Annotated in this window: 45 protein-coding genes and 1 pseudogene; 21 read left to right on the top strand and 25 right to left on the bottom strand. The window is 66.6% G+C overall.

Features of this window, described 5'->3' with window-relative positions; genetic code table 11:
- Positions 1-84: 84 nt before the first annotated feature.
- Positions 85-1,008, bottom strand: a complete 924-nt coding sequence (locus UU7_RS13870) for a M14 family metallopeptidase (protein ID WP_007809285.1) — start codon at positions 1,006-1,008, stop codon at positions 85-87.
- A 57-nt stretch (positions 1,009-1,065) separates the two neighbouring features.
- Positions 1,066-1,581 (bottom strand): DUF3016 domain-containing protein, encoded by a 516-nt coding sequence (locus UU7_RS13865; protein ID WP_007809284.1) that lies wholly within the window; start codon positions 1,579-1,581, stop codon positions 1,066-1,068.
- Positions 1,582-1,760: 179 nt separating this feature from the next.
- Between UU7_RS13865 and UU7_RS13860 the strand changes: the two genes are divergently transcribed.
- A complete protein-coding gene (locus UU7_RS13860; RefSeq protein ID WP_007809283.1) occupies positions 1,761-2,201 on the top strand; it encodes a hypothetical protein in 441 nt (146 codons plus the stop codon).
- 37 nt (positions 2,202-2,238) lie between these two features.
- On the opposite strand, the gene UU7_RS13855 is transcribed toward UU7_RS13860, so the two are convergent.
- Positions 2,239-4,002, bottom strand: coding sequence for a sensor domain-containing diguanylate cyclase (locus tag UU7_RS13855; RefSeq protein WP_007809282.1), 1,764 nt, complete (start codon positions 4,000-4,002; stop codon positions 2,239-2,241).
- A gap of 225 nt (positions 4,003-4,227) precedes the next feature.
- On the opposite strand from UU7_RS13855, the gene UU7_RS13850 reads away from it, so the two are divergent.
- Positions 4,228-4,668 (top strand): CHRD domain-containing protein, encoded by a 441-nt coding sequence (locus UU7_RS13850; RefSeq protein WP_007809281.1) that lies wholly within the window; start codon positions 4,228-4,230, stop codon positions 4,666-4,668.
- 52 nt (positions 4,669-4,720) lie between these two features.
- Here the strand turns inward: UU7_RS13850 and UU7_RS13845 are convergent, their stop codons facing one another.
- Positions 4,721-5,740, bottom strand: coding sequence for a hypothetical protein (locus UU7_RS13845; protein WP_007809280.1), 1,020 nt, complete (start codon positions 5,738-5,740; stop codon positions 4,721-4,723).
- Between the two features lie 171 nt (positions 5,741-5,911).
- Between UU7_RS13845 and UU7_RS13840 the strand changes: the two genes are divergently transcribed.
- From UU7_RS13840 to UU7_RS13830, 3 genes are all read left to right on the top strand, one after another.
- Positions 5,912-7,306 carry an Hsp70 family protein gene (locus tag UU7_RS13840; protein ID WP_007809279.1) on the top strand — a complete coding sequence of 465 codons (1,395 nt, stop codon included), beginning with the start codon at positions 5,912-5,914 and terminating at the stop codon, positions 7,304-7,306.
- 102 nt (positions 7,307-7,408) lie between these two features.
- Entirely contained in the window at positions 7,409-7,900 is a 492-nt protein-coding gene (locus UU7_RS13835; protein WP_007809278.1) for an SRPBCC family protein, read from the top strand.
- Positions 7,884-8,234 (top strand): ArsR/SmtB family transcription factor, encoded by a 351-nt coding sequence (locus UU7_RS13830; RefSeq protein WP_007809277.1) that lies wholly within the window; start codon positions 7,884-7,886, stop codon positions 8,232-8,234. Before UU7_RS13835 ends, UU7_RS13830 begins: the two co-directional genes overlap by 17 nt.
- 9 nt (positions 8,235-8,243) lie before the next feature.
- On the opposite strand, the gene UU7_RS13825 is transcribed toward UU7_RS13830, so the two are convergent.
- Positions 8,244-9,233, bottom strand: a complete 990-nt coding sequence (locus UU7_RS13825; RefSeq protein ID WP_007809276.1) for a mechanosensitive ion channel family protein — start codon at positions 9,231-9,233, stop codon at positions 8,244-8,246.
- Positions 9,234-9,526: 293 nt separating this feature from the next.
- On the opposite strand from UU7_RS13825, the gene UU7_RS13820 reads away from it, so the two are divergent.
- Both UU7_RS13820 and UU7_RS19105 read left to right on the top strand, forming a co-directional pair.
- On the top strand, positions 9,527-11,512 hold the full coding sequence (locus UU7_RS13820) for a catalase (protein ID WP_425480519.1): 1,986 nt from the start codon (positions 9,527-9,529) through the stop codon (positions 11,510-11,512).
- 15 nt (positions 11,513-11,527) lie between these two features.
- Positions 11,528-11,653, top strand: coding sequence for a cupin domain-containing protein (locus UU7_RS19105; protein ID WP_274378298.1), 126 nt, complete (start codon positions 11,528-11,530; stop codon positions 11,651-11,653).
- Between the two features lie 37 nt (positions 11,654-11,690).
- Here the strand turns inward: UU7_RS19105 and UU7_RS13815 are convergent, their stop codons facing one another.
- From UU7_RS13815 to UU7_RS13805, 3 genes are all read right to left on the bottom strand, one after another.
- A complete protein-coding gene (locus UU7_RS13815; RefSeq protein WP_007809274.1) occupies positions 11,691-12,230 on the bottom strand; it encodes a DinB family protein in 540 nt (179 codons plus the stop codon).
- A gap of 72 nt (positions 12,231-12,302) precedes the next feature.
- Entirely contained in the window at positions 12,303-13,223 is a 921-nt protein-coding gene (locus UU7_RS13810; protein WP_157582298.1) for an SGNH/GDSL hydrolase family protein, read from the bottom strand.
- Between the two features lie 13 nt (positions 13,224-13,236).
- The gene (locus UU7_RS13805) at positions 13,237-14,034 is read right to left on the bottom strand and encodes a hypothetical protein (RefSeq protein ID WP_007809271.1); all 798 of its coding nucleotides are present in this window, start codon (positions 14,032-14,034) and stop codon (positions 13,237-13,239) included.
- 218 nt (positions 14,035-14,252) lie between these two features.
- Between UU7_RS13805 and UU7_RS13800 the strand changes: the two genes are divergently transcribed.
- The gene (locus tag UU7_RS13800; RefSeq protein ID WP_040673478.1) at positions 14,253-14,843 is read left to right on the top strand and encodes a hypothetical protein; all 591 of its coding nucleotides are present in this window, start codon (positions 14,253-14,255) and stop codon (positions 14,841-14,843) included.
- 41 nt (positions 14,844-14,884) lie between these two features.
- Here UU7_RS13800 and UU7_RS13795 read toward each other — a convergent pair whose 3' ends face one another.
- The 3 genes from UU7_RS13795 to ggt form a co-directional block, all read right to left on the bottom strand.
- Positions 14,885-15,091, bottom strand: a complete 207-nt coding sequence (locus UU7_RS13795) for a hypothetical protein (protein ID WP_007809268.1) — start codon at positions 15,089-15,091, stop codon at positions 14,885-14,887.
- Between the two features lie 46 nt (positions 15,092-15,137).
- Positions 15,138-16,430, bottom strand: a complete 1,293-nt coding sequence (locus tag UU7_RS13790; protein WP_007809266.1) for a phospholipase D-like domain-containing protein — start codon at positions 16,428-16,430, stop codon at positions 15,138-15,140.
- A gap of 125 nt (positions 16,431-16,555) precedes the next feature.
- The gene (gene ggt / locus UU7_RS13785; RefSeq protein ID WP_007809264.1) at positions 16,556-18,370 is read right to left on the bottom strand and encodes a gamma-glutamyltransferase; all 1,815 of its coding nucleotides are present in this window, start codon (positions 18,368-18,370) and stop codon (positions 16,556-16,558) included.
- Positions 18,371-18,470: 100 nt separating this feature from the next.
- Between ggt and UU7_RS13780 the strand changes: the two genes are divergently transcribed.
- The 4 genes and pseudogenes from UU7_RS13780 (at position 18,471) to UU7_RS13765 (ending at position 21,812) form a co-directional block, all read left to right on the top strand.
- Positions 18,471-19,694: a serine hydrolase domain-containing protein gene (locus UU7_RS13780; protein ID WP_007809262.1), complete on the top strand. Its 1,224-nt coding sequence runs from the start codon at positions 18,471-18,473 to the stop codon at positions 19,692-19,694.
- Between the two features lie 102 nt (positions 19,695-19,796).
- A pseudogene (locus UU7_RS18840) lies at positions 19,797-19,952 on the top strand (HupB); the annotation flags it as partial.
- Between the two features lie 125 nt (positions 19,953-20,077).
- The gene (locus UU7_RS13770; protein WP_007809260.1) at positions 20,078-20,494 is read left to right on the top strand and encodes a VOC family protein; all 417 of its coding nucleotides are present in this window, start codon (positions 20,078-20,080) and stop codon (positions 20,492-20,494) included.
- A 22-nt stretch (positions 20,495-20,516) separates the two neighbouring features.
- A complete protein-coding gene (locus UU7_RS13765; RefSeq protein ID WP_007809259.1) occupies positions 20,517-21,812 on the top strand; it encodes a hypothetical protein in 1,296 nt (431 codons plus the stop codon).
- Positions 21,813-21,831: 19 nt separating this feature from the next.
- Here UU7_RS13765 and UU7_RS13760 read toward each other — a convergent pair whose 3' ends face one another.
- Together UU7_RS13760 and UU7_RS13755 are read right to left on the bottom strand one after the other, a co-directional pair.
- Positions 21,832-23,454 (bottom strand): FAD-dependent oxidoreductase, encoded by a 1,623-nt coding sequence (locus UU7_RS13760; protein ID WP_007809258.1) that lies wholly within the window; start codon positions 23,452-23,454, stop codon positions 21,832-21,834.
- Between the two features lie 105 nt (positions 23,455-23,559).
- A complete protein-coding gene (locus UU7_RS13755; protein ID WP_040673482.1) occupies positions 23,560-23,916 on the bottom strand; it encodes a UBP-type zinc finger domain-containing protein in 357 nt (118 codons plus the stop codon).
- Positions 23,917-24,193: 277 nt separating this feature from the next.
- On the opposite strand from UU7_RS13755, the gene UU7_RS13750 reads away from it, so the two are divergent.
- On the top strand, positions 24,194-25,696 hold the full coding sequence (locus tag UU7_RS13750; RefSeq protein WP_007809256.1) for a hypothetical protein: 1,503 nt from the start codon (positions 24,194-24,196) through the stop codon (positions 25,694-25,696).
- 138 nt (positions 25,697-25,834) lie between these two features.
- Here the strand turns inward: UU7_RS13750 and UU7_RS13745 are convergent, their stop codons facing one another.
- The 12 genes from UU7_RS13745 to UU7_RS13695 all read right to left on the bottom strand — a co-directional run bounded on the left by UU7_RS13745 (position 25,835) and on the right by UU7_RS13695 (position 37,840).
- Positions 25,835-26,260: a GFA family protein gene (locus tag UU7_RS13745; protein WP_007809255.1), complete on the bottom strand. Its 426-nt coding sequence runs from the start codon at positions 26,258-26,260 to the stop codon at positions 25,835-25,837.
- 201 nt (positions 26,261-26,461) lie between these two features.
- A complete protein-coding gene (locus UU7_RS13740; protein WP_007809254.1) occupies positions 26,462-27,295 on the bottom strand; it encodes a ubiquitin family protein in 834 nt (277 codons plus the stop codon).
- Positions 27,296-27,570: 275 nt separating this feature from the next.
- Positions 27,571-28,035 carry a hypothetical protein gene (locus UU7_RS13735; RefSeq protein ID WP_157582295.1) on the bottom strand — a complete coding sequence of 155 codons (465 nt, stop codon included), beginning with the start codon at positions 28,033-28,035 and terminating at the stop codon, positions 27,571-27,573.
- Between the two features lie 45 nt (positions 28,036-28,080).
- Positions 28,081-28,404, bottom strand: a complete 324-nt coding sequence (locus UU7_RS13730; protein WP_157582292.1) for a WG repeat-containing protein — start codon at positions 28,402-28,404, stop codon at positions 28,081-28,083.
- Between the two features lie 338 nt (positions 28,405-28,742).
- A complete protein-coding gene (locus tag UU7_RS13725; protein WP_007809250.1) occupies positions 28,743-29,231 on the bottom strand; it encodes a GNAT family N-acetyltransferase in 489 nt (162 codons plus the stop codon).
- A gap of 88 nt (positions 29,232-29,319) precedes the next feature.
- Positions 29,320-30,495: a hypothetical protein gene (locus tag UU7_RS13720; protein WP_007809248.1), complete on the bottom strand. Its 1,176-nt coding sequence runs from the start codon at positions 30,493-30,495 to the stop codon at positions 29,320-29,322.
- 322 nt (positions 30,496-30,817) lie between these two features.
- Positions 30,818-31,531, bottom strand: a complete 714-nt coding sequence (locus tag UU7_RS17445; RefSeq protein WP_007809246.1) for a CC0125/CC1285 family lipoprotein — start codon at positions 31,529-31,531, stop codon at positions 30,818-30,820.
- A gap of 247 nt (positions 31,532-31,778) precedes the next feature.
- Complete coding sequence (locus UU7_RS17745) at positions 31,779-32,168, bottom strand: TonB family protein (protein WP_162098651.1); 390 nt, start codon at positions 32,166-32,168, stop codon at positions 31,779-31,781.
- A gap of 861 nt (positions 32,169-33,029) precedes the next feature.
- Entirely contained in the window at positions 33,030-33,509 is a 480-nt protein-coding gene (locus tag UU7_RS13710; RefSeq protein WP_007809244.1) for a DUF2846 domain-containing protein, read from the bottom strand.
- Between the two features lie 546 nt (positions 33,510-34,055).
- On the bottom strand, positions 34,056-34,808 hold the full coding sequence (locus UU7_RS13705; protein WP_007809242.1) for a TSCPD domain-containing protein: 753 nt from the start codon (positions 34,806-34,808) through the stop codon (positions 34,056-34,058).
- Positions 34,809-34,913: 105 nt separating this feature from the next.
- Positions 34,914-35,573: a hypothetical protein gene (locus UU7_RS13700; protein WP_007809240.1), complete on the bottom strand. Its 660-nt coding sequence runs from the start codon at positions 35,571-35,573 to the stop codon at positions 34,914-34,916.
- Positions 35,574-35,677: 104 nt separating this feature from the next.
- Complete coding sequence (locus UU7_RS13695) at positions 35,678-37,840, bottom strand: adenosylcobalamin-dependent ribonucleoside-diphosphate reductase (RefSeq protein WP_007809238.1); 2,163 nt, start codon at positions 37,838-37,840, stop codon at positions 35,678-35,680.
- A 351-nt stretch (positions 37,841-38,191) separates the two neighbouring features.
- Here UU7_RS13695 and UU7_RS13690 point away from each other — a divergent pair, with 351 nt between their 5' ends.
- The 8 genes from UU7_RS13690 to UU7_RS13655 all read left to right on the top strand — a co-directional run bounded on the left by UU7_RS13690 (position 38,192) and on the right by UU7_RS13655 (position 51,855).
- Positions 38,192-39,607, top strand: coding sequence for a Do family serine endopeptidase (locus UU7_RS13690; RefSeq protein WP_007809236.1), 1,416 nt, complete (start codon positions 38,192-38,194; stop codon positions 39,605-39,607).
- 223 nt (positions 39,608-39,830) lie between these two features.
- Complete coding sequence (locus UU7_RS13685) at positions 39,831-41,168, top strand: LysM peptidoglycan-binding domain-containing protein (RefSeq protein ID WP_040673473.1); 1,338 nt, start codon at positions 39,831-39,833, stop codon at positions 41,166-41,168.
- A 7-nt stretch (positions 41,169-41,175) separates the two neighbouring features.
- Positions 41,176-41,880, top strand: coding sequence for an HAD family hydrolase (locus UU7_RS13680; RefSeq protein ID WP_007809231.1), 705 nt, complete (start codon positions 41,176-41,178; stop codon positions 41,878-41,880).
- Positions 41,881-42,019: 139 nt separating this feature from the next.
- On the top strand, positions 42,020-43,399 hold the full coding sequence (locus UU7_RS13675; protein ID WP_007809228.1) for a leucyl aminopeptidase family protein: 1,380 nt from the start codon (positions 42,020-42,022) through the stop codon (positions 43,397-43,399).
- Between the two features lie 270 nt (positions 43,400-43,669).
- Positions 43,670-45,406 carry a M1 family metallopeptidase gene (locus tag UU7_RS13670; RefSeq protein WP_007809226.1) on the top strand — a complete coding sequence of 579 codons (1,737 nt, stop codon included), beginning with the start codon at positions 43,670-43,672 and terminating at the stop codon, positions 45,404-45,406.
- A 72-nt stretch (positions 45,407-45,478) separates the two neighbouring features.
- On the top strand, positions 45,479-46,816 hold the full coding sequence (locus UU7_RS13665; RefSeq protein ID WP_007809224.1) for an aspartyl/asparaginyl beta-hydroxylase domain-containing protein: 1,338 nt from the start codon (positions 45,479-45,481) through the stop codon (positions 46,814-46,816).
- Between the two features lie 186 nt (positions 46,817-47,002).
- Positions 47,003-49,885: a TonB-dependent receptor domain-containing protein gene (locus UU7_RS13660; RefSeq protein ID WP_040673471.1), complete on the top strand. Its 2,883-nt coding sequence runs from the start codon at positions 47,003-47,005 to the stop codon at positions 49,883-49,885.
- 110 nt (positions 49,886-49,995) lie between these two features.
- Positions 49,996-51,855, top strand: a complete 1,860-nt coding sequence (locus UU7_RS13655) for a tetratricopeptide repeat-containing sulfotransferase family protein (protein ID WP_040673469.1) — start codon at positions 49,996-49,998, stop codon at positions 51,853-51,855.
- Positions 51,856-51,970: the final 115 nt, after the last annotated feature.

Genomic DNA, 51,970 nt, shown 5'->3' with positions numbered 1-51,970 from the left:
GATAGAAGAAAACCACAGGACCGTGGTTTTCTTCACAGGCTCTGAGGCGCGACCAGGCGCCGATCACCGGCCGGCGCGGCGCTTTCAGCCCGGGTGCGCCAGGGCGAAATCGATCGCGGCGCAAACCGCCGCCGCCTGCGCGGCGTTGCATTGTTCCGGCGTAGCCCGGGGACTGTCCGGATAGACCTCGGTGGTGGTCTTGTAGGTCGCCCCGGTAATGCCCGCGCACAGCCCCAGCTCGCGCAGCGCGTACTGGATGACGCCTTCGGCGACCACCGGCGAACCGATGATCTCGCCGTGTTCGTCGGCCGGCGCGATATGCGTGACCTTCGCCACCGCCTCGATGATCGAACGCTGGAACGCCGGCTGCGGATGCGCCGTATCGTCGACCAGGTAGAAGCCGTCGGGGATTTCGCCCGGCTCGTGCGGCAAGCCGTCGCGCGCGGCCAGCGCGGGGCGGAACTCGGACTCGTCGCTGTCGGTGGTTTCGTGCAGGTCGATGTGCATCAGCACGCGATCGCGCAACGGCGCCACCATGCGCATCAGCGCCGCCGATTCGGGCGCCGGGCTGTTCTCGCGGAACGAGCGGTTCGGGTCCAGCGCGTCGGGATTCCAGCGGTGGATGCGCTCGTACGCCCACGGGCTCACGCAGGGCGCCACCACCAGGTTGGCCCGCCCGGCGTACTGCGCCGCGTGGCGGTCGAGGAAAAGCAGGGCGCCGTGCACGCCGCTGGTTTCGTAGCCATGCACGCCGCCGGTCACCAGCATGATGGGCAGCGCATCGTTCCAGTCGCGATTGCGCAGGACGAACAGCGGATAGCTGGCCGGCGGGTACTCCAGGCGGCCGTATTCCGCCACGTCGAAACGCGGGCGCAGCCTGTCGATCACGCTGACGACTTCGGCCTGATAGCCCCGCCTCACCGCCTGGCTCTCACGCCACTGCGCGACCTCGGCGTCGCCCCAGCGCACGCCCGGGGTGCCGATCGGATGGGAGGTCGGATGGTTCATCGCGCTGCTTGCTCCGCTGGCTGTCGAGATCCCCGGCACTTTATCACCAGCCCGGAATCAGAGCCCCGCCGCGCCCTTGCGCAGCCAGCGGTCGATCAGCGCCTTCTCGTAGCGCAAGCTGTCCTGGTCGACGACGCTCGCGCGGGCCATGAAGGCCAGGTCACGCAGGCTGCGACTGCCGCTGCGCAGCGGCTTGCCGTCGGCGCCGTACAGGGTGAAATCCAGATCGATGCGCGGCGGGTAGATGTCCTTGACGATGCGCACGTTGTTGAAGTTCGGTCCCCGCCAGGGCTCGTACTCTCCGGCAAGATCGACGTCAGTCACCTCGACGTCGAGCCGCTGGCCGGGCGCCAGGATGCGGGCCGCACGCTGCGCGATGTAAGCCTTGAGCGGCTTCAGGTAGGCGTCGGCATTGTTCGCGTTCACTCCGAAACTGCGCTTCGCCTCGGTGAAGTGCGCAGGGTCGCGGTAATGCACGCTGACATCGTCCGGTGGTTGCGCCGCCTGGGCGGCCATCGCGGAGAACGCAAGCAGGGCAAGGCACGACAGGCGCGACAACGGGAAGGAAGCCATGGCGATTCTCCGGATTCGGCCGCCCGCGTGGCCGGCAGTCGCCTCGCAGTATAGATCCGGGCCATCGGCCGGAAGACCACCGCCGGCGGCGCTGTTCCTTCGGCATGGAGTCCCCGCGATCCGGGCGGCTAGACTGCACGGGCGTGCCGACTCAACGGAACGCATCCACAGGGGAATCCATGAACACGATAGCAAGGACTGCGGGCACACTGTGCCTGACGGCGGCGCTGGCTGCCTGCACCACCATGACGACCATCAGCTCGAACCACGAGCAGACGCGACTTTCGCTGAAGCACACCGTGCCGGAGGTGCCCTCGACGCTGAAGCTCAAGGACACCAGCTTCGGCAACTATGAATTCAAGGCCGTCGCGCCGGGCAGCGATCCGTTCTACGGCATCCTGCCGCTGCGCTTCCACGGTGGCCGCCTGGCCATGGACATCCTGTTCTTCGCGCCGGCGACGATGTTCAACCTGCGCGGTGCGTTCCCGTTCTACGACATCGATATCGACAAGGGCGTCATCCGCTACAAGATGAATGCCGCCGATCCATGGACCGAGTACACGCCCACCGCCGCCGAACGTGAGCGCGCCCGTCAGTTCTACAACGCCACGGCGGGCTAGTTCGCGTTGCGGGGCGGATGCGCTTGCCGAACAGCGATCAGTTCCGCCCCGCCTTTCCCCGCGTCTCGCGCTTGCGGTACAGCTGGTGGTCGGCTTCGGCCATGCCCTGCTCCAGCGTGGTTTCCTGGCCGAAGAGGGACCAGCCGAGGGTAAACGCGATCGGCGCATCGGCGCGATCCTGCTCGATGCGCGACACCACGCTTTCGACCACGCCGTCGGCAGCGTCTTCCAGCAGCACCATGAATTCGTCGCCACCCAGCCTGATCACCGCATCGCCGGGCCGGACGTGGCGTGACAGGAAGTGCGCCATGGCCACCAGCACCTCGTCGCCGCGCTGGTGGCCATAGGTGTCGTTGACCTGCTTGAAGTGATCCAGATCGATGACCACGCAACCCCAGCGGCCGTGCGCGCTTCGCCGGGCGACATCATCGAGGAAACGGCGGTTGTAGCAGCCGGTCAGCGGGTCGCGCACCGACATCTCGTGCAGGTTCAACGCCTGCTGGTGCTTTTCGGTGATGTCCTGCGCGTGGCCCAGCACGTAGGGGTCCTCGTCCTCGTCGTCCAGCATGTTCTGGTATTGCCAGACGCGCAGCGTGCCGTCCTTCGCCACCAGTTCCAGCACGCCTTCGTCGCGATCGCTGCGGAACATCCGCAACAGGTAGGCACGAAATGCCGCGTGGCGCTCCGGCCGCATGAAGTCGGTCAGCGGGCGCCCCAGCAGTTCGCCGACCGAGTAGCCCAGCGAACGCGCCGCGGCAGGATTCACCGACAGCAGCACGCCCTCGTAATCGTGGGTGCAGATCAGCCCCAGGCTGTACTCGAACAGCTTCCGGAAACGGCGGTCGCTGGCTTCCAGCGCGGTGACCACGCGCCGGCGGATGCTCACGTCCTGGATGGCGCCGACCAGGCGCACCGGCCGGCCATCGTCGTCGAACACGATGCTGCCGATCGTGCGTACCCAGATCTTGCGGCCGGTCGCGGTCACCAGCGGCGATTCCAGGTCCCAGCCCGTGCGATCGGCGGTGCCCTTGGCCATCGCCGCGGAAATCGCCTCGCGCGCCTTCGGCGGGTAGAACGCCAGCGCCTCCTGCAAGGTGGGTCGGTAACCGGCCGGCACTTCATGGATGCGGCAGGTCTCGTCGGTCCACTGCACTTCGTCGGTGTCCAGATCGACCTGCCATCCACCCACCCCGGCAAGACGGCCGGTGCGGTCGAGGAAGGCCTCGCTGGCGCGCAGTTTCTGGCTCAGCCGGGCAGCCTCGTCGCTGCCCGGCCGGGCCGACGCGGTCACGGCGGGATGGTGCTCCAGCACCAGCATGCGCAGCTCCAGCGCCTCGCTCGCGACCAGCGCCAACGACAGCAGGGCCTGGCGCTGCGTTTCGTCGAGCGAGCGGGGTTCGCGATCGAATACGCACAACGCGCCCACGCGCAGGCCATCGCCGAACTGCACCGGCGCGCCGGCATGGAAGCGCACGTGGGGGTTGCCGGTGACCAGCGGATCGTCGACAAAGCGCGGATCGGCCTGCGCATCGGCCACTTCCATCAACCCCTCGGCCAGAATCGTGTGCGCGCTGAAGCTGCTGGGGCGCGGCGTCCCGTTCGGCCCGTCGAGCCCGACCCGGGACTTGAACCACTGCCGCTCCCCGTCGACCAGGGCAAGCACCGCCATCGGCGCGCCGGTGACCAGGGCCGCGCTGCGGGTCAGTGCGTCAAACAGCGGTTCGGCCCCGGTATCCAGCACGGACAGTGCGTGCAGGCGGGCCAGTCGTTGCGCTTCATCGGCAGAAACCGGAGCGGGCATGCCATCTCTCTCAAAAGGCCTGGCCCGAGTATCGACCGGACCACAGCAAGGTTCCGTGATTCGCTCGCCTTTGCAGCGGGGAATCGCACCCGGCCGGCCGTTGTCGCCGCCTACACACGCAGCGGGCCACCGTGGGCGGTGATTCGACCGCCATGGAAGACACCCGTTCAAGCCGCCCGGCCTGCCGGGCACAGTCCGCGCCATCGACTACCGGAGGAACCGACCATGCACCAGACACTGCGCAAGATCCTGCCACTGGCCGCCGCCACGCTGCTGGCATTCTCGACCGCCGCCGCCGCGAAGGACGTCTCGCTGAGCGGCGATTTCGCCGGCGAGAACGGCGCCACCAACCAGCCCAGCGGGCACGTCAGCGCCACCCTGGACACGGTGACCCACCAGCTCAGGTACACGATCGACTATCAGGGCCTGAGTGGACCGGTCACCATCGCGCACTTCCACGGTCCGGCCGGTCCGGACGTGGCCGCGGGCGTGATGCAGCTGATTCCCGGCCCGTACCGGAGCGGCATGAGCAACAGCGTGACCATCGATGCCGCGACCCAGTCTGCCCTGCTCAACGGACTGAGCTACGTGAACCTGCATACCAAGGCACACCCGAAAGGCGAGGCGCGCGCCCAGATGACGGTCAGTCCGTCGCCGGGGATGTAAGCAGGGAAACCGATGATTGCCGGGGCGACGCCCGGCAATCAGCTGGCCCGACCTAGCGCGCGAACAGGCGCATGATCCACGGCCACGCCAGCAGCAACACGATCAGCGGCAGGAACAGCGCCAGCATCCAGCGCTGCTTCTTCGCCTGGCGCCTGTGCTCGGCGGCGATCAGGGTCATGTCGGCATCCATCTGCGCCATCGCCTGTTCCATCTGCTCCGGATGGGCCAGCGCGGCCTCCATCGCACCCGGCTCGTCCAGGCGCGCGGCAAGGGCACCGGCCCGCTTCATCGCCTCGTTGCAGGCGTCCGACTGCAACGGGCTCCATTCGTAGTCGTTGCCGGTCGACTGCTTCCACAACTGCCGGGCCAGTGCGTACACCGCCGCCGGCGGGTCCTTTTTCGACGGCAGGCTCACGTTGACCACACCCCTGGCCAGGGCTCCGAGACGGAACACCGCGAGCAGACGCTCGGTCCAGTGGATGCGCGGCGCCACGCGCGCGAACCGCTGCACGCGAAACATCAGGAAGAAGCTTTCACTGCCGTTGCGCTGCGTCACCGTGCGCAGGCAGATGCCGGACACTTCGCGCCAGGGAATGCGTCCGGTCAGTGCAGTGGCAAAGCCGACGCTGTCCAGCTCCAGCGCGGGCTGCCCCACGCCGGCCAGCGCACGCAACAGGAGCAGCAGGCCCACGGGCACCAGCAGCACACCGAGGATCAACGGGATCACGTCGTGCCTGAGATCGGCCGACGCCATGACCGCGACCGCGAGGCCGAGCAGGGTCAGCAACAGGCCGGCAAGGATGTTGCGAAGTCCGCCACCCAGCCGCAGCGTCTGCGACGAACCGGCCGGCCTGCGCGCAAACTCGTCGATGCGTTGCCGGATCGCGGCGCGCTTGCGCTGCTCCGCGCGCCGCTCGCCTCCACGGTCGCTGAAGTACGCCAAGGTGATCAGCGCAACGCCGGACACCAGCAGCAACAGCGCCAGAGCCGGCTGGTTGCGCCACCAGACCAGGCCGCTGCCCACGGCGATCACGCCGGAAATCACCAGAAGAAGATTGACCAGTTGCAACATCGCGTGACCTGCACCGCTCCATGGCGAGACGGCCATTCTCGCGAGGCGCGGCGACGATCGGCAAGCGGCAGGATGGGAAGCCGTGACCGCCTCCACCCGGCGTTCGATGTTTGGGTTGTCGACCGCACGCCCTCATACTGCGCGGTCGCGATCAGACATCCCGTGACTTCCATGCTTATCGGTATCGACTTCGGCACCAGCTATTCGGCGGCAGGCGCCATCATCGACGGCGAACTGCAGCTGGTGCGCTTCGGCGACACCGAGCAGTTCCGCACCGCGGTGTATTTCCCCGAGCTGGTGCCCGACCCGGCGGACTTCCAGCTGACGCCGGATCTGCAGGCGCAGCTGCAAATCGAGCTGCGCCTGGCGCGCACCCGCCAGCGCGAGATGGCATCGGCTGCCGCGGCCCGCGGCCAGCTGCCGGTGGCGCGCAGCGAAGCTGACCTGCAGCGCGAGGCCTTGCGCGTGGTGCGCCGGCAGTGGATGGAGCAGCAGACCCGCGAGGCCACCGCCTCGGTCGCCAGCTTCCAGCACGCGCTGTTCGGCGAAGAGGCGGTGGAAGGCTACCTGGACAGCGGTGGCGGCAACCTGATCGAGTCGCCCAAGTCGATGTTCGGCTATCGACTGGACCCGCAGGTGCGCAAGGTGATCGTGCACATCGCCACGCACATCCTCGAGCACATCAGGCTTTGCGCCAGCCGCCAGTTCGGCGTGCCGGTGCGCGGCGCGGTGATCGGGCGTCCGGTGGAGTTCCGCAGTTCGATGGGGGCGCAGGGCTCGCAGCAGGCGATCGAGATCCTGCGCGAAGCGGCCGGCCTGGCCGGCTTCGACGAGGTGAGCTTCCTGGAAGAGCCGGCCGCGGCGGCCATGCACTATCACCGGAGCCTCGACGCGCGGCAGCACGCGCTGATCGTCGACATCGGCGGCGGCACCACCGACGTGGCGCATGCCGAACTCGGTGCCGGCGCGGCGCCGCGCATCGCGCGCAGCTGGGGCCTGCCCAAGGGCGGCACCGATCTGGACGTCAACCTCAGCCTGCACAGCTTCATGCCGCTGCTGGGCAAGGACAGCGTGCGCATCCCGCAGCACCAGTTCGTCGAGGCGGCCAGCGTGCACAACCTGCCCAAGCAGCGCGAATTCCGCCGGCAGGACTATCGCCTGGTGGACGAGCCTTACGGCACGCGCCTGCGCGCCCTGCAGGAACCCGGCGCCACCACGCGCCTCAACCAGCTGGCCGAACGCACCAAGATCGTCCTGAGCAAGGCGCCCGGCCATCGGGTCCAGCTCGACTTCGTCGAACCCGGTCTCGCCGTCGATGCCGGAAGGGAGGATTTCGACGCGGCCATCGAACCCTTCCTTGGCCAGCTCGAACGCACGCTGGAGCGCGTGCGCGGCGACCTGGACGAACTGCCCGCCAGCGTCTTCCTCACCGGTGGCACCTCGCGCTCGCCGCGGATCAGCGCCCGCGTGCAGGCCTGCTTCCCGGAAATTCCGCTGGTGCACGGCGATCCTTCGCTGGGCGTGGTTTCGGGTCTGGCCGTGGCGGCCAGCGAGTTCGGCGGGTAGCCGCGCCGATCCGGGCCTGCCAACATGCAACTTGGGTGTTGCATGTGCGAAAGCGGCGGATCATCATGCAACTACCGTGTTGCATGATATCGAGGCAGTTCCATGAACACATCGACCGATCGCATCGAGCAACAGATCCTGCTGCACGCACCGCTGGAGCGCGTGTGGCACGCGCTGATCGACCCGGACGCGTTCGGCGCTTGGTTCGGCATGGCCTTCGACGGACCGTTCGTGGTTGGCCAGCCGGTCACCGGCAGGATCGTGCCGACCCAGGTCGACCCCGAGGTGGCCAGGCTGCAGGAGCCCCACGCCGGCACACCATTCAGGCTGCTGATCGAGCGCGTCGAGCCGATGCGGGTGTTCGCCTGGCGCTGGCATCCCTACGCGGTCGACCACGACACCGACTACGAGCAGGAGCCGACCACGCTGGTCACCTTCGAGCTTGAGGTCGTCGAGCACGGCACCTTGCTGCGACTTGCCGAGTCGGGTTTCGACCGCCTGCCGCCGGCACGCCGCGCCGACGCGCTTCGCGCGAACGAGGGCGGCTGGACCATGCAGATGAGCAACATCGCCCGCTATGTCGCCGCGCACTGATCGCACCCGTCGAACGGCGGCACTGGCCAGGAGCGCGCCGATCTTCGCCGCGCTGGGCGATGCCACGCGACTGCGCCTGGTCGCGACGCTGTGCGCGGGCAGCGCGATGTCGATCGCCCAACTCACCGCCGGCACCACCATCACCCGCCAGGCCGTCACCCGGCACCTGACCGTACTGGCCGAAGCCGGCCTGGTGCATGACCTGTGGCGCGGCCGCGAACGGCTGTGGGCGTTCGCACCGTCGCGACTGGACGAGGCGCGCAATGCGCTGGATGCGATCAACGCCGAATGGTCCGGCGCGTTGTCGCGGCTGCAGCGCTTCGTGGAACACTGAAGACCCGGCTCAGCGGCTGTCGCCCCTGGGAAAACGCACGCGGTCCGGCTGGGTATTGAGTTGCTGCAACATCACCAGCAGCAGGCGCGACTTGACGCTGCCGGCGTGTTTCGGGTCGACCAGGTAGCGCACCCGGGCGTCGATCCAGGTATTGGCATTGACCCTGAACAGCACCGCGGGCCGTTCCTTCACTTCCACCTCGTCGACCGGCGTCCTGGCCAGGATGTCGCGATACGTGCGCACGCGCCGGATCATCGCCTCGCCCAGTTCCCTTTCCGCCGCCTGCTGCATCACCTCGCTGACGAAGGCGAGGTCGCTGTCGTAGGCAATCTGGAACGAGATCTCGTCCCAGATGTAGGGAAACATCTCCCACGAGAAATTGTAGACGGCGCTGGTCAGCACGTTGGCATTGGGAAACTTGACCAGCCGACCGCTGGGGTGGCTGCTGGAGACATACGGCCCACCCACCTCCCACAGCGTGGTGTCCAGATAAGTCACCTCGATCACGTCGCCGGTGGCTTCGCCGATGCTGATGCGATCGCCCACCCGATACGGCCGGCGCGCCAGGATGTAGATCCAGCCGATGAAACTGGTGATCGGCGTCTGCAGCGCAAAACCCAGCACCAGCGAGATCAGTCCCAGCGATGCCACTGCCGCGTACCAGTTCGCGAACAGCATCGAGACGACGATCAGCGCAATCAGCACGAACACCACCAGCCCCGCGATGCGCTGCAGGTTGTAGCGGGTCGCCGCATTCGCGATCCGGTCGATCGCCCTGGCGCGGATCAGTCGCGCCGCCGCCAGGATCAGCACGATAGCCATCAAGCCGACCACGATCCGGCGCAGCGGCGGAACATAGCGCGGCGCCAGTGGCACGAGGTCCAGCCAAAGCACGTAACGGATCGCCGCCAGTACCAGCAGCAGGACCACGTACGCACCCAGCCACAGCACGTGACCGCGATTTGCGGTCGCGCATTTCCTACTGGCGTCGTTGCCCATGCGTACCCTCCGGTCTCGGCCACACGCTGCCACTGCATGCGTATGCGCTGCGTCGACGGGCACGTGCCGCATGGTGCCGCACAGCCCGCGGCAGCGGGGACGAGGCCGGCTGCCTCACCGCCACTTCACCGCGCCCGGCACAGGCTGGGTGCTCCCCCGCACCGGAGTACGCCATGGCCACCAGGGCAAAACCCGCCTCGCGCTCACGCACCCCAGCGTCCGCGACCACCGCCAGCGAAACGCGTGGCAACGCCGACGAATTGCACCAGCTTGCCGGCGCTGCGCATCCGCCCATGACCACCAACCAGGGCGTGCCGCTCAGCGACGACCAGAACTCGCTGCGCCCCTCACCGCGTGGCCCGACCCTGCTGGAAGACTTCATCCTGCGCGAGAAGATCACCCACTTCGATCACGAGCGCATTCCCGAACGCATCGTGCACGCGCGCGGCTCGGCGGCGCATGGCTACTTCGAACTGAACCGGTCGCTGGGCAGGTACACCACCGCGAAGATCCTCACCGAAGTCGGCAGGAAGACCCCGCTGTTTACCCGCTTCTCCACCGTGGCCGGCGGCGCCGGTTCGATCGACACGCCGCGCGACGCCCGTGGCATCGCGACGAAGATCTACACCAGCGAGGGCAATTGGGATCTGGTCGGGATCAATTTCGCGCCGTTCTTCATCCAAGACGCGATGAAGTTTCCGGACCTGGTGCACGCGCTGAAGATGGAGCCGGATCGCGGCTATCCGCAGGCGGCCAGCGCGCATGACACCTTCTGGGATTTCGTCTCGCTGACGCCCGAAACGCTGCACGCGGTGACGTGGCTGATGTCCGATCGCGGCATCCCGCGCTCGTTGCGCATGATCGAGGGCTTCATGATCCACAGCTTCCGCCTGCTGGCCGCCGACGGCAGCACCAGCTTCGTGAAGTTCCACTGGCGGCCGAAGCTGGGCGTGCAGGCCACGGTGTGGGACGAAACCGTCAAGATCACCGGCGCCGATCCGGACTACCACCGGCGCGACCTGTTCGAGGCCATCCAGCGCGGCGACTTCCCCGAGTGGGAACTGGCGGTGCAGCTGTTCACCCAGGAGCAGGCCGACACCTTCCCGTTCGACCATCTCGATGCCACCAAGCTGATTCCGGAAGAACTGGTGCCGCTGACCGTCATCGGCCGCATGGTGCTGGATCGCTGGCCGGACAACTTCTTCGCCGAGACCGAGCAGGTGGCGTTCTGTCCATCGCACCTGGTGCCCGGCATCGACTTCTCCGATGACCCGCTGCTGCAGGGCCGGCTGTTCTCCTATCTCGACACGCAACTGTCGCGGCTGGGAACGCCCAACTTCCACCAGTTGCCGATCAACGCGCCGAAGTGCCCGTTCGCCAACCTGCAGCGCGATGCGCAGATGCAGATGCAATCGCCGCCCGGCCGCGTGAGCTACGAACCCAACTCGCTCTCCGACAGCAGCCCCCGCGAAACGCCCCGTGGCTTCCAACACGGGGCCGAGCCGGCCGAGCCCGGCCGCAAGGGACGCATCCGGGCCGAGTCGTTTGCCGACCACTACAGCCAGGCGCGGCGGTTCTATCGCTCGCAGAGCCAGCCCGAGCAGGCGCATGTCGCCAGTGCGTTCGTGTTCGAACTGTCCCGAGTGGAGACCCCGCACGTGCGTGCCGCCGTGGTCGGCCACCTGCGCCACGTCGACGAAGGCCTTGCGGCCCGCGTCGCCGCAGGGCTGGCGCTGTCGCCGATGCCGCCCGCCCCGCCGGCCAGGGTGGCGCCGGTCGACCTCCCCCTGTCGCCGGCGCTGCAGACCATCGGCAAGATGAAGGACACCCTGAAGGGGCGGCTGGTCGGCATCCTGATCCACGACGGCTCCGACGCTGCCACCGTCAAGGCCTTGCGCAAGGTCATCGTGGCTGCCGGCGCGGCGGTCAGGATCGTGGCACCGAAAGTCGGCGGCGCCATCCTGTCCGACGGCAGGAAGATGCCGGCCGATGGCCAGCTCGCCGGCACGCCCTCGGTCTTCTTCGACGCCGTGGCGATCGTGTTGAGTGAAGCCGCCGCCAAGCAGCTCACCGCCGAGTCCGCTGCGCGCGACTTCGTCAGCGACGCCTTCGTGCACCTGAAGGCCATCGCCGCCGACGCCGGCGCGCAGCGGCTGCTGAAGGCCGCTGGCGTGAGACGCGACGCCGGCGTGGTGGATGCGGCCGACGCCCGCGACTTCGTGGTCCTGGCCAGGACCCGGCAATGGGCGCGCGAACCGAAGGTGCGCATGCTGCCCTGAGCCGGCACGCTGCGGGTGATCGAACCTGGCGAGGCCCACGAGATCCGCGCCGGCGGAGACCCGCCGCTGTCCACCGTCCATTTCCATTCGCCCGCAACCTGTGCCGACAACGGCGATCCGCTGCCGGAGTGCGAGGCCTGACGCCACGCGGGCCGTTTGCGCTCCGTGACGCAGGAGCTCAGGCCCCGCACTCCGGAATCAATGCGGAGAGGTCGGTCACGCCGACGTCGATGCCGAGCTGGCTGAACAAGGTGGTGACCTGACCACGATGGTGGGTCTGATGGTTGAACACATGGCGCAGCACTAGGGCGCTGGTCTTGAGGTGCCTTTCGCCGGCGCTGTCGAGATAGCCCAGCGGCTGCGCGTACAGCTCGTCGGTGGCTTCGGCGGTGAACGCGATGATGACCTCGTCCAGCGCCTCGCGATCGGCGCGCAGCGTGGCGAAGTCGGGAAACGTGATGCCGCGGACCAGCGCCGGCAGCGGCGCGGCGCGTACGGGTTCCAGCGAGGCGAGCTCCGGCATCGCCAGCGCGAAGCGCTTCAGCCAGTGCATGTCGGCGGCCAGGATGTGCGCCAGCGTGGCCAGGATCGAACCGAAGAAGGCCCCCCGATCCGCCCGCAACTCCGCCTCGTCCAGGTTCGCTGCCGCCGCATGCAGGCGTGCATTCATCCACTGGTTGTAGCGGGCCATCAGTTCGAAGTCGGATTTCAGGGACATCGTCTTGCCTCGCGACATGGGGACGGGAGCCGGGAGCAGACGTCCGCGCGCATCCGGTGATTCATCGGACGGCTAAAGCGGAGGCAGCACGGGAATCAGCGCCCGGGCCTCGACCGCAGCCTTGAACGTGTAAAGCGTGTCGTCCGGATGTATCCCGTCCGGCAAGTGGGCGGCCCAGGTCGGCATGCCGCGCCGGATCTCGTGGTACTGATCGATCAGGTGGGTGCCCGGGTTCTCTTTCACGATCGCCGCCTGCGCATCCGCGATCCGGGCGACGATGGCGTCGGTGGTGCTGTCGGTGCAGGGGTTGGGAGTCTCGACGAAGACCGTCTTTCCGTGCGCGATGGCAATCTTCACCAGTTGCGTCCAGCGTGTTTTCACATGGGCCATGTCGTCCCATCCGGTGCGGGCAAGCGCGGCGTCGTTCAACCCGGTGTTGATCACCACGATGTCGGCCTTGCTCGACTTCATCTCGGCGATCCACGAGCGCGGCACGCCATGGGTGCCATCGAGCAGGTCGTCGGTGATGATCATGTTCACCCCGTGATTGGAAAGCTCCACCTTGTAACCGGCCGCCGTGAGCATCGCGTCGAGCTGGCTGACCGCATTGCGCGGGGTCACCGTGTACGTGCCGTTCTTCCGGGTCGTGCCCAGCATCGTGCTGTCGCCGTACATCGCAATCCGGACCGTCTGTCGCGCGGCCGAGCCGGCCGTGGCCGCGCTGGCGTCGGCAGGGAAGCCACACCAGGCGAAGGCGCCAAGCCAGACGATGAACGCGATTCTCATGATGCATTTCCCGTGCAGAGGAGCGGAACCTGCCACATCTTCGTCCGACCGGCCGATGAACTGCGAGGATGTCGAAAGCGAGCGGCCCGGCGACGCCTGCAGGTCGTCGAGCGCGCGTGCGAAATGCAGTATCGCAGAAGCTTCCGGCGCCTTCGGGCAAGGGCGATCACCCAGACGCAATGCCGGCCTGGTTGCCTTGCCCGACACGAAACGCGCAACGTCAGGCCCGCCCCGCCCCGGTCAACCGGCGCGCCAGGGCCAGCACCAGCATCCACCCGACACTCATCGCACCCCACAGCACGATCTCGAATGGCCAGAGGTTGTGCGAGGTGGGATCGCGAACGGTGTCCAGCAAGACGCGCAACACCACGAAGGCCATCCCCAGCAGGGGCAAGGCCGCGGCCCATCGCCAGTGCCGGCGCCATCGCCACAGGCCCCACAGCGGCGCGGCGAAACCCAGCACGCCCAACAGGCACATCGCCAGCATGAAACCGCTGAACAGCGCGACGTCACCGGCGCTCGGCACGGTCCTCATCTGCTTCTCCCGGTCGGCGCGCTGTGCCGCCTTGTCGGCGGCTTCGAGCGTGCCGATCCACGCCGGCGCCGGCGCCTCCTGCGCGACTTCGGCGCTGCCGGTCACCGACACCGGATAGACGGCCACGACGCGGGTGCCGCCGAACGATCCATCGCCCGCGCTGATCCGCACTTCGTCCACGCGCGCGCCCGGACTGGACAGGAAGAACCATCCCAGCGCTTCGCCGCTGCCTGCCGGATAGCGTCGCGACGGATTGCTGCCGGCGTGCGCCGGCTTGCCTTCGAAGTACGGCCGCGCCCAGATCTTCACGGGCTGGTCGCTGCGGTAGTCGAGGTGCAGGTAGAAATTCTGGTCGCGGCCCAGCACAACCACGTCACCGGCAGGATAGGTCCCGGTGACCTTCACCTGCACGGGCGCCGCTGCGGCACCGGCACCACTCAGCGCCAGCGTCACCGCGCACAGGATTGTCGCCCATCCGAACATCGCAGCTCCGGCTTTTCGATCGAACGGAGCATAGCAAAGCAACCAACGCGCTCCGGCTCGGCGCACGCCGTCTGCCGGATGCCGTCACGCCACTCCTGCAGTTTCCGGCGCACCAGGCGCGGCCCGTGTGCCAAGAGTCGGGTGGGAATGGCTGCACGTCGGGACTAGATTGAACGCACTCACACACGCTGCCGGCGTCCACCTCACATCCACCATCCATGGCGACCGCCGGCTGGCTGACAGTCAAGGAAAATGCACCGATGAACCGACCAAAACGATTCCTCCCGTCGACGGTCGCCCTCGCAGCGCTGGCCCTGCTGGTCGCCGGCTGCTCCGGCGCGGCCACCCGCGAGATCGAGGCCGAGCGCGCTGCGCTGCACAGCGATCCCGTCAGCATGAGCGCGAAGAATCTGCCGGAGGTGAGCATCAACGCTTCCGGCGCGGTGAAGGTCGGCACGGATCAGCTGTCGCTGACCGCCGGACAACGTGCGCTGACCCGCGACTACCGCGCCGCCGTGATCGAACTGGTGGACCTGACCCTCTCCGGCACCGCACGCATCACCGATCACGCCATGAGCCGGGTGCTCCTTGCATCGCTGATCGGCCGGGGCGACGAGGCCGGGGAAAAAATCGGCCGGCAGGCCGAAGCCATGGTGCATTCGCCGCCGTTCTGCCAGCTGCTGGACAGGGTGCGGCAGAGCCAGGATCGCATGGTGCGATCGGTGGTGACGCTGCAGCCCTACGCGAAGATCGACGCGCACGCGGTCGAGAATTGCCGGGCCGGAAAGCCCTACGACGCCAGCATCTAGAGCGGCCGACCCCCGGACTCTTTCGCAACGGATGCGTCAATTCACTGGTCGCTGGAGCGGATCAACGCCAGGCCGGCAGGGGTCAGCTGGAAGGAGGCGGGGGCGACTTCGCTGGCGGCCATGTGCAGGACCAGACCCGCGGCGATCAGGCGTTCCACGCCGGCCTCGTCCACCATGGCGGCCTGCCCCTGTGCCACCCGGGCCAGGTTTTCGTGGTCGCGCGGGCCGAGCTTGCTTGACAGGGACATGTCGTTCTTCCGCGTTCCGGTTCCGATCCCGCCTGGGCGATCGCTGCTACAGCTGTGCCGACATGGTCGAGGACAACCAGTCCGAGGCGCGCTGGCGCCATGGCCGGGCGCGCCATTGCGGCAGGGTCAGTTCCTGCGAGCGCGCCAGGTCCTGCTCGATGACGTCGATCATGTGCGCGGCAAACGCATGGTCATAGATCGCGATGTTGGATTCGTCGTTGAGCTGGAACGAACGGTTGTCGAAGTTGGCCGAGCCGGCGATGGTCAGATAGCCGTCCACCACCATCAGCTTGTTGTGGAACAGCGACGGCTGGTAGCGGTACATCCGCGCACCGGCCTGCAGCATGGCGCCCCACTGCGCCTGCGAGGCATCGCGCACCACCGCGCTGTCCACGTGGGGTCCGGGCACCACCAGGCGCACGCGCACGCCCCTGGCCAGCGCATCGCGCAACGCGGTCAGGGTGAGCTCGTCGGGCACGAAATACGCGCATTCCAGGTCGATGCTGCGCCGCGCGCCGTTGATCGCCATCAGGTACATCAGCTGCATGTTCTGGCTGCCGCCTTGGGGCGAGCTGGCGTAAGCCTGCACGTCGAGGTCGCCGCCAGCGGGAATGTCGGGGTAGTAGTCCGGACCAAGCAGGACCTCGCCGGTGGTGGCGAGCCAGTTGCTGCCGAAGATCGCCTGCATCTGCGCCGCCGCCGGGCCCTCCACGCGGAACTGCATGTCGCGCCAGTGATCGGGCTGGGTGCCGTCGCCGTCCCAGGCGTCGGCGATGCCGACGCCGCCGTTGAACGCCACCTTCCCGTCGACCACCATCAGCTTGCGATGGGTGCGGTTGTTGACGCGGTCGATCGCGTACCAGCTCAGCGGATGGAAGTACTCGAAGCGCACCCCGCCGGCGCGCAGCGCGTCGACCACCTCCTGCTTCATCCGGGTGGAGCCGACCCAGTCGGCCAGTACGCGCACCTTCACGCCCGCCCGCGCCCGTTCCGTCAGCGCGGCAACGAACTCCTTCGAGACGTTGCCGGACCAGTAGATGTAGGTTTCCAGATTGATGCTGTGCCGTGCCGCGTGAATCGACGCCAGCATCGCGGGGAAGATCTCCGCGCCATTCTGGAAGTCCTGCACCGCATTGCCCGTGCTGACGCCGGTGCCCAGCAGCGCGCCCATCTCGCGCCGGAACTGCACGCTCTCCACCGCGCTGACGTGGCCTATCCGCTGCTGCAGGCCGCGCGTGTGCGGCCACAGGTTGAGCAGCACTATGCCCGCCAGGCACGTGGCAAGCACGCCCAGGCCCAGCCACAGCAGACGCCGCCGCCATCGCACCGCTGAAACCATCGTGATTCCTCATCCGGCAGTGGCACCAGCCTGCCTTCGAGGATGCAACGGGAGCGTGATGCAGGCGCGCGGACCACGCTCAGCGCGAGCGGGGCCGGGTCACCGTTTCAGGCTTCCCCGAATCACTAATAGCCCGCCGCCAGCCCTGCCGGCCGACGCGGATCGTTGGCGCCCTCCAGCAGGCCGGTCTTCGGGTTGAGCAGGATTGCCTCGACCGCACCGCCGCTGAACTGCTTGAACGTATAGCCCATCGATTCCAGCGTCTGCTGCGATTCGGGCGTGAGCAAGCCCTGCCCCGCGTAGACCACGTCGGGATACCACTGCTGGTGCAGGCGCGGCGCGTTGACGGCCTGCTGCATGTTCATGCCGAAGTCGACCACGTTGAGGAAGCTGCCCAGCACCGAGGAGATGATGGTGGCGCTGCCGGGGCTGCCGGTAAGCATGAACGGCTTGCCGTCGCGCAGCACGATGGTCGGCGTCATCGAGCTCAACGGCCGCTTGCCCGGTTCCACCTGGTTGATCACGCCCTGCACCAGGCCGGCGCCGTTGGCCACGCCCGGCTTGCCGGTGAAGTCGTCCATCTCGTCGTTGAGGAAGAACCCCGTGTCGCCCGCGATCTGCTTGTTGCCGAACAGGAAGTTGACGGTGTACGTGGTGGACACGGCGTTGCCGTCCTTGTCGACCACCGAATAGTGCGTGGTGTGGTTGCCTTCGGGTGCACCGAGGCTGCCGGTGACCTCCGACGATGGCGTGGCCCTGTCCGGCTTGATGGTCGCGCGAAGCCTGGCCGCGTGTGCGTCCGAGAGCAGCATGTCGATCGGGTTGTGCACGAAGGCCGGATCGCCGAGGTAGGTGTTGCGATCGGCAAACGCGCGACGCTCGGCCTCGACGATGTAGTGCACGCTGTTCACCGAACCGTAGCCCCACTTCGCCAGCGGATACGGCTTGACGATCTGCAGGATCAGGCACAGCGTGGTGCCGCCCGAACTGGGCGGTGGCGCCGACACCACGGTGTAGCCGCGGTATTCGCACTGGATCGGCTTCTCCCACTGCGCGGTGTAGTCGGCGAAGTCGCGCAGCGACAGGATGCCGCCGTTGGCGTCACTGCCCTTGACCACCGCGCGGGCGATCGGCCCTTCGTAGAACGCCTTGCTGCCGCCGTTGGCGATCAGCTCCAGCGTATGCGCCAGGTCCTTCTGCACCAGCCGCTCGCCGACCTTGAACGGCTTGCCGTGGTTGAGGAAGATCGCCGCCACGTTGGCATGTTTCGCGAAGCCGTCGTTGCCGGAACGCAGACTGTCGACGTCGCCCTGCTGCAGGATGTAGCCCTCGCGGGCCAGCTTGATGGCCGGCGCGATGACCTGCTTCAGCGACATCGTGCCGTAGGCCTTCAACGCGGTGTCGAAACCCATCACCGTGCCGGGCACGCCCACGCCGAGATAGGTGTCGGTGCTGCGGCCCTCGACCACGTTGCCCTCGGCATCCTGGAACATCGTGGGCGTGGCCCTTGCCGGCGCCTTCTCGCGGAAGTCGAGGAACAGGTTGCGGCCGTCCTTGAGATGGATGGTCATGAAGCCGCCGCCGCCGATGTTGCCGCAGCATGGATGCACCACGGCCTCGGCAAAACCCACCGCCACCGCGGCGTCCACCGCATTGCCGCCGCGCTTGAGGATGTCCACGCCGACCATCGTGGCCAGGTGCTGCGCGCTGACCACCATCGCATGCTTCGCGGTCACCGGCCTGGCGTTCTGCAAGGCCTCGCGGGTGTTGGCCGGCTCATGTCCGGTCTCGTCGGGATTGACCTGCTGGGCCGGCGCCGGCGCGACGAACGCCGTCAGCATCGCCACCAGCAGGGCGCGACGTGGCCAGCGGCGGTGATGGAACGCCCCGGCGGCGGTGGCTGGGCTGCAATCGATGCGCGGCGTGTTCGTATCGGGCATGGCTTCATCCTCGGCAGTGATCGATCCAGCATAGCCCCACCCGCCCGCATCATGAAAAGCCGCAGTATCTTTCGCCAGTCTCCCCCGACTGGAGTGGGTCATGGCCCTGCGCTGGATCGTCTGCCTGCTGCTTCTTCTCTGCGCCGATGCCCGCGCGGACAGGCCCGCGACCGGCGGGCCCGCGTCCAGGGAACCCGTGGCCAGCGTGCGCGTGGCGTTCGATCGCGACGGCGTCACCGCCACGCGGGTGCATGGACTGGCCGACAAGGCCACCGGCCGCAAGCTCAGCGCGGACGATCCGGTGCGCATCGCCTCGATCTCCAAGCTGGTCACCACGCTGGGCGTGATGCGGCTGGTGGAGGCCGGCAAGCTCGACCTGGATGCGGACGCCTCCGACCTGCTGGGCTGGCGCCTGCGCAATCCGGCGTTTCCGGCGGCGCCGATCACCCTGCGCCTGCTGCTGTCGCACCGCTCCAGCCTCACCGACGCGGCCGGCTACTGGCAGACGCCGCTGGGGGGCCAGCTGCGCGACATCGTCGAGGATCCGCGCGCGTGGGACACCCGCCATGCACCGGGCACCTACTTCCGCTACACCAACCTCAACTTTCCGCTGGTGGCGCAGATCATGGAGCGCGCCACCGGCGAGCGCTTCGACCAGCTGATGGAACGCCTGGTGCTGCAGCCGCTGGGCATCCACGGATGCTTCAACTGGAACCGCTGCGACGCGGCGACCGCGGCGCGCGCCGTGGTGCTGTACGACGCGGACGGCAAGCCGGTGAAGGACGACAACCATGGCCGCAAACCCGATTGCCCGGTGACGCCGGCCGCCGACGGCAGCTGCGACCTGTCGCCATGGCGGGCCGGCGCCAACGGCGCGCTGTTCTCGCCGCAGGGCGGCTTGCGCATTTCCGCCAACGGGCTGGCCCGCATCGGCCGCCTGCTGCTGGGCAACGGCAGCATCGACGGCCGGCGCCTGCTCAAGCCCGCCTCCGTGCAGGCGATGATCACTCCGCAATGGCGCTACCGTGCCGGCAATGGCCTGACCTACGAAGAAGATACCGGCGATGCCGATGCCGGCTTCTTCTGTCGCTACGGCCTGGCCGTGCAGACCCTCGCCACGCCCGTGCCGGGCTGCCGTGACGACCCGTTCGGCGACGGCGTGGCGCGCATCGGCCATTCCGGTTCCGCCTACGGACTGCAGGCCGGGCTGTGGGTCGACCGCAACAGCGGCACCGGCGTGGTGTGGTTCGCCACCGGCATGCCGGACGAGCGCACCGGCGGGAAGTCGGCGTTCAGCGCGGTGGAGGAGGCGCTGGCGCACTGAGTCCCCGGTCGACGCCTTGACGCCATCGTCGTCGATCGACCACCTCGCGTTAACCCGGCGCCGCCTAGCGTGCTTCGCTCCATCCCGTGAAGGAGCAGCGTCATGTCCAAGGGCGACAAGTCGTCGTACACCGACAAGCAGAAACGCGAAGCCGCGCACATCAAGCAGAGCGAGAAGAAGGAGGGCAAGTCGGAAAAGACCGCCGAGCGCATCGCCTGGGCCACGGTCAACAAGCAGGACGGCGGCGGCAAGAAGTCCTGAGCCACCGGGCATGCCTGGCCGCATCGCGGAGCTTGTCGATTCGGCCGCGGGTCGTTCGTCGTACAGTCGACGCTCCACGAGCGTAGAGTCTCCACACTTCGTGCCACCCGGGGAATGCCGCCATGACCAAGAAGATCTTCATCAGCCTGCCGATCGCCGACCTCAAGGCCTCGGTCGATTTCTACCGCGCCCTGGGCTTCGAACAGAACCCGCAATTCAGCGACGACAGCGGCGCCTGCATGGTGTGGAGCGAGGCGATCCACGTGATGGTGATCACCCACGCCAAGTGGCGCACGTTCACCGATCGGCCGTTCCCGCCGGCGGGAAGTTGCAACTCGATGCTCTCGCTGGCGCTGGACAGCCGCGCGGCGGTGGACGCGATGAACGAAGCTGCGGCAGCCCACGGCGGCCAGGCTGACGTGAACCCGGCCGAGGACATGGGCTTCATGTACACGCGCGATCTCGCCGACCCCGACGGCCACATGTGGGCGGCGCTGTGGATGGACCCGGCGGCGATGCCCGCCGCCGAACAGGGCTGAGTCCCCGTCCACGGTGCCGTCGATGGACGCCACCCGACGCAAACTGATCGTCGCCATCATCGTGACGACGCTGATGGCACTCATCGTGGTGATCGCCGACCTGGCGAGCGGTGGCCGTCCTGATCCGCCGGCGCTGCGCGCGGCGGCGACCCTGCTCGATGGCACCTGGCGATTCCATGCCGGCGACGATCCGCGCTGGGCCGACCCCGACATGGACGATACCGGCTGGGAAGTCATGGACATGACCGCCCCGCCCGGCAGCCACGACGGCGACGTGGGCCTGCCCGATTACGTCGACGGCTGGATGGCGCATGGCCATCCCGGCTATCGCGGCTACGCCTGGTATCGACGCGCGGTGACGGTGCCGGCGGGAAGCACGGCGTGGGACATCCTCGGCCCCACCCTCGTCGAGGACGGCTACGAGCTGTACTGGAACGGCCAGCGACTGGGCGGCTCGGGCAAGCTCGGTCCCGCCCCGCGCCTCGTCGGCACGCGGCCGCTGCGGTTTGCCCTTCCCGCCGGTGCGGCGGGCACTCGCGGCGTGCTCGCGGTCCGCGCCTATATGCTTCCCGCTTCAGCGATCAGCGCCACCGGCGGCGGCATGCACAGCGCGCCCATCCTCGCACCGCGGCCGATCGCCGCCGCACTCCACCGCGTGCAATGGCAGCGAACCATTGCCGGCTATATCGTCGACGTGATCGAGCCGATCGCCATGCTGGCACTGATCGGCCTGGCGCTGGCCTGCGGGTCGCGCAGCCGGCGCAGGGGCTTCCTGATCTTCGCCGGCATCGCGCTGGCGCTTGCCGCAGCCAGGCGCCTCGACAATGCGATCGTTTCATGGACCGACCTGCAGGACCTGACCACTTACGCGTGGCTGGCGTCGGTGCTGTGGGTGCCGACGATCACCGCCTGGTTGCTGGCCTGGAACCGCTGGTGCCTGCGCCCGTGGCGAAGCATCGATGTGCTGACCGTCGCGCTGGCGATGGCCGGGACGGTCGGCGCCATGACGCACTCGGCGAGCTGGACCAGCGGCAGCCGGCTGGGCGCGATCGCGCTGTTCGTCGTCATCGCCGCGCGCATGCTGCGCCACGGCCCGCTGCGAATCCTGTCGCTGCTCACGCTGGCCTCGATCATGGCCGGGCTGTTCGGCGGCGAGCTGCTCGATCCGATCGGCGTGCCGGGCATCTGGTTTCCTTTCGGCATCGGCGTGTCACGCACGCAGTATGTCTACGCGCTCGCCATCCCGCTCCTGGCCCTGCTGATCGTGCGCACGCTCGCCCCGGGCACGGATCGGAGGATGAGCGATTCGGTCGGGTGACCTGTTTCGACTGGTCAGTTCAGCCGCCGGCGTCGACGAAGGCCCAGACCCGGGAGATCACCACCGAGCCCTCGCCGACGGCCGAGGCCACGCGCTTCACCGATCCGCTGCGCACGTCGCCCACGGCAAAGATGCCGGGCCGCGAAGTCTCGAACAGCGAGCTGGCGCCGACCGCCTCGCCGGTGAGCACGAAGCCCTTGTCGTCCAGCTTGACCAGATCCGTCAGCCAGTCGGTATTGGGGGCAGCGCCGACCATCACGAACAGCGCCCGGCTCGGCACCGTCTCTTCGGCGCCGCTGGCGGCATGGCGGATCGTCACCGCATCGAGGTGGTCGTCGCCGTGCAGCGCACTGACTTCGACGCCGTACTCGATGGTGATCGTGGGCTCGGCCTCGAGCCGGCTCGACAGGTAGCTCGACATCGACGCGGCCAGTGACTGGCCGCGCACCAGCAGGCGCACCCGGCTCGCCGTGCGGCTGAGGAACATCGCGGCCTGACCGGCGGAATTGCCACCGCCGATGATGATCGCCTCGGTGCCCTTGCTGTAGCGGGCCTCGATATCGGTCGCGGCGTAATACACGCCGGCGCCTTCGAACTCGGTCAGCCGCGGAATCGGCAGGCGGCGATACTGCACGCCGGTCGCCACCACCACCGCCTTGCCCCGGACCCGCTTGCCGTTGTCGAAGGTGGCGCAGAAGCCGCCGTCCGGCAGCGCTTCGAGCCGGGCCACGCGGCGGGGCATGGCGAAACGCGTGCCGAACTTCATCGCCTGGATCTGGCCGCGCCAGACCAGGTCGGCACCGGAGATGCCAGTGGGAAAACCCATGTAGTTCTCGATCCGGCTGGACGTGCCGGCCTGGCCGCCGATGGCGACGTCCTCGGTCACCAGCGCACACAGGCCCTCGGCGCCGGCATAGACGCCGGCGGCCACGCCTGCCGGCCCGCCGCCCACGATCAGCACGTCGAAATCCTCGTCGTCGACCAGGTCCAGGTTCAGGCCGAGCAGGCGCGCGATACTGTCCGGCGTCGGGTTGTCGATGACGGTGTCGCGGCCGAAGATCACCGCGGGCCGGCCGGGCGCCAGCGAACAGGTGGCAGCCAGCGCGTCCGCCTCGACGCTGCCCAGCGCATGCGAGGCGTAGGGAATGCGGTTGCGGTCGGCGAATTCGGCGATGCAGCGCACCTCGCGGTCGCGCTCCTCGCCGATCAGCACCAGCGTGCTGTCGCGCTGCTCGATCTGCCGGCGGCGACGCGCGGCAAAGACGGTGATGATGATGTCCGACATCTCGGGAATCCGCGACATCAGGTTCAGCATCGTGACGCGCGGCACCTCGATCACCGAGGTGTCGCGCACGGCGCGCATCGCCATCGAGGCGTTCCCGCCATTGAGGAACGATATCTCGCCCATGAACTGGGTCGGCCCCAATGTCGAAGGCAGATGGCGCTCGTCGGTATAGGCGTTGACCACCTCGATCTCGCCGTCGAGGACATAGACGAAGCGGTCGGCCAGCTGGCCGGGCCGCGCCAGATACGTGCCCGCCGCGTAGCTCACCTGCCTGCCCGCTTCGCGCAACGCGGCGACGTGCGCGGGCGCCAGCGGGGTGCGCTGCATCTCGCTCAGGTTGGCGCCGATCGATTCCATGTCCTGTCCTTGCGGTGGTCGGGGCGGCCACCCTGCGCGGGTGGCTCGGAGGGAGTCACGTCCGGCGAATCATGCCATCCGGGCGACCTGCGGCGTTGGCCGGCGTCACTCGTTGAGCAGCTCCATCCAGTTCCGCGGCACCTGTCCCGCGGGACCGGGCACCGGCTGGTCGAGCGGATGCATGTGCGGTGCGCGCAACGTCGGGCCGTTGAAGGTGGCACCGCTGCGGTAGTCGTAGAACCAGTCCTCCCCGGGCTCGAAGCTGGTGATGACCGGGTGGCCCGTCTGGTGAAAGTGCGCGGTCGCATGCTGATTCGGTGACGTGTCGCAACAGCCGACATGTCCGCACCTGGCGCATCGGCGAAGGTGCAACCACCACTGGCCAGCCTGCAGGCATTCCACGCAACCGGTGCCCGAAGGCGCCACCGCGGGATCGATATCGTCACTGTCGTGCGTCGCCATGGTGTCTTCCTCATCGTTTGCCGGTTTCCCACAGGGAAATTCGCGCCATGCGCGCGCCCCGTGACCGGTGCCGCGATCGTACTTCACGTCCATGGCTTGATGTCCGGCCACGACCAGGCCGGCTGGCCATGTGAGCGCCATGTCTCTTCCGCAACAGGCCCGTGGGCGTGACGACCGTCCTCATGGCCACGCCTGCAGGCCCCTTTTGCAAATGCCGGAAGACAGGCGGAAGATGCTTCGCCACGTTTCCTGCACGACGTACCCGGGGGAGGTAAGCATGGCCGCTGTCCTGTCGCCATCCGTCATCGAGGCTTCCAACAAGGCGCGGGACGCTTTCCTGCGCGCCATCGATCCGGGCGCCTTTCCACCCCCGCCCAGGCCAACGGTCGGCGGCGCGCCGCCGCCTCCCGGCCCCGCAGCCAAGAAGCTGATGTCGGGCGCCTACTATGGCGACAGTTTCTTCCGCATGATCTCGGAGATCATCACCAGGCAGAGCGCCGTGCTCAAGACCGGCACGACCACGGAGAACCTGGACTACGCCGGGTGGTTCAACTACTTCTTCACCGAGGCGAAGAAATCGGCGCAACCCGAAGCGATGGGTCGCATTTTGAGCGTGATTTTCGATCTCGACAGCGTGCTGTCCCGGGACAATCTGAAACTGGTGCAGAAGGCCGGCTTCACATTTCCCGCATCCCTGTCCACCGACTTCGCCAGAATGATCGCCATCGACCCGGCGGTGGTTCCGTTCGGGGTACTGGACTATCTGCTCAACGAGGGCTTCGAAACCTTCCCGCCGGTCGATGCGAAGTCCGGTGGCGTCGACACCGGCGAAGGCACCGTCGATGATCCCAAGGTCAGCCACGTCTTCGGAACGGACTTCGACCTGCAGAGCGCCACCAGCACCCAGCCGACCGACCGCCACACCACACCCAATTACCTCATCTTCTATCGAGGCGACAACCGTCTCCCGAAAATGGTCATCGAACATGGCGGCGCGCGATGCCGGGCGGACCTTGCGCACTGGCGAAAGGCCGCGCACGTCGACGAGCCATGGCATCCGTGGAAGGACGCCGCAACCAGCAGGAAGATGTGGATCCGCAAAGGCAACGCCGACAACGACTATTTCACGGTCAACAGCATCGGCATGGATTTCCACATTTCGTGCGCCTATCCCATGCTTCGACTGTCGGAAATCGACAAGACCCTGACCGGCGACATCAGGGACTGGACCGATGCCGAACGCGCGCGCCTGCGCAGCAGCGGCAAGGCCGACTTTTGCCTGATCCAGCCGGCAAAAGGCCCACAGAAGGAGTTTGCGCTATGCGACAAGACGCGCGTCTATCTCTGCGCGTTCAAGGATGACACCCTGTTGTCGCCGACCTACACGCGCAATACCTATCCCGAGATGGGCGTGCGCGACGTCTCCCTGAACCAGATCATCGCCTGGGTGGAGATCGAACGGTTCCATCACAATGCCGATTTGCGCAAATCCGGCAGCGCGCGACCGAACATCTGCTACGACAGCACCACCGAAGGCAGCACGATGACGATCGTGGTGCGCGATTGGGGATGGATGAATGGCGCGACCGGCGCCAAGAACGTGCTGGCCATCGCCAATCCCGCCGTCTTCGAAAATCGGTTGAACAGCTTCAAGGGCAGCTCCTTCGAGATCAATCACTCCAGGCTGCTTTCAAGGAACAGCACCACCTACATTGTCTCAACGCGCCAGCATGCACCCAATGTATGGGCGACCGTCGCCCCGGCGACGCTGAAGAAGTGAATCGAATGGCCGTCCGCCGGGCATGGACGGCCATTGGCAAGCGTCGCTGCTGAAGTACCTGGCCTCAGCTCGCCCCCCGAAGAACGTCGCTGGGCCGATGCGATCCTGTCCGCAAGCGGTTCGGTGAATGCGGTTCCGCTACGCCTGCTTCTGCGTGGACGGCGACTGCGCAAAATGCGGCAGGGCTTCGTCCAGGCAAACCCATGACGGTGCACTGGACGTCCAGATGTCCAGTGCCGGCCGGAAGCCACTGCTGTCGTCCAGGCTGCTGAAGCGGATGGACATGAAATCCGGCCTTGCCTCACCCGCGGTGAACAAGGGGCTGCCGCAGTGGGCGCAAAAGCTCCGCGTGACCAGCAGACCGCTGGATACGCGAACCGCATATTCCTGTGGCGAGCCCGTGACGTCGACGGACGCCCGCGGCACCACCACGCCCGAGGCAAACGGTGCGCCGCTCGACTGCTGACAATCGCGGCAATGGCAGTTCAGCATGGCCAGCGGCTCGCTGGAACACGCGTAGCGGATGCTGCCGCAGGCGCAGCCGCCCGAGAACGGAACCTTCATGCAAGCCTCTTGAAGACAGGGGTGGTGGGTGGCGAATGATGTCACGGGCAAGCGCCATCAGGCCACGGGAAACTGACCCCGGCACCGGATACCTTCGCCTGCTCGTCAGCAGGCCTGCTCTTGCGCCGAACCCGCATGACAACTGAGAGCAGTGCGAAGCCAGGCGGATGACGCGGCAATGCCCCCCACGCACGCCGCCCCCTAGGGGTTGTGGGTGAATCCCGCCGCGGCAATGACCTGCTGCGATCCCCGCGTGAAGTATTGGCTCGCATCGGCGGGTGCCAGATAGAAGTTGCCGCTGATCACGCAGGCACCCGGATGGTGGGGGCCGCCCGCGGCGGCGAAGACGTCCGGCAGGGAAATGCCGCCGATGAGCTTGCCCTGGCCGGCGAGCTCCAGCGTGTATTCGGCAATTCCCGTGGCGAACACGGTGAGCCAGACATCGCACGCGCCGGCCGTCACCGAAGGGGTGTAACTGTATTGCCGAATCCGGCCGCCCTCCTCCTCGAACTGAAGCCGCCACCCCGGCATGTCGTAGATCTGCCGGAACCTGCCCGTGGTATCCGCGAAGCCGGGGTCGACCAGTATCAGGTTCAAGTCGACCCGCTGCCGGATACAGTATTGGAGCAGCGAATCGGGGCATTGCTGGCGCTTGATCGAATCTTCGCCATGTCCATGGTCGAAGCAACCGATGCCGATGAACGTCATTTCGTCCGGACCAAGTTCTCCGGCCGACAGCCGCAGGAAGGCCTGCAGCTTCGCCAATACGTTGTCGATCGGCGCATCTTCCCGGCGGGCGGGAAGCTCGACGGAAATCGTCTTGTACGCCTGGACATTCAGGTCACCCAGCGTGAGCGCAGCTTTTGCGACAAGCTTGCCTTCATAGAAAATCTTGAGCTGGTCGTCTGGCGGGAGTTCGTCATGGGGCCAAAGCTCTCGGTACGCCTGCTCGACCACGCTGCGGAAGGTAGCATCGGGACCTGCAGCGAGTTCAACGTGTTTCTGATCCTGAAACTTCACGAATATCCTGGGCATGTCCGTGCTCCTGATGAATGGCGTTTTTCCGAAGTGCGTTCCACAAGCAGACAACAATGGGAGCGAACAACAAATCGACTTGATGACCTGCGCCCCTTTATTCCCGTGGTCAATCCATCGCCACCCGCGGATCTTCAACCACCGTCGAGACGGGAAGCCGACCTGCCCGGGTGAACCCATGCGCAAACAGGCCAGGTTCATTGACCGCAATGCGGCTGATGAACCTGACCCTCTGTCCCGACCCCTCTACCGGGCGGCGCCCCTGACCCTGCGGCCTACAAATTCACCCGCTTGCCGACGACCCATCCGGGCGTGTGCCAGTCGATGTCGTACGAGGCGCCCTTTTCGTCGTGGTGCGAGCCTACTCCGATCACGCTGCCGACCTCGCCGGGCTCGAGCGTGAAGAACAGGGTGACGTGGCCGGCGCCCTTGCCCGTGGTGATATGGCGGATGCTCTTGCCATTGTGCCGAACGACCGAACCATTGCTGCGTCCGTCGTGACCGAGCACGTTGCCTGCCGCCGTCAGAAGACTTGCCTTCCAGGCGGGCGATCCGCCCCCGACCTTGGAAGTGATGAACGCGGCAATGTCTTCCGCCGTCATCGAACCGTGCTTTCCGCCTATCTTCTCGCCCCAGATCACTGCCATTTCAATCTCCTTGTTGGCTTGGGTGATTTTCGTCGACATCCGTTTGGCAAAGGCTTGGCATTGAAATGATGAAAACGTCGAGGCGCCATGCATTTCAATCCGCCTTTTATACGCCTCCCCGTTCCCGGGGACATCGACTCATCGAATTTTTCTTCCGCGCCGATCCAGCGTGATCCAGTCGCCTCCTTCGAACCAGCTGTAGTCGCCACCGGTCTTCGAGCGGCATCCGGTGCAGGCTCTCCATCCCAGGCCTGGCTGGTAGTCGAGGATGCCGTCGTAACTCGGCGGCACCACCAACCTTCCCTCCTCGTCCGCCAGCCCCCACTTGCGATCCTGGTTGACGCGAACCAGTCCGTAGTGGAACGCGCTCGCATCGTTGTCCATCGTGGCCACGTGACGCACCACGACCTTCCCGCTTCGACCGATGTACGACCAGCCACTGCCGGGAAGAATCCTCGCCACCAGATGCTCGCGGCTGCCACTGAAGAGCTTCGGCAGTTAGCGTGCCGCCACGTAGGCGTGGCCATCTCGGGTTTCCATCGCGCAGGGCGGCAGGCTCCACGTTTCGCCATCCACGACACACGCGGCCGGTGGCGCGTTCGGCGACGGCCAGGCCGATGCCGTGCGACAGGACAAGACACCAAGCAGTCCAACAATCCAGTGAAGACTTGACGAGTGCTTCATGAGTCCCCTTCCGTCACCGTGGATCGACGATCGCCAGGGTCAAGGCAGGGCAGGTTCGGCTTCCCGCCTGAGGCACGTGAACCCATCGCCGATGCAGTTGCCCGCAGTCGAGCACCTCAGCGGGAAGCCAGGTCGAGCACCTGCATGGACACCACCTTGCCGCTCTCGACCCGCCGCTGCCCGACTTCGTGGAAGCCTTGCCTGGCATGAAAACGCGCGGAGGCCGGGTTGGGCGGATCGATATCGAATTCACAGGCGATCAGCGGCACCGCGTCCGCCAGGGCCCGCGTGCGGACATCGGCATAGAGCCGACTGCCGAGGCCCCCGGCCTGTCCACTGCCGGCGACCACGATGCGGTCCACGTACAGGAAGCGCGCATGGCGCTGTGCGAACCAGCGGTAGTTGGCGCCGTCGTAGTCCGCGCCCTCGCGGAAGGCGAGCAGGAAAGCCTCGATCCGCCCACTCCTCTCGATCACCCGATGCATGGCCGCCTGCTCATGCAGCTGCGCCAGGCGCCCTGCGTCCAGCGGACTGAGCACGGCGACGAAGGCCTCGTTGAGGGCGAGGATCGCGGGGAAGTCCGCGGGATGGGCGTCTCGAAGCATCGGGCGGCCTGTCATGGATTCATGCGGGAAACGACGCGCCTGCATCGGGCAAGCGCGTCCCTGCATCCGGTTTCGCGGTTTCGTCTGCTCAGGACGGCGTCAACTGCCGGCTCAGGTGCGACGGCAAGGCGCCGGCATTGTTTCGCCAGTGCGTCGCGCCCAGCTCCACGATGTCGTAGTAGTCGGTGCGCCAGGCCGCGTATTGCATGGAGCCCAGGAACGCCTGCGGCAGGCTGGATGCGTAGGCGCCCGGGTTGTAGGGCAGGCCCGCCTTGCTCGCCACCGCCATGGACTCGTGGTAACTGTGCATGCCGCCGCCGACGAGATAACCCACGATGGCGAGCACGTACTGCTTGAGCGGTTCCCCGCGAAACACGCCCGCGAAGGCGAAGGCCGATTGCAGCAGCGAGCCGGTGGTGCCCGAGATGCCGGCACCGAACAGCAGGTTGCGCGCGTCGACGTCATCGTAATAGGCATCCGCTTGCGGCTGACGCGTGCGCGCGGTGTCGCGCTGGAACATGTCGACGCCGCGACCCCGCGCGATCGCCGTGGTGCCCACCGCCCCGGCCTGCTCCGGCCTCACGATTCCCCCGACACTGGTGGCGCCAGCGCGCTGCGCGGCCGGCTTGCGGCCACGCTTGGCGGCATCGTCGAACCAGTCCTGGCGCAGGATCGGACCCCAATGGTTGTACGCCGCCAGTTGCTCGCTACCCAGGGCAGGGAGCACCTTGCGGCCGACGGCGTCATGGATCGATATCTTCTGGTCCAGCCGTCCCCGCGCCAGCGCATTGAAGATGCCCTTGCGCACGCCATCGGGCCCGAGCGCCGCCTTGGCCACCGTATCAATGCGGCCGAAGCCGCTGCCGCCGCCGGTGTAGAAATACTGGCCGATGGCGAACAGCTCTCGCGTCAGCGCGGCCCGATTGGTCACCAGCTGATGGTCCAGGTACTTCTGGATGGCCAGATTGACCTGCCCGACCCCTTCGGCCGTGAACTGCGGATGATCCAGCGCCATCAAGCCGAGCGCCGACTCGGCGAGGCGACGGCGATCCTGGCTGACCAGGCTGTCGTAAGGCCGCAGACCCGCCGACCCGCCACGCCAACTGGTGTGCTCGCCGGTCCTGGCGTACACCACCCGCCGGTCGGCCGTGAGCGCCCAGGGCACGTAACTCTCCACCGACGTGCGCGGCAGCACCCCCTGCGGAAAATTCTTCGGCGTGAAACTTCGGGGGTCGTCAAAGCTGCGGATGAGGAACTCGGACATCGACTTGCTCCAGGACAGGAATCACCGATGGAGACGAGCGGCGCGACGCCCGCGATGGCGCAGTCTGCCGTGACCAAAGCTTCAGAGACATAGAACACTACTCGCCAGGCGGCATCGCAGTCACGCCGCGGGAGCGTGTCGAGCCCGGGCCGCCGTGCCGGCTTGCTTCCGGCAACCCGAATTTCCTGCGCAACTGTCCGCGTCTCGACCAACGGACACGAGAGTTCCAAGGCCTTGCGTCGACAAGATCAGCTGATCTGCCATCGTCCACACTCCCTCGGACAGGTCCGTGCTTCGGCAGCGAAGCAAAATCGGAGTTTCCCTAGGTTTTCTGTCCCGGAGCCGCAAGGAACGGAGGCAAGGTCGGGGCCGGCTGGCCTGGCGCGCGCAGAAACGGAGGCACCTTCCGCGGCTGGGAAGGATGGGCCATCTTGTACTGATGCAGATTCACGATGGCCTTGTCCGGGGCAAGGGCGTAGGCAGCCTGATCGATGATGAATTCGCGAGCCGGAGGATCGCTCTTGCCGTCGCTCCTGATGTAGTCGACCAGCAGGTCGAGCACGGACCGGGCCTTCATGAGGACGGTTCTTTCCGGCAGCTTGTCGCCGTACATGGACACCATCGCCCTTGAATGCCACGTCGTGATGGTTTGCCCGGGAATATAGATGTATCCGCCCGCGCCACCGACCTCGACCAGACGACCATCATCCTGGTCGGTGAGCACGGCGGGCACCAACCGTCCGCCGACATCACCATCCGGCGCATAGCCGCTGTTGTGCAGGTGGTCATCCGCTTCCAGCGAGAAGTAGGTGTAGCCATTGCTCCGTGTCAGTTCGGCGCAACGATATATCCAGAAGTACCAGACCCTGTCCTTGGACGCATAGCCATTGCCGTCGAACTCGACGACATAGTGGGAGCTGTCCACTTTCTGTTCGCTGTACCCACCCGTGATACCGCGTTTTCCGTAAGCCGTCGCACACCCGTGCAACATCAACAGGGCCGCCATCAGCAGGCCCACCTTCCATACCTTCTTCATGCTCCCCCCGTTTTCCGGAACACTTCCGGATGCATTGCGTCTGACCGGCCGCACACGCCACGCCCCTCTTCCATCCTGCCTGCAGCGGCTTCCCGCGCGAGCCGCAGCGACGTGGCGGACAACCATGGTGAGGCCAGTTCCACACGGCCCTTCCCCTCTCTCATCCATTCTCTCGAAACAGTACCGATTCAGCCCATCAGCGCAGCTATGACCCCATGATCCGGCCATGATTGATGACACCGGAGTTTCACCGAGCCAACGTTTCGAGCAGTTCGGCGACGGGACGAGTTTGACAGTAAGCCCTGGGGTAAACCGGAGGCGTTCGCAGTTCTGGCGGCAATGTGGTGAACTCGACCGGCATGCGTACATAGCCTGAAACCGCAACTCCATTCCTGCTTGCTGGGCGAAGGTGCTGTTCGGCCAGCCACTGCACGGCCAACCGGTCGAGCTCCACATGGTCGCTGGTGCGATTGATACACGCCTCGGTCACGCTCCCAGTCGCGTCCACAAGTGCCATGACCAGCGTAGTACCTTGAAGCTTATGTCCCGAAGTATCCAATGGCCACGGATGTCCATGAAACTCGGGATGCTCCGGCACAAGCGGAACCTGCTGCTGCATCGGTTGTTGCGTCGACATCGGTGCACATCCATGCAATAGCGACAACGCAGCCACCAACCATGGAGCTATTCCAAGACGACCAATGCAATGACGCATGCTTGCTCCCAGCGCACGTAGTTGTTTAAACATGTATCGAGGCCAAGAATCGACCTTCCCAAGCGCCTTCACATTCGAAGTGGACTCTGAGATGGCCCGGCTTTTCCGGACACGTTAATTAAGCACTCATCGCTTCATCATCAACAACGGCTGGCGTACGGTAAACACGCCTGAAGCAGCCGCCGCGCTCACCGCGATGGCTGCAAGCAGGATGCCGAAGAAGGGGGCGATTCTATTCACGTCGATTTCCCTGGTGGTTCAGCAAAAGTGCACTCTGACCCTGGTTTTGGATCGGCAATTAGTGTGCATAGCGGCTGGCGGCATTGTGGGCCGTCTGTTTGGGTCGGACCAACAGTTTGCCCGGCCGCCAGCCACTCTTTCAAATCAGTCACTTGGCGAAGATTGGGTGAGGATGTGGCGCTTAAGTAAGTGCCATTCGTTCATGGCTCCATTCTCTCAAGAGTTGGAGCCTCCTCAAATCCCGGGGCGGTTCAGGTCGGCATGGCCTGCGAAACCGCAGGGATAGATCAATGGCGGGCACCGTTTCGATCCAAGCGACGGCTGTACTCAATCATGCGACTGGGCCGTGAGGCACTGCTGCGACGATGGTCAAATGCCAGGCTCGAAGAGCTCATGGAGCAGATACGAAAGCCATCCCCAGCGCTACTCGATCAGATGGCCGTGGCGGCATGAAAACGTGGGGAAACCTCAGGCTCCGCCTTCGTTCCGTACGCCCCCGCTTCAGATTTAATTAATCTGACCTCCTTTCGTTCCCCATTCGGATTAGTTGCCAGTCCGAGCGTTCGGCGTCCAGTCCTCGTAAAGCGCAACTCGTTGCGCACCCGTGGACGACTCCTCTATCCCGATCCCGCCGATGTTTATTACGCCTGCGCCGTAACTCGAAAACATGCTTGTGTCGATGACGAAGTAGTAGGTCTCGTCGGCTTGGAAAGCACTATTAATAGCGGCCTCGTGGATCGTGCTCAGGGGATTCCAGTGGGCGAGAATGTCATGGCGACCCGGAGCAACTGCCAGACGAACATAGGTTCCCCGCTGCAACGAGCCTTCTTCCACTCCATCCAGCTTCACGTGAACCGGCCACGCCACGCCTGCTCGACCCATGCCGCGCGCGACATAGACGGTGGCCTGGCCCTTGTAGACCGAGCCTTGTGACGCATATGGCGATGCATCGGCAATGACGAGGGGCTTGGTGGCGCAGCCACAAACTATGGCAGCTAGCATGGCAATTACCAGCAATCTCATCCCGCTTCATCCCCATAAGTTACGCAAAACGTGAAGGCAGGCAGAGCGCCAAAAACTACCAGAAACCAGGACATCAAATCTTGGAAAGTAAGGATTGGAGTCGACCTTCAGGAGTTGATGGAACACGAGGCGCCACGACGACTGGTTTCGATCCACGCGACAGACACGCCTCCCGATAGGGCATGAAACGCCCGGCCGGATGGATATTAATACCCCCCCGCTCCCCTCTGCCGTCCTCTACGCACCGAACCCTAGTCCGCCGAAGACTAGCCACCACCTCAAATCTTCGTCATAAAGATCGGGCTACCAAGCATTGCGATAACCAGCGGCACTAGCTGGCCTTTCAATGAGTCCCGAAGCGGCACGGCCATTTCCCCTTTTACTACATCCGTGTCCCGAACGCACCTAATCCAGGTCGTGGTAACTGACGGCTACTGTTATCAAAAGCTGGCTTCGAGGGGTTTTAGTCGAGGCCGATTCACTCGTAAACCCCTGTTTTTCCTTGGGCCGTAGCAAGAGTCAAACTTGCGACCTACTGGTCATAAATCACCCGCACTTCGAATACCCACAGTTCAAACAAGTCTGGCAGTTGTCCATCAGCACCAAGGCCTTGGTGTTGCACTTGTCGCACATCATCGAGCCTGGCGGAAACGTCAGCGCGTCGGTGGCGGCCGTGCCGGTGGTGGCGCTGGCCTCGGTCTTTGCGCTGGCCGCCTCGTAGGCTTTCCGCTTGTCGGCAATCAACTGACGCGTCGCCGCATCCATCTCCGGATCATGAATCAGCCCGATGTTCTTCATGTGCTGCTCCACCACCGAGCCGATTTCGGCGACGATGCTGGACATGTAGACACCGCCAGCCTTGAAATAACCACCACGCGGATCGAACACGGCTTTCAGTTCCTCGACCACGAAGGTGACGTCGCCGCCTTTGCGGAACACGGCGGACATCAGCCGGGTCAACGCCACGATCCACTGGAAGTGGTCCATGTTCTTCGAGTTGATGAAGATCTCGAACGGGCGACGCTGTTCGTGTTTGGTGCCGGCGTTGAGCACGATGTCGTTGATGGTGACGTACAGGGCGTGTTCGAACAGCGGCGACTTGATCTTGAAGGTGGAGCCGACCAGGGTTTCCGGCCGCTCGACACTTTCGTGCATCTGGATCACTTCGGCCTGCTTGGGTTCGCTGGCTTTATCGCTGACTCGCGCGTCTTTCACGGCGGCAACGGCCGCACTGGCAACCTTGTCTTCGGGTTTGACCACGTTGTAGCCGGTGATCTTCTTGTCGATCTTGATTGCCATGATGTTCGCTTCGTTGCTTCTTGAGTGATGGGTGCCGGGCTGCTCACGGCGCGTAACGGGAGATCATCCGGCCCGGCGCTGGGGCCGGGCCGGATGGGGTGTTGCTTACTTGCGTTTTGCAGCGGCCTTCTTGGCGGCAGCCTTTTTCACCGGGCGTGCCGACTTGACGCTCGCCTTCTTGCTGGCAGTGGACCTCTTTGCCGTCTTGGCGACGGCTTTCTTGCTGGCGGACTTCTTGACTGCCGCCTTTTTCGGCGCGGCCTTCTTGCTGGCCGACTTCTTGCTGCTGACCTTCCTTGCGACCTTGGCGGCTTTCTTCTTCACCACCTTGGCGACTTTCCTGGCGGCCTTTTTCGGTGCCGCCTTTTTCGCGGCGGCCTTTTTCACGGCTTTCTTCGGTGCAGCCTTTTTCGCTGCCGCCTTCTTCGGCGCCGCCTTCTTCACGGCTTTCTTCGCGGTCTTCTTCACCGCTTTCTTGGCAGCTGCCTTCTTGGCGGCCTTTTTCGGAGCCGCCTTCTTCGCGGCAGCCTTCTTGGGAGCGGCCTTCTTCGCCGCAGCCTTCTTGGGAGCTGCCTTCTTGGGAGCCGCCTTCTTCGCAGCCGCCTTCTTCGGCGCGGCCTTCTTCCTGGCGGCGGTCTTCTTCACCGCCACCGGCGCGGCCGCCGGAGCGGCCGCGGGCACCTCCGGCAGGACCGGGAGGGCGACGGCCGGTGCTTCGACGGCTACGGGCGTGCTGCTTGCTTCAACTTCGTTATCGATGGACATGCGGGTGTTCCCCTCCGAATTGATGTCAGTACGTGACGCGGCCTTTCGGGAATCGACGCCTCCTGGGGGAACACCGCACACCTCGGTGCGAGCTGCGTGTGTGCCTAGAACTTGCCGTAATACCCTTCCTTCAAGGCATCGAAGAGGTTGGCGGCCGAATGCATCTCGCCGTCGTATTCCACCTGCTCATTGCCTTTCAGTTCGACAACACTACCGTCGTCCAGCTCGAAGCGGTAGAGGGTGTTTTCAAGATCGGAATCCTTGACCAGCACGCCCTGGAATGCCGCCGGGTTGAAGCGGAACGTGGTGCATCCCTTCAGGCCCTGCTTGTAGGCGTAGAAGTAGATGTCCTTGAAGTCTTCGTAGGGGTAGTCGGTGGGCACGTTCGCGGTCTTGGAGATCGACGAGTCGATCCACTTCTGCGAGGCGGCCTGGATGTCCACGTGCTGCTTCGGGCTGATGTCGTCGGCCGCCACGAAGTAGTCCGGCAGCTTGTTGCCGGCCTCTTCGGTATACGGCTTGGCGTCGGCATTGATCAGCGCGCGGTAGGCCAGCAGCTCGAAGCTGAGCACCTCGACCTTTTCCTTGGACTTCTTGCCTTCGCGGATCACGTTGCGCGAGTAGCTGTGCGCAAAGCTGGGCTCGATGCCGTTGCTGGCGTTGTTGGCCAGGCTCAGGCTGATGGTGCCGGTGGGCGCGATCGAGGTGTGGTGGGTGAAGCGCGCGCCGGTTTCGGCCAGCTGCTCGACCAGGTTCGGCGCCACGGTGGCGATGCGCTGCATGTAGCGGCTGTATTTCGCGTGGAGCACGCGGCCGGGAATGCTGTCGCCGACCTTGTAGCCGTCGGCGACCATTTCCGGACGCTTGCGCAGCATGTCGCCGGTGACGGTGAAGTCGCGCAGCAGCACCGGGGCGGCGCCCTTTTCCCTGGCCAGTTCCAGCGCCACTTCCCAGCCGGCCACCGCCATCTCGCGCGAGACTTCCTCGGTGAAGGCGACTGCCTCGGCGCTGCCGTAGCTGTGCTTGAGCATGGTCACGGTGGAACCCAGGCCCAGGAAGCCCATGCCGTGGCGGCGCTTGCCCATGATCTCGTTGCGCTGCTGTTCCAGCGGCAGGCCGTTGATCTCGACCACGTTGTCGAGCATGCGGGTGAACACCTTGACCACTTCGCGGTACTCGTTCCAGTCGAAACTGGCCTTGGGACCGAACGGGTCGCGCACGAACTTGGTCAGGTTGACCGAGCCGAGCAGGCAGGAGCCGTAGGGCGGCAGCGGCTGTTCGCCGCAGGGGTTGGTGGCGCGGATGTGCTCGCACCACCAGTTGTTGTTCATCTCGTTGACCTTGTCGATCAGGATGAAGCCCGGCTCGGCATAGTCGTAGGTGGACACCATGATCATGTCCCACAGGTGCCGCGCCCGGATGTGGCCGTAGATCTTGCAGGCGACCAGGCCGTCCTCGCGGTCCACATAGTTCTCGTGGGTGGGCCACTCGCGCCACACCACCTGGGCCGGGTCATTGACGTCGACCTCGCCTTTTTCCTTGACGTGCACCGGGAACACCAGCGGCCAGTCCTGGTCGTGCTCGACCGCCTGCATGAAGCCGTCGGTGATCAGCAGGCTCAGGTTGAACTGGCGCAGGCGGCCGTCTTCACGCTTGGCCCGGATGAATTCCTTGGCGTCCGGATGGCTGATGTCGAACGTGCCCATCTGGGCGCCGCGGCGACCGCCGGCGGACGACACGGTGAAGCACATCTTGTCGTAGATATCCATGAACGACAGCGGGCCGCTGGTGTACGCGCCGGCGCCGGAGACGTAGGCGTTGCGCGGACGCAGGGTGCTGAACTCGTAGCCGATGCCGCAGCCGGCCTTCAGGGTGAGGCCCGCTTCGTGGACCTTCTCCAGGATGTCGTCCATCGAGTCGTGGATGGTGCCCGACACGGTGCAGTTGATCGTGCTGGTGGCCGGCTTGTGCGCCAGCGCGCCCGCGTTGGAGGTGATGCGGCCGGCCGGGATCGCACCGCGGCGCAGCGCCCACAGGAACTTTTCGTACCAGTGGGCGCGCAGCTCGTCGGTGGCTTCCACGTCGGACAGGGCGCGCGCCACGCGCTGGTAGGTCTCGTCGATGGTGGCGTCGACCGGCTCGCCGGATTTCGCCTTCAGCCGGTACTTCTTGTCCCAGATGTCCCAGGACGCGGGTTGCAGGGGAATTTCCACGACGGCATCACGACCGGTGGCGGAACTGGCGGCTGGGGCACTCGATGTGCTCATCGGCTTCTGGAACCTCTCGCTGCGGCCTTTCGGCCGGCGTTGTTTTTATGTGTGGCGGCTGGGCCGCGCATGACTGTTTCGATGGCGGCGCAAGCCCGTGAGGATTGCCCTCCGGCCTGCGCTGCCAACGCTTTCCCGACAACAACGACTCCCCCTCAAGAGTGCGATGTTCGACACCAGTGCTAGTTAAAGCGCCAAGTTCTCGACACAAGATGTTGTGGTTGTTACCGGGTAGGCAAGTTAACCCCGACGTCGACCGATGTAAAGTCCCACGACAGCCATCGGCGTTGCGGAACCGTGGCGCGGTGTTCCGGTCGAAGCAGCGCCGTCATCGATGCCCAAGGAGGACCCATGTCGCACTCATCTTCACGCCTGGCGCGCTGGCTTGGCGGTGCGCTGGCCGCGCTGTTCGTGGCGCTGGCCCCGCTGGCCGGCCACGCCGCCAGCCTGCCCGCCGCGGTCGACGGCCAGCCGATGCCGTCGCTGGCGCCGATGCTGACCCGGGTGACCCCGGCCGTGGTGAACATCTCCACCACCACGCGGGTGCCGGTGCGTGATGCGTATTTCGACGACCCGATGATGCGGCGCTTCTTCGGCCTGCCCAGCGCGCCGCGCGAGCGCGTCGAGCAGAGCCTGGGTTCGGGCGTGATCGTGGACGCGGCGAAGGGCTACGTGCTGACCAACAACCACGTGGTCGGCGGCGCCGACGACATCAGCGTGACGCTGCAGGACGGGCGCACGTTCAAGGGCAAGCTGATCGGCACCGATGCCCCCACCGACGTGGCGGTGGTGCAGATCCCCGCCCAGAAACTGCAGGCGCTGCCGCTGGCCGACTCCTCGCGCCTGCAGGTGGGCGATTACGTGGTGGCGGTGGGTGACCCGTTCGGGCTGGGCCAGACGGTCACCGCCGGCATCGTCTCGGCGCTGGGCCGCTCCGGGCTGGGCAGCAATGCGTCGGGCCGGAATTTTTCGGGCGTGGGCGGCTACCAGAACTTCATCCAGACCGATGCCTCGATCAACCCGGGCAACTCCGGCGGCGCCCTGGTCAACCTGCGCGGCGAGCTGGTCGGCATCAACACGATGATCTTCTCGCCCTCGGGCGGCAACGTCGGCATCGGTTTCGCGATCCCCAGCAACCTCACCAGCGAGGTGATGGCGCAGTTGCTGGCGCACGGCAAGGTGCAGCGCGGCAGCCTGGGCGTGCAGACCCAGCTGATCACGCCGCGCATCGCCAGCGCGCTGCAGCTGAAGGATCGTGATGGCGTGCTGGTCACCGGCGTGCGCGACGGTTCGGCCGCCGAGCGCGCCGGCCTGCAGGCGGGCGACGTGCTGACCACGTTGAACGGCAAGCCGCTGCATACCGTGCAGGAACTGAACAATGCCGAGGGCCTGTTGCCGCTGGGCAGCACGCTGCGACTGGGCGTGCTGCGCGAGGGCAAGCTCAGCGAGGTCAGCGCCACGCTCACCGCCGAGAAGCTGGCCACCGCCGAGGGCGGCGAACTCGATCCGCGGCTGGCCGGCGTGCGCTTCAGCGAGCTGAGCCAGGAGCAGCGCAACCAGGGCTGGTACGGCGTGGCGGTCAGCGCGGTGCAGCCGGGCAGTCGCGCCGCGCGCGCGGGCCTGAGCACCGACGACGTGGTGATCGGCGTGGGCAGCCAGCGCATCACCAGCCTGCACGTGTTGCGCGGGCTGGCCGGGGTGAAGCCGCGCCAGCTGGTGCTGGTGGTGGCCGGCGACGACGGCACCCGCTACGTGGTGATCAACTGAACGAGGCCCGCCCGTTCAGCAAAAAGCGTGGCGGGGATCGCTCCCGACGCGTGTTCCGGCGCACAGCCCGGGCCGCCGAGGGAGCGCAAATGCATGAAAGTGCTTGATGTTCCGCACCCGGGCCGATGAAATATCCGCATCGCTTCAGCCTGCGTGCGCCCGCGAGGCGCCATACTCGCGTCAATAACATCCAACCATCATCATGCCGGGGTTCTCCGCCACCATGTCCGTTCGTCTTGTCCGCCTGCTGTCCGTCGCCCTGATCGGGGCCTGCCTCACCACTCCTGCCGTCGCCAAGAGCCATTCCAAGGCGAAGGCGAGTGCGCCGGCCAAGAGCAGCCTGATCTGGCGTGGTGACGTGGCGACGGCCAACGGCGTGGTCGGCGAAGTGGCCACCGCGTGGGAGAAGAGCGGCCATGGCCGCATCGAACTGCAGCCGTTCAACACCGCCTCGGGCATCGACGCGGTCGCCAGCGGCACCGCCGACCTGGCCGGCAGCGCACGCCCGGCCGACAACAGCGCGCAGAACGCCCGCCTCACCTTCACCCCGGTGGCGTGGGACGGCCTGGTGATCATCACCCAGTCGTCGAACCCGATCAGCGGGCTCACGCTGAAGCAGGTGCACGACATCTACTACGGCAAGATCCACAACTGGAGCGAGGTCGGCGGCCGCAACGCGCCGATCGACGTGTACGCGGTGGCCAGCCCCGGCGACGGCGTGGAATACAGCCTGCGCACCCTGCTGTTCGGCCGCGGCAACCAGCCGGTGGCCGCGCCACGGCTGTACGTCAACACGCGCAAGCTGGAAGAAGGCATCGCGCTGAACCCGAACGGCCTGGGCGTGGCCACGCTGTCCGGCATCAGCGGCAACCCGAAGCTGAAGGCGATTCCGGTCAACGGCAAGCGGGCCACCGTGGCCAACATCGCCGACGGCAGCTATCCGCTGTTCATCCCGCTGTACCTGGTGACCAACCCGAGCAGCCCGAAGGCGAGCCAGGCGCAGGCCTTCGTCGACTTCGTGCAGAGCGAGCCGGGCAAGGCCGCGCTGCGCAAGCACGCAGTGCTGCCGTACCAGGACGGCGGCGCGCTCGTCGCGCTGGACAGCTCGCGCCGCAGCACGATCCTGGCCGAGGTCGGCGCGCGCGTTCCGCATGGCACACCGGTGTCGGCGCCGGGCGCCACCTACGCGGCACGCGCCGCCATCGCGCCCACCTCGGCCGATACGCTGGCCGCGCGCATGGCGCTGGAAAAGCGCGAGGACGACAAGAAGCAGAACGCGCGCCTGAGCAAGATCCAGGGCAGCGTCAGCGACGTCAGCGTGACCAGCACGGCGCACGCCAGCGGCAGCGCCACCACGGTCAGCCGCAACGACAGCGCGAATTTCGGCAAGGTCAGCGCCAGCACCAGCCAGACCACCACGACGTACAAGGTGGTCAAGGGCGACACGCTGTCGACGATCGCCAAGCGCCACTCGGTCGACGTGGCCCAGCTGCGCGAGTGGAACCACCTGAAGGGCGACCAGATCAAGCTGGGCCAGGTGCTGCGCATCAGCAAGCTCTGAGCACGGCGTGGCGCCGATACTCGCGCTGACGCTGGACCTGGACGACACCTTGTGGCCGGTGCTGCCGGCCCTGGAACGCGCCGACCAGGCGGTGGATGCCTGGCTGCGGCAACACCATCCCGAGGTGGCGCGGTCGTGGCCGATCGAGGCGATGCGCGAGCTGCGCGCCCGGGTCGCCGCCGAACGGCTCGACCTGGCGCACGACTTCACCACCCAGCGCCAGCTCACCCTGCAACACGCGTTCGCCAGCTGCGGGGTGGCCGACGCGCCGATCGACGCGCTGTGGGAAATCTATTTCGCCGCCCGCAACAGCGTCGAGCTGTTTCCGGACAGCCTGCCCGCGCTGCAGCGGATCACGGCGCGCTGGCCGCTGGCCAGCCTGACCAATGGCAACGCCGACCTGCAGCGCATCGGCATCCACGCGCATTTCGCCCATCACATCTGCGCCCGCGACAGCGGCATGGCCAAACCGGATGCGCGGATCTTCCTGGCCGCCGCCGAGCGGCTGGGCGTGCCTGCGCAACAGATCCTGCACGTGGGCGACGATCCGTCGATGGACATGGCCGGCGCCCGCGACGCCGGGCTGCGCACCGCCTGGCTCAATCGCGACGGCGCCCGCTGGCCCGACGACATGGGCGAGCCGCCCGAACTGGACCTGCGCGACATGACCGCGCTGGCCGACTGGCTCGAAGCGCAGCACCCCATCCCGTAGATCTCCCGCCCGTAGATCTCCCGGCAGCGGCGTGTAGGCAAGCGGCGGCGATTGCGCGCATCATTGGCGTTTTGGCCCGTCGCCGAAAGCCATTCGTCGAGTCCGGCAGCACAGCCGGCGCAAGTCCGAAGGAATCCGCATGTCCGCCCTGATCGAACGCCAGTCCGGCAACCGCCACAGCATCGCCATCGAAACCACCGACGCCGCGCACTACGCCGCGAGCAGGCGGCGGCTGACCGCCGCGCAGAAGCGCTGGCTGGGCGACAGCGGTTTCCAGGCGGCGCCGGGCACGTTCGCGCTGCTGTCCGATACGGCCGGCAAGCTGGTGCGCGTGCTGGTCGGGGTGGAGCCTCAGCAGCCGCTGGCGGCGCTGGCCGCGCTGCCGTTCGGCCTGCCCGAGGCCAGCTACCACCTCGCCGACGAAGGCGTGCTGGACAACCGCGAGCAGGCGGCGCTGGGCTGGGCCCTGGGCGCGTACCAGTTCGATCGCTATCGCCAGCCGAAGCGCGCGCCGGCGCGGCTCGCGGTGTCCGCCGCCGAACTGCTGGCGCTGGCGCCGCTGGTCGAGGCCACCGCGCTGGTCCGCGACCTGGTCAACACGCCGACCGAGGACATGGGTCCGGAACAGTTGAGCGACGCCATCCGCCGGCTCGGCAAGACGCACAAGGCCAAGGTGCGCGACTGGGTTGGCGACGAATTGCTCAAGGCGAATTTCCCGACCATCCACGCGGTGGGCCGCGCCAGCCATCGCGAGCCGCGGCTGGTCGAACTGAGCTGGGGTCGCAAGGAGCACCCGCGACTGGTCGTGGTCGGCAAGGGCGTGTGCTTCGACACCGGCGGGCTCGACCTGAAATCGTCCGACGGCATGCGCTGGATGAAGAAGGACATGGGCGGCGCCGCCCACGCGATCGCGCTGGCCGGGCTGGTGATGCAGGCCAGCCTGCCGGTGCGGCTGACCCTGCTGGTGCCGGCGGTGGAGAACGCGGTGGCCGGCAATGCGATGCGCCCGGGCGAGGTAATCACCACTCGCGCCGGCCACACGGTGGAAGTCGACAACACCGACGCCGAGGGCCGGCTGATCCTGTGCGACGCGTTGGCCTACGGCGCCGAGCAGCAGCCCGACCTGCTGCTCGATTTCGCCACGCTGACTGGCGCCGCCCGCGTGGCGCTGGGCCCGGACCTGCCCGCGCTGTTCGCCAACGACGATGCCGCGGCCGCCGCGCTGCTGGCCGCCGGTCGCGCGGTCGACGATCCGCTGTGGCAGATGCCGTTGTGGCGGCCGTACCGCAAGATGCTCGACTCGTACCTGGCCGACTTCGCCAATGCCGGCCCGTCGCGTCATGCCGGCGCGATCACCGCGGCGCTGTACCTGGAGCGTTTCGTGCCGGACGGCACGCCGTGGCTGCACCTGGACACCTACGCCTGGAACGACGCGGACCGTCCCGGCCGTCCCCGCGGCGGCGAGGCGATGGGCGTGCGCGCGATGTTCGCCTACCTGCAGCAGCGCTACGCCGGCTGAGAGGTTGTGAGTTTTTCAACCTCTCAGGTCGGCCAGGGACGGCCGAGCATGAAGCAGTCGCGCAAGTGACTGTTTCATGTGAGCGAGTCCGGACATGCGCCGGACTCGCGATAGAAGAAAACCACAGGAAGTGATTTTCTTCACAGGCTCTGAGCGAACCGGCGCGGAGGGATGACCTCCGTCCCTGACTTCTGGCCATGACTTCTGGCGTTGTCGCCCGCCGCTGAAAGACTGCATGCTGCGCGAGATACCGTCCCCGGAAGCCATCCCATGTCCGCTCGCCTGCATCTGCTCGCCCTCGGCGTCGCACTCGGCCTTGCCAGTTTCGGCAGCGCCGCGGCCGACACCGCCACCCAGCCGGCGCTGACCGCGCTGACCATGAGCTCCGGCGGCATGATGCCGGCCGAACAGGCGCGCGTGCATTTCGATCATGCCGACCTGCACTTCACCATCGACGCCGCGCAGCAGCGCATCGAGGCCAGCGCCACGCTGAGCTTCACCGCGAAGTCGGCCACCGACGTGTTGCTGCTGGACCTGGACCGCAACCTGCCGATCAAAGGCATCGAGCTCGACGGCAAGCCGCTGGCCGCCAGCCGCTGGAGCAACCCCGACGGCCGCCTGCGCGTGCAGCTGCCCGCCACGCTCGCGGCCGGCGGCAAGGTCAGCGTGACCGTGCGCTACGGCGGCAAGCCGCACGTGGCCAAGCACGCCCCGTGGGACGGCGGCTTCGTATGGAGCCACACCGCCGACGGCCAGCCGTGGGTGGCCAGCGCGGTCGAAGGCGAAGGCTGCGACCTGTTCTGGCCGTGCATCGACCAGCCGCAGGGCGAACCCGACCTGGTCGACACCTGGATCACCGTGCCGAAGACGCTGGCCGCGCCCGGCAACGGCGTGCTGGTCGGCATCACCGACCAGGGCGACCAGCACACCTACCACTGGCGCGCCAAGCACCCGGACACCTACGCGATCTCGATCAACGTGGGCCCGTTCAAGCTGCTCAAGGGCGATTACGCCAGCCGCTACGGCAACACCATCCCGCTGGAGCTGTGGTACCTGCCCGAGCATGCGGAAGGTGCGCAGCGGCTGTTCGGCGAGTTTCCGCGCATGCTGGATTTCTTCGAGCAGCAGATCGGCCCCTACCCGTTCGGCGACGAGAAGATGGGCGTGGTGGAAACCCCGCACCTGGGCATGGAACACCAGACCATCAACGCCTACGGCAACGGCTATCCGCGCAGCGAGTACGGCTTCGACTGGCTGCTGCAGCACGAGTTCTCGCACGAATGGTTCGGCAACCAGGTGACCAATGCCGACTGGGACGACATGTGGCTGCACGAGGGTTTCGGCACCTACATGCAGCCGCTGTACGGCCAGTACCTGCACGGCGACATGGCGTATTTCGCGATGCTGCACACCGAGCGCATGTCGTTGCGCAACAAGTACCCGGTCGTTTCCGGCCACAGCCAGGACGAGCACGAGGTGTACGACGCCGAGCACGGCCCGGGCAACGACATCTACTACAAGGGTTCGCTGATGCTGCACACGCTGCGGCAGCTGATCGGCGACAAGGACTTCTTCGCGAGCATCCGCAGCCTGGTCTACGGTCGCTCCGACCCGAAGCCGGGCAACTTCCGGCCGCGCTATTCGAGCACCCGGGACTACGTGGCGATCGTCGACAGGATCACCGGACGCAAGCTCGACTGGTTCTTCGACGTCTACCTGCGTGACGCCGCATTGCCGCGGCTGGACGAGCAGCGGGTGGGCGACACGCTGAAGCTGCGCTGGGTGACCGAGCACGGCAAGCCGTTCCCGATGCCGATCGAGGTGCAGGTGGGCGACACCGTGCACACCGTGCCGATGAGCGACGGCAGCGGCCAGCTGCAGGTGCCGGCGGGCAGCCTGCTGGTGATCGACCCGCGCTCGAAGGTACTGCGCGAGGCCCCCTACGTCGGGGACTACCAGCAATGGATGAAGCAGCAGCGGGCGAAGCAGCAGGCGGCGAAGAAATAGCGCCGACACGGGGCGCTGGCGCTCGGCCCGCATTCCCGTGATCATCGGCGAGCCGCCACAGCGAGCCCGCCGATGAACCAGCCATCCAATGCGACCCTCGCGAGCTGCCGCGAGCAGGCGCTTGCCGCGTGGCAGCGCGGCGACCTGGCGGCGGCCGAGGTCGCCTTCCGGCGCCTGCTCGAATGCCAGCCCCACGACGCCGAGGCGTTGCAGTTCCTGGCCGACCGCCAGTGGGCAGCGGGCAACGCGGCGGGTGCGGTCGAGCTGTTGCAGGCGGCGCATCGCGTCGAGCCGCAGGATGCCGGCGTGCTGCATCGGCTGGGAGAACTGCAGATGCTGGCCGGGGCTTGGCCGGACGCCGTCGACAGCCTGCGCAAGGCCCTGCAGCTCGCACCGGGCATGTTCGTGGCGGGGCTGCGCCTGGGCGTGGCGCTGGAACGGCAAGGCAGCCGGCATGCCGCAATGCTGGCCTATCTCGGCGCGATCGACACCGCGCAGGCGCAGGGGCGCTGGCTCAGCGACGACACCACGGCGCCCGGCCTGCGCGACGCGGTGAAACACGCCACGCGCTTCGTGGCGGCCGGTCGGCGCGAACTGTTCGACGCGGTCATCGAGCCGCTGCGCCAGCGCTACGGACGCTCCGAACTGGCCCGCGTCGACCAGTGTCTGACGATCTATCTCGGCGAGCAGGCGGCCAACCTGCCGGACCCGCGGCAGCGGCCGAAATTCCTGTACTTCCCGGGCATCCCCAGCCGGACCTTCTATCCGCCCGAACGCTTTCCGGCGCATGCGCGGCTGGAGGCGGCCTGCGACACGATCCGCGAGGAACTGCGCGCGGTACTGGCGCACGCGGCGGACTCTCTGGTGCCGTTCCTGGGCGCGCCTTCGAGCGCGGCCGTGGCGGCCGAACTGCTGGCCGCCTCCGGTCCGCAGGAAGCGGCGTGGGATGCGTTCTTCTTCCAGCGGCATGGCGTGCGCCACGACGCGCACTGCCTGCGCTGCCCACGGACCAGCGCGCTGCTGGATGCGTTGCCGCTGGTGCGGATTCGCGAGCACGCGCCGGAAACGCTGTACTCGGTGCTGCGCCCCGGCACGCATATCCTGCCCCACCGCGGTGTCACCAACACGCGCCTGGTTACCCACCTGCCGCTGATCGTGCCGCCGGACTGCGCCTTGCGCGTGGGCGGCGAGACGCACGTCTGGCAGGAAGGCCGCTGCGTCACCTTCGACGACACCTTCGAACACGAGGCGTGGAACCACAGCGACCGCGACCGCGTGGTGTTGATCCTGGACAGCTGGAACCCCGACCTCAGTGAGGCGGAGCGGGCGGCGGTGGCCGACCTGGTCGCCGCCATCGGCGATTTCAACCGCGCCAGCCAGCTGACCGCACCGCCTCCGACGCAGGCCTGATTGGCTGCTGGCGAAAAGACGGCCAAACCGTCCGCCGGTTGCGCGCGCAAGCGGATCTCGGAGTAATCTTCGGGCGGTTGCACGACGTTGACGAACCACGCCACGTCGCGCGACGTGTGCCCGGGGGGGGACTCGACAAAGATCGAAGGCTGGGAACGGACTACCAACAACCACTGGGGAGACCAAATGAAATACGGCATGAACCACCTGTCACTGGCGGTGCGCCTGGCGCTGACCGCCGGCGCGCTGACGATCGCCGGCCTGGCCCAGGCGCAAACGCAGACGCCACCGGCCGATACGCCGTCCTCGACGGATCAGAACACGCCACCATCCAGGAACAAGGCCAAGACCCTGCAGTCGGTCGTGGTGACCGGCTCGCTGATCCGCCGCGTTGACGTCGAGACGGCCAGCCCGGTGGTGACACTGGATCGCGCGACCCTCACCAATTCCGGCAAGCCGGTCCTGGGCGACGTGCTGCAGGCGCTGCCGAGCATTTCCGGCAATGCCACCAATCCGTCGAACAACAGCAACGGCGGCGGCGTGGCCAGCCCCCTGCTGGAAGCCGGCGATGGCGCCTCCCGCGTCTCGCTGCGCGGCCTGGGCATCAATCGCACGCTGGTGCTGGTCAACGGCCAGCGCATGGCCAACCCGGACATCAACCTGATCCCGCCGGAAATGATCGACCGGGTCGACGTGCTGGCCGAGGGCGCCTCCACGGTGTACGGCTCGGACGCCATCGGTGGCGTGGTCAATTTCATCCTGCGCAAGGATTTCCAGGGCGCCCAGATCAGCCTGAACGACGGCATCTCCAGCCACGGCGACTCCCAGCGCCGGGGCTTCAACCTGACCGCCGGCGCCACCGGTGACAAGTTCAGCATCGCCGCCGGCCTCGACTACAACAAGTACGACGAGACGCTCGCCTCCCGGCGCAAGTTCTCCAGGCAGCAGTTGTACCTGTCCAGCGGTTCGGTGGTGGCAGCGGGCTCCAGCTCGATTCCGACCGGCCGTATCCAGCTGCCGGCTTCGATCGTCGGCCAGTATGGCTGCACGGTCGATTCCAACGGCAACGCCAATGTGACCCTGGCGCAGGGCGATGGCTCGGCTCTTGGCGATTACCGCTGCCGCCTCCCCTCGGATACGTACAACTACGCCGCGCTCAACTACATCCAGACCGCCCAGAAACGCACCAACGGCTTCGTGCTGGGCAGCTACAACTTCACCGACAGCCTCACCGGCTTCGTCGATGCGTTCTACAACCACACCTCGTCCAGTGGTCAGGATGCTCCCTCGCCGGTCGGCACGGGCGACGGCCTGATCATTTACGCCGATAACCCGATCAATCCGTTCGGCATCACTTTCAGCCAGAACCGGCTTTTCCCAGGCGATCCGAACAGCGGATACACCTTCCAGACCCGCCTCACCGGCGCCGGCACGCGCGTGCACAGCTACATTACCAATACCGGCCAGATCAACGCCGGGCTGCGCGGCAATTTCGGTCAGGACAGCAGCTGGATCTGGGATGCCTCGGTCAACTACAGCCACACCAAGCGCGACCAGCGCGACACCAACGAGGTGGACATTCCGTCGCTGCAGGCTGCCGTCGACGCCGGGGCAAACATCTTCGACCAGGCCAGCGTCGGCGACCAGCTGAGCAAGGGCGTGAAGACGCCCATCTACATCTTCACCCAGTCCACCAAGCAGGCCCAGTTCAACGCCAGCGGCGAGCTGTTGGACCTGCCGGCCGGCGCGATGCAGGTTTCCATGGGCGCCCTGTACCGCAAGCAGATGATGAACTACACGGTCAGCGACTTTGCCGTGCTCGATCCGGTGACCACCACCTGCCAGATCCTGCAGGAAGCTTGCGGTTCACCCGGACGTGGCAGCTACAACGTCAAGGAGGTGTTTGCCGAAACGCTGATCCCGCTGCTCTCGGAGCAGCCCTGGGCGCACTCGCTGAACCTCGACCTGGGCATTCGCAGTTCCAACTACAGCACCACAGGCACCACCACCAACGGCAAGATCGCGATCGAATGGAAGCCGGTCGCCGACCTGCTGGTTCGTGGCACGATCTCGCAGGTGTTCCGCGCACCGAACCTCAACGAGCTCTACGATGGTCGCACCCTGGTGCAGCCCAACTTGAACGATCCTTGCCGAGGGCTCAGCGCGGCCGACCTCGCGGCGCATCAGGCGGCCTGCCAGTTCGTTCCGGTGAACTGGGGCGGCAATGATCCGGCGCAGGTCAACACGTTCTATTCCGGTGCCAACACGGTGGGAGCGAAGCTGAAGCCGGAGAAGGGCAAGTCCATCGATATCGGTCTGGTCTACGACCCGGACTGGATCCCCGGCCTGTCGACCAGCCTCGACTTCTGGCACATCTACCTGTCCGATACGCTGACCGCGATCCAGGCCGATACCGTGGTCAACTCCTGCTTCAACAACGCCAGCAGTCCGTACTGCTCGTTCATCACGCGCGAAAACAACGACAGCACAAAGCCGGGCCAGGTGTTCCTGATCAACACGCCGGTGGTCAATCTGGGCAACACCAGCACCAGCGGCATCGACTACACCCTGCGCTACAAGATCCCGCACTTCGACCTGGGCGGGATGGACCCCGGCAACTTCCGCGCCGGCCTCAACACCAGCTACACCTCGACCTACAACGTCAACGCCACGCCCGGCGAGCCCGGCACGAAGACGGTCAACTACGCCGGCACGTTCACCCCGCAGTTCGGCAACATCTCGCGCTGGCGCGGCACGCTCACGCTCAACTGGGACAAGGGCAACTGGAACGCCCAGTGGCAGTCGCGCTACGTGCACCGGCTGACCGCGCTGAACGGTGACGCCGTCTTCGCCGGGGTGAACATCCCGATGGCTTCGGTGCTGTACCACTCGATCCAGCTGGGCTATGCGGTGCCGTCGATCCACACCCGCTTCGACGTGGGCGTGGACAACCTCAGCAACAAGCTGCCGCCGCTGATCTACCAGAACGGCGGAAACTACAACGTCGACACCGCCACCTACGACGTGCTCGGCCGCTACTACTGGGTGCGCGCCACGGTCAAGTTCTGAGATCCGCTGCAACCGGGCGCGGCGGAAGTTCCGCAGCGCCCATCCAGGAGGGCCGCGATCCGTCGCGGCCCTCTTGCATAATGCGTACTGGATTGACCGACGGAGCACGCATGTCCACTGCGACGGATCTGGCCAGGACGATGGCGGCGGCCTGGAACGCCGGTGATCCGGAGCGGGTAGTCGCCCTCGCCGGGCAGGCCACGCCATCGTGGCAGGATGACGAAGCCGTGCTGTTGCTGCTTGGCCTGGCGCAGCAGGCCTGCGGCCGCGTGCAGCAGGCCGCGACGAGCTTCCGCCGGCTGGCGCAGTTGCGACCGGAGGTTTCCGCACACTGGAACAACCTCGCCGTGGTCTGCCGCGAGGCGGGCGACCTGGCCGAGGCCGAACAGGCCTTGCTGACGGCGCTGGCGCTGGCGCCCGACGATGCCGAAGTGCACTACAACCTCGGCCTGCTGCGCATCCAGCAGCGGCAGTGGCTGGCCGCCCGGCAGAGCCTGCTGGACGCCGTGCAGCTGTCGCCGCATTTCATCGAGGCCCGCCTGCAGGCAGCCCACGCCTGCCACGTCTGCGGAGACAACACCCAACAGGAAGCGCTGCTGGACGGCGCCGGCGACTGGCCGCCGCAAACGGCCGAGCATGCGCTGCTGCTGTCGGCGATGCTCTCCGTCCAGGACGAACTGGACGCCGCGCTGCGCACGCTGGCCCGCGCGCAACTGCCGGCCGAACCGGCGGCCACGATCATGCGCCTGCGCATCGCGGCGCAGCGGGTGCTGTTGTACGAACGGAACAACCGGCTCGACGCAGCGCGGGAAGCACTGGAGCAGCTGCCCATCGATGCGCTCGAGGCCCTGCCCGCGCAGGCGGAACAGGCGCGCGCCGAAGGCTGGCGTGCGCACGCCGCCATGGCGATGCGCGCAGGCGACGCGGCCGTGGCCGCGACGCTGCAGGCCCGCGCACTGGCCAGCGCGAGCGACGACGAGAGCCGGGCCGCTGCCGCCTTCGGGCTCGCCTCCGCGCTTGATCGACAAGGTCACTACGCCGAAGCGTGGCAAGCCTTGCAGCAGGCGCACTCCGCCCAGCGCGAGATCGCCCGCCACGTGGTGCCGGAGCTGCTGGCGACCGACAGCCGACCGCTGCAGGTGAGCGCCGAGCGGGTCGGCCGCGACGAGCACGCCCGCTGGCGCCCGCTGGCCGCCCCCGACAGCCGGCACAGCCCGGTCTTCGTGGTCGGTTTCCCCCGCTCGGGCACCACCTTGCTGGAACAGATGCTCGACGCCCATCCGGACTTCCGCTCGATGGACGAGCGTGCCCACGTGCATGACCTGATCGAGGCGATGCAGCTGGTCGGCCAGCGCTATCCGGCGGACCTGGCGGAACTGAGCCAGCAGGATGCCGATCAACTGCGCAGCGTGTACTGGCGGCAGGCGCGACGGGTCGCGCCCGATCTCGGCGCGCGGCGTCTGGTCGACAAGAATCCGCTCAACATGCTGTGCCTGCCGATGATCATGCGGCTGTTTCCGCACGCGCGCATCATCCTGTGCCTGCGCCATCCCTGCGACGTGCTGCTCAGCTGCTACATGCAGTCGTTCCGCTCGCCGGCCTTCATGATGCTGTGCTCGTCACTGCCGCGACTGGCGCAGGGCTACGCCCACGCGTTCGAGCAATGGTTTGCCGACACCGAGGTGTTCGCGCCCGCGGTGCTGGAGTGGCGCTACGAATCGGTGGTCAGCGGGCTGGACGAGCAGCTCGCCCGGCTGGGGGACTTCCTCGAGACGACGGACACCCCGGCGATGACCCGCTTCGCCGAACATGCACGGGGCAAGCGCTTCATCAGCACGCCCAGCTATGCGCAGGTGACCGAAGGCGTCCATCGACGGGCGGTGGGGCGCTGGCAGAACCATCGCCGGCAGTTCGAGCCGGTACTGCCGGTGCTGCAACCGTGGATCGAACGGCTGGGCTATCGCCGATGAAAAAGGAGGCGGTGCCATGCACCGCCTCCTTTCAGGCTTGCCGCTGTTGCCGCGCGGATCGACTCAGAGCCTGTGAAGAAAACCACTTCCTGCGGTTTTCTTCTATCGCACGTCC

The sequence above is a fragment of the Rhodanobacter spathiphylli B39 genome (assembly GCF_000264295.1).
GTDB lineage: Bacteria > Pseudomonadota > Gammaproteobacteria > Xanthomonadales > Rhodanobacteraceae > Rhodanobacter > Rhodanobacter spathiphylli.
This window is presented reverse-complemented; position numbering and strand designations above follow the sequence as displayed.

Excerpts from the sequence above, each read along its gene's own strand:
- UU7_RS13870 (WP_007809285.1), bottom strand. The coding sequence starts at position 1,008 with ATGAACCATCCGACCTCCCATCCGATCGGCACCCCGGGCGTGCGCTGG.
- UU7_RS13865 (WP_007809284.1), bottom strand. The coding sequence starts at position 1,581 with ATGGCTTCCTTCCCGTTGTCGCGCCTGTCGTGCCTTGCCCTGCTTGCG.
- UU7_RS13860 (WP_007809283.1), top strand. The coding sequence starts at position 1,761 with ATGAACACGATAGCAAGGACTGCGGGCACACTGTGCCTGACGGCGGCG.
- UU7_RS13855 (WP_007809282.1), bottom strand. The coding sequence starts at position 4,002 with ATGCCCGCTCCGGTTTCTGCCGATGAAGCGCAACGACTGGCCCGCCTG.
- UU7_RS13850 (WP_007809281.1), top strand. The coding sequence starts at position 4,228 with ATGCACCAGACACTGCGCAAGATCCTGCCACTGGCCGCCGCCACGCTG.
- UU7_RS13845 (WP_007809280.1), bottom strand. The coding sequence starts at position 5,740 with ATGTTGCAACTGGTCAATCTTCTTCTGGTGATTTCCGGCGTGATCGCC.
- UU7_RS13840 (WP_007809279.1), top strand. The coding sequence starts at position 5,912 with ATGCTTATCGGTATCGACTTCGGCACCAGCTATTCGGCGGCAGGCGCC.
- UU7_RS13835 (WP_007809278.1), top strand. The coding sequence starts at position 7,409 with ATGAACACATCGACCGATCGCATCGAGCAACAGATCCTGCTGCACGCA.
- UU7_RS13830 (WP_007809277.1), top strand. The coding sequence starts at position 7,884 with ATGTCGCCGCGCACTGATCGCACCCGTCGAACGGCGGCACTGGCCAGG.
- UU7_RS13825 (WP_007809276.1), bottom strand. The coding sequence starts at position 9,233 with ATGGGCAACGACGCCAGTAGGAAATGCGCGACCGCAAATCGCGGTCAC.
- UU7_RS13820 (WP_425480519.1), top strand. The coding sequence starts at position 9,527 with ATGACCACCAACCAGGGCGTGCCGCTCAGCGACGACCAGAACTCGCTG.
- UU7_RS13815 (WP_007809274.1), bottom strand. The coding sequence starts at position 12,230 with ATGTCCCTGAAATCCGACTTCGAACTGATGGCCCGCTACAACCAGTGG.
- UU7_RS13805 (WP_007809271.1), bottom strand. The coding sequence starts at position 14,034 with ATGTTCGGATGGGCGACAATCCTGTGCGCGGTGACGCTGGCGCTGAGT.
- UU7_RS13800 (WP_040673478.1), top strand. The coding sequence starts at position 14,253 with ATGGCGACCGCCGGCTGGCTGACAGTCAAGGAAAATGCACCGATGAAC.
- UU7_RS13795 (WP_007809268.1), bottom strand. The coding sequence starts at position 15,091 with ATGTCCCTGTCAAGCAAGCTCGGCCCGCGCGACCACGAAAACCTGGCC.
- UU7_RS13790 (WP_007809266.1), bottom strand. The coding sequence starts at position 16,430 with ATGGTTTCAGCGGTGCGATGGCGGCGGCGTCTGCTGTGGCTGGGCCTG.
- ggt (WP_007809264.1), bottom strand. The coding sequence starts at position 18,370 with ATGCCCGATACGAACACGCCGCGCATCGATTGCAGCCCAGCCACCGCC.
- UU7_RS13780 (WP_007809262.1), top strand. The coding sequence starts at position 18,471 with ATGGCCCTGCGCTGGATCGTCTGCCTGCTGCTTCTTCTCTGCGCCGAT.
- UU7_RS13770 (WP_007809260.1), top strand. The coding sequence starts at position 20,078 with ATGACCAAGAAGATCTTCATCAGCCTGCCGATCGCCGACCTCAAGGCC.
- UU7_RS13765 (WP_007809259.1), top strand. The coding sequence starts at position 20,517 with ATGGACGCCACCCGACGCAAACTGATCGTCGCCATCATCGTGACGACG.
- UU7_RS13760 (WP_007809258.1), bottom strand. The coding sequence starts at position 23,454 with ATGGAATCGATCGGCGCCAACCTGAGCGAGATGCAGCGCACCCCGCTG.
- UU7_RS13755 (WP_040673482.1), bottom strand. The coding sequence starts at position 23,916 with ATGGCGACGCACGACAGTGACGATATCGATCCCGCGGTGGCGCCTTCG.
- UU7_RS13750 (WP_007809256.1), top strand. The coding sequence starts at position 24,194 with ATGGCCGCTGTCCTGTCGCCATCCGTCATCGAGGCTTCCAACAAGGCG.
- UU7_RS13745 (WP_007809255.1), bottom strand. The coding sequence starts at position 26,260 with ATGAAGGTTCCGTTCTCGGGCGGCTGCGCCTGCGGCAGCATCCGCTAC.
- UU7_RS13740 (WP_007809254.1), bottom strand. The coding sequence starts at position 27,295 with ATGCCCAGGATATTCGTGAAGTTTCAGGATCAGAAACACGTTGAACTC.
- UU7_RS13735 (WP_157582295.1), bottom strand. The coding sequence starts at position 28,035 with ATGCATGGCGCCTCGACGTTTTCATCATTTCAATGCCAAGCCTTTGCC.
- UU7_RS13725 (WP_007809250.1), bottom strand. The coding sequence starts at position 29,231 with ATGCTTCGAGACGCCCATCCCGCGGACTTCCCCGCGATCCTCGCCCTC.
- UU7_RS13720 (WP_007809248.1), bottom strand. The coding sequence starts at position 30,495 with ATGTCCGAGTTCCTCATCCGCAGCTTTGACGACCCCCGAAGTTTCACG.
- UU7_RS17445 (WP_007809246.1), bottom strand. The coding sequence starts at position 31,531 with ATGAAGAAGGTATGGAAGGTGGGCCTGCTGATGGCGGCCCTGTTGATG.
- UU7_RS17745 (WP_162098651.1), bottom strand. The coding sequence starts at position 32,168 with ATGTCGACGCAACAACCGATGCAGCAGCAGGTTCCGCTTGTGCCGGAG.
- UU7_RS13710 (WP_007809244.1), bottom strand. The coding sequence starts at position 33,509 with ATGAGATTGCTGGTAATTGCCATGCTAGCTGCCATAGTTTGTGGCTGC.
- UU7_RS13705 (WP_007809242.1), bottom strand. The coding sequence starts at position 34,808 with ATGGCAATCAAGATCGACAAGAAGATCACCGGCTACAACGTGGTCAAA.
- UU7_RS13700 (WP_007809240.1), bottom strand. The coding sequence starts at position 35,573 with ATGTCCATCGATAACGAAGTTGAAGCAAGCAGCACGCCCGTAGCCGTC.
- UU7_RS13695 (WP_007809238.1), bottom strand. The coding sequence starts at position 37,840 with ATGAGCACATCGAGTGCCCCAGCCGCCAGTTCCGCCACCGGTCGTGAT.
- UU7_RS13690 (WP_007809236.1), top strand. The coding sequence starts at position 38,192 with ATGTCGCACTCATCTTCACGCCTGGCGCGCTGGCTTGGCGGTGCGCTG.
- UU7_RS13685 (WP_040673473.1), top strand. The coding sequence starts at position 39,831 with ATGTCCGTTCGTCTTGTCCGCCTGCTGTCCGTCGCCCTGATCGGGGCC.
- UU7_RS13675 (WP_007809228.1), top strand. The coding sequence starts at position 42,020 with ATGTCCGCCCTGATCGAACGCCAGTCCGGCAACCGCCACAGCATCGCC.
- UU7_RS13670 (WP_007809226.1), top strand. The coding sequence starts at position 43,670 with ATGTCCGCTCGCCTGCATCTGCTCGCCCTCGGCGTCGCACTCGGCCTT.
- UU7_RS13665 (WP_007809224.1), top strand. The coding sequence starts at position 45,479 with ATGAACCAGCCATCCAATGCGACCCTCGCGAGCTGCCGCGAGCAGGCG.
- UU7_RS13660 (WP_040673471.1), top strand. The coding sequence starts at position 47,003 with ATGAAATACGGCATGAACCACCTGTCACTGGCGGTGCGCCTGGCGCTG.
- UU7_RS13655 (WP_040673469.1), top strand. The coding sequence starts at position 49,996 with ATGTCCACTGCGACGGATCTGGCCAGGACGATGGCGGCGGCCTGGAAC.